Origin of the sequence: Burkholderia sp. Se-20373 (assembly GCF_017104705.1) — a bacterium.
GTDB lineage: Bacteria > Pseudomonadota > Gammaproteobacteria > Burkholderiales > Burkholderiaceae > Burkholderia.
Map to the genome: position 1 here is coordinate 54,821 of NZ_JAAGPH010000009.1, position 55,241 is coordinate 110,061.

Here is a 55,241-nt window from a genome sequence, read left to right on the forward strand (position 1 = left end):
GACGGCGCGACGATCGGTGCGACGACGATCGTCGCCGCGTGCGCATTCGTGAAGGCCGGCTACGACGTGCCGCGCGGCGTGCTGCTCGCGGGCGTGCCGGGGCGCGTCGTGCGGCGGCTCAGCGACGCGGAGATCGACGCGAAGGCGAACGGCACGCGCATCTATCAGCAACTGGCGGCGGACTGCCTGAGGACGATCCGGCGGATCGACGGGTGAGCGGGCATCCAGTCGGCCCAGGATGCGACGGATTGCCGGGCAGGTTGCCGTTGCCGTAAGATCGGCACAGACTTTCCCACCGGCATCCGCGTCACATGAAAAAGCACGTCCGTTTGCGGCTCACGATCATTGCGTCGGCATTTGCCGTCTACAGCGTTTATATGCACATCCAGCAGTTCATCAATGGCTGCGTGTGGGTCAGGGGCCATCAGCGCTGCAGTTTCGAAAACAGCACGAACTTCGAAGGCTGGATGGATCTCGACCTGATGATCGCGTGCTGCTGGGTCGCCGCGGCGGTGGTGGGCTGGATCTCCGTCATGCAGGCCGCGAAGAAGCCGGGTTGAAGGCGGGCGCTTGCGTCACGCGAAACCGGTCGCTGTCAATCCGTGACAACGATCATCGATGCGGCATCGCCGCAATCGTCAGCGCCGCCTCGGATCCCCTCGCCGCAGGTGCAACCGCCCGGCAGGATCGGGTGCCGCTCCGTCGACGCGCTGGTCGGCTCGGACGCCGGGTCGAGCGTTGCCATCCATCGGCCGCCGTTGTGCTTTTTTTCTGCCGTGACCGGATAATGATCCGGCGTCGCGCACGCCGCGCGAGGGGAGGCTCCCATGCAATTTCCGACGGGATCGGTGGTCGCGCTCAGTTCGGCCGCCGCGACGATGTTTTCGATGGGCATGCTGTTTCTCGGCTACTGGGGCTGGCACGAGCCGCTGCCGTGGCGGTTCGGCGACTACGTCGTGATCCTGCCGGCGCTGGCCGGGTTCGCGTGCCTCGTCAGCGTGCCGTTTCTCGCCACGTCGCCGATGAAGACCCCCGACGACGAATCGCGGATGTTCGTCGCGCGGCGCGTGTTTCTGTGCGGCGCGAGTGCGTTGTGGTGTGCGATCGTCGCGTCGCTGGTCGTGTGAGATCCGTGCAGGATTCGCATGCGCCGACGTCCGCCGGTGCGGTCTTGCACGGGCGTGTCGAAACGTCTTCCGTGCGCGCTCGACAGGCGGTTTTCATGCGTCGATTCGGGCCGCCACGACGGCTTTGCTTTCCCCTGTGCCGTGCACTAGATTCGAAACATTCCTGTGTAACCGAGCGCGAGGTGGAGCCATGACGCCGTGGGAGATTCAGGGCACCGAATTGATGAATTGCAATTGCTCATACGGTTGTCCGTGCCAGTTCAATGCGCTGCCGACCCATGGGAATTGCGCGGCGATGGGGGCGATTTCGATCGACAGCGGCCACTACGGCGACGTGGTGCTCGACGGCGTCAGGATCGCGGTCGTGTTCGAGTGGCCGGGGGCCGTCCACGAGGGGCGGGGCCGGTGCCAGCCGATCGTCGACGAGCGCGCCAGCCCGGCCCAGCGCGAGGCTGTGCTGAAGATCATGACTGGTCAGGATACCGATCCGTTTGCGACGATGTTCTCGGTCTACGCTTCGACGCTCGAGCAGGCGTTCGATCCGATCTTCGCGAAGATCGATTTCGACGTCGATGTCGATGCGCGGCGTGGCCGGATTCACGTCGACGGCGTGTTCGACCTCGCGGGCAATCCCATCCTCAATCCGGTGTCGGGCGCCGAACATCGCGCGCGGATCGACCTGCCGCATGGTTTCGAATACGAGCTGGCCGAAATCGGCTCGGGCACGTCGCGCTCGCAAGGCCACATTCCGCTGACCCTCGACGGCAGCTATGCGCAGTTCGCGCGGCTGCACCTGAACAACCATGGGGTGGTCAGGCATCGCGTCGCGGCATGACTCCCGTCGACCACTGGCTCGGGCGCGAGCGCGTCATCACGCTGCTCGGCATCGCGGCGCTCGTGGGCCTGTGCTGGTTCTATCTTTGGACGGGCGCGGGAACCGGCATGTCGGCGCTGGACATGACCGCCGTTGCGCTCTTTCCGCATCGTCTGAAGGGCGCCATGGGCAGCATGGATCCGTCACTGGCCACCGTGATCGTGATGTGGTGGGTGATGATGATCGCGATGATGACGCCCAGTGCGGCGCCGCTCGTGATGCTGTACCGGCGGGTGCTGCGGCAGCGCGGCGTGGACGGGGCGGGTTCGGCGTTCACGTCGCTGTCGCTGCTGGCCGGCTACCTGGCCGCATGGCTCGCGTTCTCGATCGGCGCGGCGCTGCTTCAGGCGATGCTGCAGCCGGCCGGGCTGATCTCCGCGATGATGCTGTGGTCGAAGAGCGCCGTCCTTTCCGCGATCGTGCTGGCGCTTGCCGGGCTCTATCAATTCTCGTCGCTGAAACGCGCGTGCCTTCGGCAATGCCGGGCGCCGGCCGGGTTCCTGGTCGCGCACTGGCGTCCGGGCGTCACCGGCAGTTTCCTGCTTGGCGCGCGGCACGGCATGGTGTGCGTGGGCTGCTGCTGGTTGCTGATGGCGCTGTTGTTCGTCGGCGGCGTGATGAACGTCGTGTGGATCGCCGCGCTGTCGCTCTTCGTGTTCGCGGAGAAGATCCTGCCCGGCGGAGAACGTGTCGGGCGCGCGCTGGGCGTCGTGCTGATTGCGTGGGCCGGCGCGACGTTGATCGTTTGACGGGCCGTCATGGGCAAGCCGCTGCGGACGTGCGGTATCGCCGTGTACGGGTGACGGCCGGCCGCGGCCGGTCCTGTGTCGAGCGATGCCGGCACTTTCACCGCGGGATGCTACGTAACGCAGGGCCTGCGTTACGCACGCGTTACCCGGAACGCAAGGCTCGATCCCGATGATGAAGGCGCGCCCGGAAGCGAGGCGTCCGGCCCCGGGCGGCCGTTGGGACAGGGCAGTCCGGCCTGGGCGTGAAGTCGTCGTTGATGCCGATCGCAATGGCACGATAGGTGCTTGTCGGGATGATCGAGCTGAAAAGCGAACGGGGGCTTCCATGCAAAATCATTTCATCAAGGCGAACGTTGCGGTCGCAGCCATTGCGGCGGCGTGCGCACTGGCTGCTTGCGGCGGCAGCGATGTTACGGCGCCGAAGCCGGGTGGCAACACGATCGGAACGAGTACGAGCGGCACGGGCGGGACCAGTGGCACGAGTGGAACCAGCGGGACGAGTGGAACCAGCGGGACGAGTGGAACCAGTGGGACGAGTGGAACCAGCGGCACGAGTGGAACCAGCGGGACGAGTGGGACCAGCGGCACGAGTGGAACCAGCGGCACGAGTGGAACCAGCGGCACGAGTGGCACGAGTGGAACCAGCGGGACGAGTGGAACCAGCGGAACCAGCGGCACGAGCGGCACGAGCGGCACGAGCGGCACGAGCGGAACCAGCGGCACCCCCGGCACGAACGGCATCATCAGCTCCGTCGGTGTGGTCGTCATGGACGCCGGCGCCACGATTTCCGGCGAGAGCCCGCCGGGACCGACCAAGGGCGTGACCACCGGCCTCGGCAACACGGTTGCGGGCGCGGGCACGATCATCCGCGACACGTCGAACGCCGTGAGCAACGGCATCGGTCAGATCGGCTTCATGGCGAACCCGGTCGGCACGACGGTCGCCGGGCTGGGCTCCATCGTCGGCTCGACCAGCAACCCGGTCACCGGCCTCAGCGACACGGTGAAGGCGCTGGGCACCGGCCCGCTGTCGCCGCTGGCGCCGCTCACGACGCCGGTCGGCGGCCTGCTCGACACCGTCGCCGGCGGCCTCAAGACGGGCGGCACCATGCTCGGCGCGGCCCTGTCCTCGGGCCCGGTCCAGCAGACGACGCAGGCGATCAGCACGGCCATCACGCCGCTCGTCACGACCGTCGGCCAGGTCACGCAGCAGGTCGGCACGGCGACCGGCCTCGGGCAGCCCGTCGCGGGCCTGCTCGGACAGATCGGCGGCGCGATCACGTCGGCGGGATGGACGGTGACGTCCACGTCGCCCCAGCCGCTGGTCGGCGGCGTCGGCGACCTCGTGCGCGCGGTCGGCAACACCGTGACCAATGCGGGCGGCCTCGTGAACCCGGGCGGCGCGAACGGCGCGGTGCCGGTCGCGGGCCTGGTGACGAGCGTGGTCGGCGGTAATACGGCGATCGTCCACAACGGTTCCACGACCGGATCGGGCGGCACGGGCGGCGGCTCACCGTTGGGTGGTCTTTCCAACCCGCTCGCACCCGTTACGGGGCTGGTGGGCGGCCTGCTGGGCGGCTTGGGTGGCCTGGGCAAGTAGCCGATCGGCTGAGATCGTCACGGCGGTAACCGGCCAACCGACGATCGGCCTCCGGTTACCGCCAACCAGAATGGCTTGATGATCCCCTGCGGGAAGCGGATCGGACGGGGCCTCCCGATGTGTCAATCGCGAACGACGTCGCGCTGCGACGGCGGCCGCGCCAACCCGCGTGCGGGCAGCGGCGTCGACATCACGATCGACGTGCGCGTTTCGCCGTACAGGTTGATGCGCTCGATCAGTTGTTCGAGATGGGTCATGCTGACCGCGGCGAGCCGCATCATGTACGAGTCCGCACCCGTCACGTGATGGCATTCGACGACTTCGGGAATGGTCTCCAGCAACCGCAGGAATTTTGCTTTTGCCGGTTGCGGCACCGTGATGCCGATCAGTGCGCTGACCGGATAGCCGGCCGCGGCGGGATTGATCCGGGCCGTGTAGCCCTCGACGATACCGGCCGCTTCGAGGCGCTTCACACGCTCCGTCACCGCCGGCACCGACAGGTGCACCTGGCGCGCCAGCTCCGTGTAGCTGATGCGGCCGTTGGCCTGCAACAGGGTCACTACCTTCCAGTCCAGATCATCCATCGAGGCGGTATTTTTTTAAGGCGGAATGGCCATTTTTCCTTAAAAACCGCATTCAGCGATGACGGGACTTTCCCTACGATGCCTGTTCAACACGTGACATGTCGCAAGGAGCAGGCGATGCTGTTCATCAAGTCAGTCGTGATGGGGCTGTCGATCGCGGTGCCGGTCGGGCCGATCGGCATGCTGTGCATCCAGCGCAGCCTGAGCCGCGGCTTTCAGGCGGGATTCGCGACGGGCGTCGGCGCCGCGTGTGCCGATGCGATCTACGGCCTGCTGGGCGCGCTCGGCATCGCGGGTATCGTCACGGCGTTCCCGATGCTGACCGTCGGGTTGAAGATCGGCGGCGGCGCGTTTCTCGTGTGGCTGGCGTGGACCATCGCGCGCCAGGCGCCGGCCGCGTCGACCGCGCAGCGCGACCTGCCGCGCACGACCGTCCTGCGCGATTTTGTGACGACCTTCGGCCTGACGCTGTCGAACCCGATGACGATCCTGTCGTTCGTCGGGATTTTCGCGGCGCTCGGCCCGCTGTCGGGCGCGCGGGAAGGGGCGATGTGGCCGGCCGTGGCGCTGATGGTCGCCGGTGTGTTCATCGGTTCCGCGACGTGGTGGCTATGCCTGAGCGGCACGACCGCCGCGCTGCGCACGAAGATGTCGTTCGCGTTCATGCACGGGCTGTCGCGCGTGTCGGCCGCGGTGATCGCGGTATTCGGCGTGATTCAGGTGGTCGCGGGCGTGCGCGGGGTCATTTAGGCCGATGCGTCGCGAGGATCGCGGTGCCCGTTCATCGGCCGACGCTCGACGGATTCAATTCAACGTCCGATGCCGGCAAATGCGCATGCACGAAACGCGCGATCTCCTCGCTCAGCTCCCTGTCCTCGGGCGCGCCCATGAACCCGCCATGCGGCATCCCTTCGAATACGTGAAGCTCGGTCGGCACCTGCGCGCGCCGCAACGCGCGATGCAGGCGCACCGCGTTCGACAGGAACAGGTCGCGCGTGCCGGTCTGGATGAAGGTCGGCGGGAAACCGGCGGAGAAATCGCCGAACAGCGGCGACAGATACGGATGCGCGAGATCCGCGCCGTTCGCGTAGAGCAGGTTGTTCGGCATCAGCGACGCGGGCAGCACGACGTCGACGAGGCGATTGGTTTCGAAGCTGTCGCCGGATTCGGTCAGGTCGACTTCCGGCGACAGCAGCATCAGCGCGGCCGGCAGCGGCAAGCCTTCGTCGCGGGCGCGCAGCACCATCGCGGCGGCGAGGTTGCCGCCCGCCGAGCGTCCGCCGATAACGATGTTTTCCGGTGCATAGCGCTCCAGCACGTACGCATACGTCGCGATGCAATCGTCGAGTGCGGCCGGATACGGATGCTCGGGCGGCAGGCGATAGTCGACGCCGTAGCACCGAATGCCGAGCCGGTCGGCCTGCATCTGCGCGCCGGCGCGGCACGCGGCGCCACCGCCGAGTACCAGCGCGCCGCCGTGCAGCTCGATGTACGCGCATTCGTCGGACGCCGCTGCTTCGGGCGTGGCGACATGCACGTCCGCCGCGCCGGCCCGGATCGTCTCCACGCTCGACCGCAGATAGCCGCCGAGCTGCTCGATGGCCGCCGCGTAGTGCGCGTCGGCGGCTGCCTTCACACGCATCCATGCATCGAAATCGTCCGGCGGCGGCATCACGTGCAGCGCGTTCAGCGGCACGCCGTCGCTGCCGACCAGTCGTTGCAACGCGGTGCGCGCTTCGTCGCTGATCGACGCCGGGAAGGGGACGACGCGGCTCGGCAGGGCGACGCCGTCGGGTTTGTCTTTCATCGATTCGGTTCCGTTGGACGTTGGGCGCGTCATGCGGCAGCAGGCCAGTGGCGCAGCATCACGTCCAGCGCATCGAGACTGCGCGACCACGACACGTCGGAAGCCGGTGCGCTGTGCGCGAAACCGCCCGCGCTTTCGAGCGTGACGTAGCCCATGAAGAAGCTGCCGAGCAGACGGATCGCATGCGCCTGTTCGGCCTCCGGAATGGCGTAGCTGCGCAGCACGGCCGAGGTCATCCTGACGAGCTGGCCACCCGCGCTTTCGGCGGCGCGTTCGGCGTTGACCGGGTAGCGCGCGGCGGCGAAGCGGCCGGGGTGCTCGCGGGCGTAGTCGCGATAGACGTTGGCGAGCGCGGTGAGCGCGTCCTTGGCGGTGCGGCCGGCCAAGGCGTCGGTCGCGCGATCGGCGAGCTCCTTCAGCGCGAAGAGTGCGATGCGGCTCTTGAGGTCGTCGAAGCTCGGGATGTGGGAGTACAGGCTGGCCAGTTTGACGTCGAAGTGACGCGCGAGCGCTGTGCCGGTCAGGTGCTCGAAGCCGGTTTCATCGGCGAGTTGCGCGCCGGCTTCGACGAGTTTGTCCAGGGTGATGCCGGCGCGTGCCATGGTGGAGGCTACTCGAATTAGTCAAAAACCTAATTTTATTAGTTTTGATGGCGATGTCAATTTCCCGAATTCGCCCACCGCCATGTTCGTGACGATCACCCCAGCTCGAACGACGTCACCCCGAACACGCGATCGATCGCTATCGCCGGTGGGTCTTTCGTGTACATCCGAGCGGTTTCGAACACGCTCGTCATGCCGTGCCCCTCGGCCAGCGCGACGGCCGCGGGGTTCGTTTCCGGCACGTCGAGCACGATGATCTCGCCGGGCATGCGTGCCGCCAGCGCGCGAAACAGCCCGGTGGCGACGCCCGCGTCGTCGGCGAAAAGCGGGCCGATCTTGCAGCCCGTCCTGCAACGTCGCACGACACCGTAACCGGCGACACGGCCGGCGTCGATCGTCGCGAGCGCAACGGCATCCGGCTGCGCGATCCAGGTGGAGACGAAACGCTCGCGCGCCGACGGAAAGCACTGGCGATCGTAGGCAAGCAACTGCTCGAACGGCACGTCGGCGGCTGCCACCACGTGCGCGCACCCGATGCCGTCCACGCGCCCCTCATAGCGGATGTTGCGGTACGCGAGCGCGAATCCGGATTTCCTGTAGTTCGCCTGCTGGGCCACGACACCATCGAGCCCGATGTTGCGGTCGCCGAGGTAACGCATGCCGTGCTGCCAGGTTCGGATGCCGAAGCCTTTGCCGCGGAACCCGGGTTTCACGATGTAGAGGCCGATGAAGCCGAAGCGTTCGTCATAGGCGACCGCAGAAAGGCACGCGACCGGCTCGCCGCGCCAGACGTCGACGAAGAACCCGGCCGGGTCCGCTGCGCTGAAACACGCAGGATCGTGCAGGCCGGGGTTCCAGCCTTCTGCCGCCGCCCATTCGACCGCCATGGCGACCTCGTCGGCCGACATGGTGCGCACGATGAAGTCTCCGCCTTGGTCCATGGTTCACCCCCAGTCGCTGCACCTTCAGGATTGCGCGTTGCGTTATCGGCTGCCGAGCCGAAGCAGCCATGACGGCGATATGCCCTGTTTGGCGCCATTCCCGTCAGCGAAAATCTATGGATGGATGGTTTCGCCGCGATTCAGCATGTCGATGAATTCCCCGATTTTGCGCGCCCGTGTTTCCGGCTTCTTGGCATGCTGTATCCGAAACAGGATGGCATATCGGTTACGGCTGTTCAGTGTCGCGAAAAACGTGCGGGCTTCCGGATTGGCGTCCAATGCCGCCTGAAGGTCGTCCGGCACGGTCGAATTGCTTGCCGACGTATAAGCAGCCTGCCAGCGGCCGTCCTTTCTCGCTTTCTCGATTTCGCACAAGCCGGGCGGGCGCATTCTGCCTGCGGCGATCAGCGCTTCAGCCCGGTCCGTGTTGAGTTTGGACCAGATGCTTCTTGCGGAGCGCGGGGTGAAGCGTTGCAACCAGTATTGCTCGCTTTCGGCCCGCTTTTGACCATCGATCCAGCCAAAGCACAGGGCGCTTTCCAACGCCTGTTCGTAGGTGAGGGTTCGCTGCCCGGCCCCTTTTTTCGCCAGGCGCAGCCATGTTCCGGCCGACGTGCTGCCGTTCTGCCCTAACCAGTTTTCCCATTCGATCTGACTGGTCAATGTCAGGGCGCATTCGGTCATGTCGCTATCCTGAAGGGTGGAGTACATGTGCGGGGAAGGCGTCCGCAGTCTAACAGTGTTGATACCGACAGCAACGTGCGCAGTGCGACGCAAGGCCGACGGCTCGTCAGCCGTCCGTTGGTCGCCCGGTTTGGGGGCGGCATCACCCGTTTCAGGCATCCGGTGGCGCAGGCATCGGATGCGCCGTTTCAAATGGGAGGCCTTGTCAGCGAACCGGCCCAAGCCTCCCCATCCCCCGTCAGAACGTGTAACTCACCTTCCCGAATGCCGTCCGCCCGAGCGTGTTGTACCCATACGCGGTCATGTACTGCCGATCGAACAGGTTCGAAATAGTCGCCGACACCGTCAGGTGCGAATTGATCCGGTACGACGCACGCAGCCCCACTGTCAGATACGAAGGCAGATAGGTCGAGTTGGCCGGATCGTCGAACGTCGTGCCGCCATAAAGCAGCGACGCACCCGTGCTCAACGCATGCAGGTGCAGTTCATCCCACGTGTGATCGATGTTGAGGCTGACCGTCTGGCGCGGCCGGCGGTTCAGCCACGAGTCGTTGGTCTCGTCCTGCGGATTCAGGATCCCGACCGCGAGGCTCACCGGCGTCGAGCGGCCGATCGTCCCCTTGTACGACAGGTCGATGCCGCGAATATGCGCACGGCCGATGTTCATCGGCGAGAACGTCGCCGGGTTGTACGCGATCAGGTTGCTGACGCGCGTATCGTAGACCGCAGCCGTGAACGTACCGTACGACGTGTTCGCATCGACCGCGGCCTCGACCGACGTGCTGCGTTCCGGGCTGAGGTTCGGATTGCCGTAGCCGGGGTAGTACAGGTCGTTGAACGACGGCAGCTTGAACGCATTGCCGTACGACACGCGCGCCGTGTACACCGGCGTGATCGCCCACGACAGCGCTGCGTTACCCGTATTCACCGACTGCCCGGCGATGATTTCATGACGCCCCGCGAGGAACATCGTCACGCTGCCGAGCGTCGCCGATTGATGCAGCGAGAACGCGGAATCGTTGCGCGTCGGCACGCCGTTCGGAATGTCGACCGGCAGGAATGCCTGCTCGCGCGTGAAGTCGTACGCAAGCTTGGTTTCGCCCGACAGCGGCAGCCCGAACAGATGGAATCCGCGCTCCTGGTGCGTCAACGACGTCGACGTGCTGATGCGCTGCGAATTGATCTGGTCGGTCGGGATGGCCGGATCGCTCGCATAGATGAACCCGCGATCGTTCGCATAACCGAACGAGTGGTCGAACTGCGTGTCCGGTGTGATATCGAGGTGGAACGCGATACCGGTCGTCAGCTGATGATCGAGCTGGCGATTCGCATAGCCGCGGTTGTCGTAGGACAGATCGGACCGGTGATATAGCGCGAACGTCGAGATTGACCAGTTGTCGCGCGCATAGCCGAGGCGGGCATCGAGATCCTGAGCGTGGTACGGGTTGCGGCCCGCCTCGTGCCCGTACGCGAAGGGCCGCGTCGCGTCGATGCCGGCCGTGTTGTACGAATGCAGGCCGAGCGAGTAGGTGAGCCCGCCGAGCGCGGCGAGCGGCCCGGTCGACGGCACCGTGCCCGACGTGCGCAGCTGCGTGTCGAACGTCTTGTTCGAGCCGCCGCCGAACGACACGGTGGTCTGGTTCGGCTGGTTGGCCGCGCGGCGCGTGAAGAGCTGCACGACGCCGCCCATCGCATTGGCGCCGAACGACGCGGCGGCCGGCCCCGAGATCACTTCGACACGTTCGAACGCTTCGGTCGGCAGGTCCGCCCACGGCGCGATGCCGGTGGTCGGCGAGCCGATCCGGATGCCGTCGATGAACACGGCGACCTGGCTGGCCGACGAGCCGCGGATGCTGACCGACGCGGACGAACCGGGGCCGCCGTTCTGCGAGACGGTCACGCCGGGCAGCGTCGCGAGCGCCTGCGTGATGCTCGGGTCGCTCGGCGACAGCCGGTCGAGATCGGTGCGCGTGAGCACCTGGGTCGTCGCATAGCGCTGGTCGAACGACTCGGGCAGCCGGCGTGTGTCGGTCACATTGATCGTCGGCAGGTCGGCGCCTTCGGCGGCCGGGGCCGGTTGCGCAACCGTGGTGTCGCCGGCTGCGTGGGCAAGCGGCGAGAGGAGCGCGGTCGCGGCGGACGTGGCAAGGAGGTGTCGAATCTTCATGAGGCGGTCGTTGGGGTCGGGCTGCGCATGCGTCGATCGGGGGAGTGAGGCGGGCAGCGCCGGTTTTGTTATCGGTGATCGGGCTATCGCGCTATCGCGCGACCGGGCCGAGCAGGTCGTTATCGCGGGCGTCGGCGCGGCACATGCCGGCGGACGCGCTCGACGGGGAACGGCGGGCGCGCGCAGGCGGGCCGTGCATGCCGGCGGGGTGCCGGCGCGACGCTTCCGGTGAGGAAGCGGATGCGGTAACAGTGGACATCGGGCGGATCCTGAGGTCGGGCCGTCCATGCAACGGGCAACCGCCAATGGCGGTGCCGGGCGCATCGGGACACCCCGCCCGGTGCGGCTGCTTGGACCTCGGGTCGATGGCAGGTCTCCTGGCTCGCGGGTCCTGATTCGTGCCGGCCTTCCCGGTTTCCCAGTGGCATGCAGTGGCACGGATTCGCCGCTCACAGTTGCGGGGGCAGCCGCAGATTCGAGGCACTGCCTCGCCTGCGTTCCCTTTTGATCCCATCCCTGGGAACCATCAGCGCGCAAGGGTAATGGCGTGCGCGCCGGCGCGTCAATTGTCGGGCAGCCCCCGGATGCGAAAAAACGTCATCGACGCGCAAAAACTTTCGAAATCCTGTCTTTCATGCGTCGATGGCGCGCTTCATGTCTGACGAAAGGGCGTGGTGTGCTGCGATGCAATCGCGCCGGTACCGGCTCGGTGCGACACCCGTCCACCTGACGAACGCGCGGCGAAAGGCTTCCTCGCCGCCGAACCCGAGATGCGCGGCGATCCGTGCGACCGGCCAGTCTGACTCGCGCAGGCAGCGGCGCGCGGCGTCGGAGAGGCATTGCTCCCGCAGCGCGTGATAACCGCTGCCTTCGGCGACCAGCCGCCGCCGCAACGTCGCCTCGCTCACGCCCAGCCACACGGCCAGCTCGGCGAGTGCCGGCAACGCCTGCTCGTGCGCGAGCGCCGCGTCGAGAAAACCGCGCACCTGCTGCGCCCACGACACGACGGCCGGCGCCGCATCGATCAGGCGAAACGGAAAATCGACGAGAAACGCGTCGAGCTCGGCCGGCTGCCGCACCACGCGGCATTCGAGCCGCACCGCATCGAATGCGAAGCCGTAACTCTTGCGGCCCACCTCGACCGGCGCATTGAACAACCCGAGCAGCGGCATCGCGTCGTCGCGGCGCGGATGGCCGAGCCACACGTCGGTCGGCCGCAGCGGCTGCCCGATCAGCCAGCCGAACAGCTGCAGATAGCAGAACAACCCCGTCAGGTCGACGAGGCACGCGGCCGGGCTGCGGGTGCGGCGCAGCGAATCCATCCGGAACGTCGCGCGCCCGTCACGCACGGTGAGCGACAACGCGCCGGCGCGCGGCGTCAGCATCTCGCCGAATTCGCGCGCACAGCGGATCGCGTCGGCCAGCGTCGCGCAGCTCAGCAGGCAGCGGCACATCAGGTCGACTTCGCGCTTGCGCATCGGCGGGTGGCCGTCGCCGCGCGCGACCTGCGCCTCGAGGCGTTCGATCGCGTCGCGGTACAGCGCGACGAAATCGCCCGGCGTCGCGGCCGGTGGCAGCGGCTGCGCATCGCGGTCGGCCGGCGGCGCGCCGCTGCGCGTGAGTTCGCTCAGCAGGCGCGCGCCGAGGCCCGGCAGGACGCGGCCGCGGGCCGGGATGGCGCGCTGTTTCATGAGTTTCCCGATCTGATCGATGCGACAGGGGGCGGTGAGCGGGCCGGTAGGGGGCTGCGAATCGTCAACACGCAAGAATGCTATCCACGCCGACCGCCTTCGGCCTCGCCGGAACGGCGTAGGCCGGGCGCGCATCCCTGTCACGAACGACCACGAGACCGCGACCGACACGCGAATGATCCAGATCGTAGACGAAATCACGCTCGCGCCCGAGCGCATTCCCGACGTGCTTGCACTGCTGCGCGACCATTACCTGCCGGGCCACGCGGCGCGTGGGCTGACGGCGGCCGGCCGCTGGGTATCGCCGCCCGTCGCGGTGCCGGGGCAGCCGAGCACGCTATGGCTGACCTGGCACGTGGCTGACGCGCCGGCCTATTACCGGATGCGTGCATTGACGGATGCCGACGTGGTCGGATTCTGGACGGCGGTCGACGCGCTGTGCGACATGCGCCGCCGCCATGTGATGACGGACGCCGATGCGCCGCTGCCCGCGCTGACGGAGGCCGATCATGCGGCATGACACGGCACAGGTATTCGTGTCCGCGGATTGCGATGCGGGCGCGATCGAGCGTGCGTTGCACGAAGCCGCGCACGCGCTGGCCGGCGCGAAACGCGTGGCATTGGCACGCAATCTGGACGGCAGCTGGGGCGCGGGCGACTACACGCTCGACGTGCTGCGCGCCGATTCAGCGGCCGACGGCACGGCGGATTTCGCGGCCCTGGCTCAATTGCCGGGCATCGTGTGCATCGACGGTGCCGAATGCCGCGCGATCGGCGGCGGCCTGTGCGAACCGGCGCTGCGCGACGGCGTATGGCGCACGCTGATGCTGCGCGTGCGGCCGCAGGCCAGCCCTGCGCAGATCGCCGCGCTCGAACGCGAACTGCTGCGGATGCCCGCGTTCATGCCCGGCATCCGTAACTGGCGGCTGAGCCGGATCGAGACGCCCGGCGCATGGACGCACGTGTGGCAGCAGGAATTCGCGCACGTCGGCGATCTGCTCGGCGAATACCTGATGCATCCGTATCACTGGGGCTGGGTCGACCGCCGGTTCGACGCCGAAAGCCCCGACTGGACGGTCGATGCGATCTCGCATGCGTTCTGTCCGCTCGCGTCGAGCCTGCTGGTGGATACGGCGGCGTGACGCGCGGCCCGCATCGAGCCGACATCAAACCAACCCTGGAGACACGAAGATGCGAGCGCTGTTGATCGACCGCGTCGGTCATTCCGACACCTTGCGAATGGCCGACGTGCCGGCCCCGACGCCGGGCCCCGGCGACGTGCTGATCCGCGTGGCCTACGCGGGCATCAATCCCGCCGACTGGAAATGCCGCGAAGGCTACCTCGGCGCCTTCATGCAATACACGTTTCCGTTCGTGATCGGCTTCGACGCGGCGGGTGTGGTCGAAGCGGTCGGCGACGGCGTCGACGGTTTCGCGCCCGGCATGCGCGTGTTCGCGCAGACCGACGTCGGCGCGGGGCGCTGGGGTGCGTATGCGGAATACGTCGCGGTGCGTCACGACTCGGTCGTGCGCGTGCCCGACGCGGTGAGCCTGGCGGAAGCCGCCACAGTGCCGACGCCCGCGCTCGCGGCATGGGCCGGCCTGTTCGACGACGGCGGGCTGAAGGCGGGCCAGACCGTGCTGGTGCACGGCGGCGCGGGCGCGGTCGGCACGTTCGCGATCCAGCTTGCCGTGCAGGCCGGCGCGCGCGTCGCGGCAACGTGTTCGGCGCGCAACCGCGAAACGGTCGAATCGCTGGGCGCGGCGGCGAGCATCGACTATCGCGCGCAGGACATCGCCACGGCGCTGCGCACCTGGGCGCCCGGCGGCGTCGACCTCGTGCTCGACGCGGTCGGCGGCGACACGTTGCCCGATGCGCTCGACCTGCTGGCGCCGGGCGGCACGCTGGTGAACATCATGACGCTCGCGGCCGGCGATGCGGAGCGGCTTGCCGCGACGGCGGCCGAAGCCGCACGACGCGGCCTGCGCACCGCGATGACCTACAGCCGGATGCCGAGCGGCGGCACGCTCGGCCGGATCGCGGCGCAACTGGACACGCGCGCGCTGCGCGTGCCGCGCTTCGACCGTTTCCCGCTCGAACAGGCGGCCCGCGCACTCGATCTCGTTCAAACGGGCGAGGCTAAAACGAAGCTGGTGCTTCATGTTGCGGATATCGCCCGCTAAGCGGCCCGCACGCCCATCACAGGAGACAACGATGATCGATACCCGAACCGGCGTACTGGCCGGCAAGTGCGCGCTCGTGACGGGCGCCAGCCGCGGCATTGGCCGTGCGATCGCGCAGCGCCTCGCGTCCGAAGGCGCGACCGTCGTCGTGACGGCGCGCAGCCTCACGCAATCGGCGACGGCCGCCGGCACGCTCGCCGAAACGGTGACGCTGATCGAGCAGGCCGGCGGCCGAGCCATCGCGCTGGCGGCCGACCTGTCGAACGCGGCCGAGCGCGATGCGCTCGTCGGGCGCGCGGCGCAAGCCGCCGGCGGCCTCGACATCCTCGTCAACAACGCGGGCGTGGCCGACTACGCGTGCGTCGATGCGATGCCGATGACGATGTTCGACACGACGATCGAACACTATCTGCGGATTCCGTTCGCGCTGGCGCAGGCCGCGATCCCGCGGATGCGCGCCCGCGGCGCCGGCTGGATCGTCAACGTCGGCTCGGTGACGGCGCTGCCGCCGCTGCGGCCGTTCGACGATTTCTCGCGCGTGGGCGGCGCGACGGTTTATGCGGCGGCGAAGGCGGCGCTGTCGCGCTTCACGCAGGGGCTCGCGGCCGAACTCGAAGCCGACGGCATCGCGGTGAATCTCGTCGCGCCGAGCACGGCGATCCGCACGCCGGGCGCCGCGCGCTACATCCCCGAAGGCTATCCGACCGAGGACGTCGCGTATCTCGCCGAAACCGCGCTCGCGCTGTGCCGCCTGCCGGCGCGCGAACGCACGGGCCTCGTCACGCACAGCCTGCATTTCCCGCTCGCGCAGCAACTCGCGGTGCGCTCGCTCGACGGCCGCACGATGCTGCCGCCGCCGGTGATTCCCGCGTACGCGCATCCCCACATCGACCCGACAGGATTTTGATTGACATGACGAACTCGATTCGCTTCGACGGCGGCACCGCCGTGATCACCGGCGCGGCCAGCGGCATCGGCAGCGGGCTCGCACGCCACGCCGCCGGGCTCGGCATGCGCGTCGTGCTGGCCGATCTCGACCCGGCAAAGCTCGACGCATTCGCCGCGACGCTCGACACCGACGTCCTGTGCGTGCCGACCGACGTCAGCCGGCCGGAAGCCGTCGACGCGCTGGCGGAAGCGGCATGGCAGCGCTTCGGCGGCGTCGACCTGCTGTTCAACAACGCGGGCGTGATGGCGACCGGCTTCAGCTGGGAAATCACGCCGGAACGCTTCGAGCGCAGCTTCGCGATCAACGTGCACGGCGTGCTGAACGGCATCCGCAGCTTCGTGCCGCGGATGCTCGAACGCAACGTGCCGGCGCGCGTCGTGAATACCGCGTCGGTCGGCGGGTTCCTGCCGAGCCCGCTGATGTCGCCTTATTCGGCGACGAAATTCGCGGTGGTCGCGCTGACGGAATCGCTGTACGGAGAACTGAAGATGTTGGGCGCACCGGTCGGCGTGTCGTTGCTTGCGCCGGGCCCCGTGCAGTCGGGCATCTTCAACGATCCGTTCGGCGCGGTGCACAACCGGCCCGAGGTGCGCGGCTTCGTCGACACGATGCGCGCGATGCTGAACGCGCACGGGCTCACGCCCGACGCGTTCGCCGCGCGGGTGTTCGACGGCATCCGGGACGGGCGCTACTGGCTGATTCCGCAACCGGAGACGATCGACGGCGCGCTGCAGCGGCGTACCGACGACATCCTCGCTTCACGCGATCCGTCGCTGCCTGCGTTCTGACGGCTGGGCGCGGCACGGCGCCCGGCATGCGCCGTCACATGCGCATGCCGGAGTGCGAACGGCCGCTCGGGTCGCCGCCGCGATCGGGCGGCGTATTGTTCTGATCGATCTTCGCGAGCACGAAGCCGGCGTGCGGCAACGCGCCGGGCGAGCGGTGCGTCGCTTGCGCGACGGCGTCGTGCGGCGACACGGCGGGGAAACCGGATGACGTCACGCCCGGTTGAGCGAACGCCGAAAGGGAAGCAGCCGCCAGGGCGGCGGCGACGATCGCGTGCGATTTCATGGTGGCTCCTTCACGACTGACTGCGGGACAACATCATCAGTCTAGGGCGCGAAACTTAACGCGACGTGAAGGAACGATGCGGCGCGGATGACGGAATGTTCATGCGCGCCGCGCCGTTCATGCCGGCGCGGACACCAGTGCGCAGAAGTTCTCGAGATCGACGTTGCCGCCGCTGATCACGATGCCCACGCGCTTGCCCTGCAGCGCGTCCTTCATCCGTCGCACCGCGGCGAACGACAGGCAGCCGGTCGGCTCGACCACCATCTTCATACGCATCGCGAAGAAGCGCATGCAGTCGATCAGTTCCGCGTCCGTCGCGGTCAGTATGTCGTCGACGTCGCGGCGGATGATCGGGAACGTCAGGTTGCCGAGGTGCTGCGTCTGCGCCCCGTCGGCGATCGTGCGCGGGGTGTCGATATGCACGATCGCGCCGGAGCGGAACGATTGCTGGCCGTCGTTGCCGGCTTCCGGCTCGACGCCGTAAAGCGTGGCATGCGGCGACAGCGCGCGCGTGGCGAGCGCGGTGCCCGACAGCAGGCCGCCGCCGCCGAGCGGCGTGAATACCGCATCGAGCGGGCCGACTTCGTCGAACAGTTCCTTGGCCGCCGTGCCCTGGCCGGCGATCACGTCCGGGTGGTCGTAGGGCGGGATCAGCGTGAGGCCGTGCCGCGCCGCGAGATCACGCCCGATCTGCTCGCGATCCTCGGTGTAGCGGTCGTAGGTCACGACCTTGCCGCCGTAGCCGCGCGTCGCGGCCATCTTCGCGGCCGGCGCATCCTGCGGCATCACGATCGTCGCGGGAATGCCGAGCATGCGCGCCGACAGCGCGATCGCCTGCGCATGGTTGCCGGACGAGAACGCGACGACGCCGTTGCGGCGTTGCGCCGCGTCGAAGCGCGACAGCGCGTTGAACGCGCCGCGGAACTTGAATGCGCCCATGCGCTGCAGGTTCTCGCACTTGAAGAACACGTGCGCGCCGAGCGCTTCGTCGATCGTCCGCGACGTCATCACCGGCGTGCGGTGCGCATGGCCTTCGAGCCGGGCCGCGGCGGCGGCAACGTCGTCGTAGGTGGGGAGAGTCGGAGCGTTCATGGGTGGTCCGGTGGTCGTTGGAATCGGTCAGCGGGAAAGCGGCGCGGGTATCGCGCCAGCGTCATTTCGCATCGTTGTAGACGGTCGCGCGCGAGACGCCGAGATGCTGCGACACGATCTCCATCGCGCGCCGCACTTCGAGGAAACCGTCGGCCTTCAGCGTCTGCATCAGCTCGCGGCGCTGGTCGGTCTTCAGTTCGCGCGGCGTCGTCGCGAGGCGCATCGCGAATGCGTCGATGCGTTGGCGGATCGCGTCCGCGCCGGCCGGATCGAGCGTTTCCGCGACGGCGTCGCCGTCCGTGCTGCAGAACTGGTTCAGCATGCCCTGGAAGCCGCGGAACAGCGTGATGTCGGCATTCAGGCACAGCGCGGCCACATAGCGGCCGGTCGAATCCTTGATGCCGATCGACGTGCTTTTCGCGGTGCGGCCGTCGGCGAAACGGTTCGGGTAGTTCGCGAGCACGGGCGGGAAATCGTCGTCCGCGATGCGGGCGAGGCCGAGCTCGGTCGCGGGATCGCCGACGGCGCGCCCCGACAGGTTGTTGTGAATCGCGAGGATCGCGTGCTTCGGCGTGCGCAGGTCGTGAACCACGACCTCGGTGAACGGCGCGAACATCGCGCCGAGCCCTTCGGCGATGCGCTGCACCTGTTCGATCAGCGACGCCTGTTCGGACGGCACGGGTTTCCGGGTGGGGGTCATGATGGTTTCGCGGTCAGGTTTCGGGTCGATGCGGCGGCTGCGAGGACGCGGCAACCGGCGTATTACTCGCCGTCCGCGGCTTCGGGCCGCGTGATGTCGGCGAGCAGCGGTTGCGCGATCCGCACGTAGTCGGCTGCGTCGAGCACGACGGAGCGGTCGAGGCGCCCCGCGTTGAAGGCGATTTCGGTGTTGCATTCGACCAGGGCCGGATCGACGACGAGCGTCACGCTGGCGTCGAACACGAACGGCGGCACGGCGCCCATCACGCAGCGCGTGACGGTGGCCGCGAGGTCGGGCGACGCGAGGGTGGCCTTGCGGCGGCCGACCGCATCGGCGACCTTGCGGAAATCGATCTTCAGGTGGCCGGGAATCACCGCGAGCGCGGTGGTGTCGCCGCCATCCTTGAACGTGCAGAGCATCGCCTTCGCGCCCTGTTCGGGGCGCGTGCCGCGCAGCGCGGCGATTGCGTCGGATTTCCCTTCGGCCGGATGCTCCAGCACACGGAACCGCGCGCCGGACGTGTTCAGCAGATCGCAAAGCGTGTCGAAAACGGGGTAGTCGCTCATGTCGCTCCGGGCAAATTGGGCCGGGGAATCGGCGGCGCGCTCGGGTTCGTCTGCTTCGGCGTGCCGGTCGATGGATCGTCCAAGTATAGACGTTTTGTCATAGGCGTGGCAAAGGGACGGGCGAGCGGGGAGTCAAGGGCGTTCGGGCGCATCGATGAGAATGTGTCGCTCGACCCATTTTGTGACGGGTATCGAACCGGTCGTTTGTACGTTCGCGAATCGACATCGGTGCCTCTCCCCGGATTTCCAATCCTGCGTAGAATGTCGCCGTCCGGTTCGGCCTTTCGGTCTTTGAAGTGGAACCGACACAACCCTGAGTCAGGCATCGATTTTTTTCAAAATCCGGTCGACCAACCTATATCACCACTCCCTGTGCATGAAGCGGATACGGTGCGTGTGGTCTGCGACCGGGCATCAGCGGCGCCGACGCGCCATCAGCACCATCGCCCCGGGCATGCGCTCACGGGGCTGCAGGAGGATTTCTTGAAGAGGGCGGCTCTCGATAACGGACGCGTCTTGACTGAACGCGGCAAGCACGCGGTAAACAAAATCATGGCCAGTGCGATCGAGATCTTCGTGGACGAAGGCTACGGCGGGCTGACCATGCGAAAGGTCGCGGCAAAGGCGGGATTGGCGCTGTCGAACCTGCAGCACTACTTTCCCACGCGCGAGGACGTCTTCGAGGCCATCCTTACCATGACGCGGGAAGCGTACGCCAATACGTACGACGGCGTGCGCGCGGACACGTCGCTGACACCCGAGGGCCGTCTGGAGAAAGTGGTCCGACTGTTGCTCGAAGACGGAAAGCAGCCCAAGACCCAATGCCTGTTCGTGAACTTCTGGGCACTGGCCCAGACGCAAGAGTTCGCGCGGAAAATGCTCGAGGAGGGGTATGAATTTCAACGCGGCGTGATCGCCGGCCTCATTGAAGCCGTGAACCCTGCGCTGCCACAAGCGGTGCGCATCCGGCGAGCGGCGCTCGTGACGGCGCAGATCGAGGGGCTCATCGTGCTGATCCCGCAAAGGAATCGATTCCCGTCGGATATCAAGGGAATCGAGGACGATGCGGTGATGGCCATTCTGGCGTTGGCCAAGGCGCCGTGAGCTGCACTGTTGGAGCGTTTGTCGGTCGCTCATTACCGGGAGGGCTTTTGCAAACCATGCAGACGGAAATCGAAGCGCCGGGCCCTGCCGGTCCGCTGAAAGGCACGCTCTTGTCCCCGGACACCGGTGACGCCCCGGTGGTGCTGATCGTGCCGGGCTCGGGCGCGACCGACAGAAATGGCAACGCGCCGGGCTGGCTTCAGGCGTCGACGTACCGGTTGCTCGCGGAAGGATTGTGCGAAGCAGGGATCGCGTCGGTACGAATCGACAAGCGCGGCATGTACGGCAGCGCGTCGGCGATACCGGATGCCAATGATGTCGTGATCGACGACTACGCGACGGACGTCCATTCGTGGGTAGCCGCCATCCGCGCACGGACAGGTGCTTCCAGCGTCTGGGTGTTGGGGCACAGCGAGGGCGGTTTGGTGGCGTTGCTGGCGGCGCGGCAATCGGCCGACATTGCCGGCCTGATCCTGGTTGCCGCGGCGGGGCGTCCGCTCGGGCCCGTATTGCGGCAGCAACTGCAATCGAACCCTGCGAATGCGCCGATCCTGGAAAATGCAATGCGGATCCTCGATTCCCTGGAAGCGGGAAATGGGGTAGACGCGACCGGCGTCGATCCGGCGCTCATGCCGGTGTTCAGGCCGCAAGTCCAGCGCTTCCTGATGAGCGAATTGACCATCGACCCCGCAGCACTGCTGGCCGATTACATGAAGCCCGTGCTGATCGTGCAGGGCGCGCGGGATATCCAGGTTGCCGTGCAGGACGCGGAACTGTTACAGCGAGCCAATCCGCAGGCCGAAATGGCGCTGATCGCCGACGCCAATCACGTTCTCAAGGCCGTCCGCACGGCGGATCGGCAAGCAAACCTCGCTGCTTATTCGAACCCGGATCTGCCACTGGCGGACGGTGTCGTGGAGGCAGTTTCGGCGTTCGTGCGCGGATCGCCAGCGAGTCGGCGCTAGTTCCGGAGAAAGACAGAAGCACGTTATTTCCGTTCGGTAACCGTCACGGAACAGAGGCTCCCAAATGAAGAGACGCACGCTATCGATGATCCTTTGCCTCGCTGCCGCCAGCTTCACGACGATGGCAAACTCGCAAGCGCCTGTTTGTCACAATGACGGATCGGGTGCCGATAGTGCTGTTTGTGCGCACCAAGGTTTCGTTAGAGCGGACGCGCAGCTAAACGATGCTTACCATGCGGCCCTTGATCTCTTGGGGGGCGATACCCAGCGGGCCGATGCGCGAGCTGCGTTGGTGGCGGCACAACGACAATGGATCAAGTTCCGCGATGCTGACTGTCAGGTTCAGGATCGCATCTTTCAGCATGGAACATTGCGCGCGGCGATCGTAGCGTCGTGTCTGACCAATCTGACGGAACAACGAACGACAGAGCTGAAAAAACTTTGGCTGCCCTAGTTCGATTCCGCGTTCGGCCGGTATTTCACGGCAGCGATCTTCTGGTCGAGGTACTCGACGACCATCGCGCAGCGGATTTTCCAGACGTCGCCGCGATCCTGCAAGACGTGCTGCATTCGGTCCAGGTTCCGCATCCGGATGGCCTTGATGAACCCGAGGTCGCCTTGTCCCAGGAGCGTTACTTCAGCTATTGGACGTATGCCCGCGGCAACTACGAAATCGACGACGATATCTGGGGCATGTTTGTCACCGCGTCTATCGATAACGCCTTTATCGTCGCGGACATCGAAAACGCACTCCTTTTGACAGGAAGGTTCGTCAAGGTCGACGTGGATTTCAGTGAGTTCAGGTAGATAAGAAAAGCCGGCGCCGCGCACAGGCGCTCCACCGGCCCGCAACGTAAAACCGCAATCAATCCAGACGTAGGCGACCGCACCACGCGATCGCCCGACCTTACCCCCGCACAGCCTTCACCACATACTGACTCGTCGGCACCACATCGATCTTGTCGAAATCGATGAAGCGCCCGCAGCTGTCCATCATCTCCGCCACGTTCCGCTGAAACTTCTCGTCATCGCCGACCGCATCGAAGAACGCATGCGGATCGGTCATCGCGGCAGCGGGGAAGCATTCCTCGACGATCGCGTCGTACCGCGGCGCCGCATGCGTGAGCGCGCGCACGACGACGTTCTGCACATACAGGAAATTGTCCTGCGTATCGATCGCGACGCGCGTGTGATGCCCGTGCCACACATCGAGCCACGCTTCATGCGTCAGCCGCGGCGGCCGCTTCAAAAATGCGAGCTGCGAAAAACCCGTCGTCCGCTCACCCGGCCGCGCCGGGAAGCGCGTATTCGGAATCGGCTGCGACTCGGTGACGAGATACGCCGCCATGTGCGGGACCACGGCGCACACCGCATCGTCGAACGGCTGACGGAACATCGCATTCGCGCTATCGACCCACACCGCGACGATCCCGTCGATGCCCGGGTGCGTGTTGGTCTGCTTCAGGCCGGCGGCGGGCGCGACATCCGCATCGGCGACGTTCACCTGCACGCCGTGCGCACCGAGCGACAGCAGCTTGTCGGCGAGCTGCGCGCGCACCGTGCGGCTCCACTGATCGGGCGCGGCCTGCGTATCGCGCCACAACACGTAAATGACTTTCTCCATTGCTCCGGCTCCAGAGGGAAATGACAGGATCGGCGGCATTGCCGCCGGGATTCAGGAAGCGGCTTCAGTCGGTCCGGCCGTCCGATGCGCATCCGGTGCGAACCGGTTCGCGGTCAGCGTGAACGACGGCGGGATCGGCGACGTGACGGTTTCGAACAGCCGCTCATGGCGCGTCGCGTGTATGCGCCACACGCCATCGCGTTTCACGTACTGGTCGTCGTAGAACGCGGTGCCGTGCAGCAGGTAGTCATCCTCAAGATTGATCGCGTGATCCTCGAGAAACCACACGCCGCACGCGTGATCGGCCGACACCAGCGTGAGCTCGGGGTGATGACCGTGGTGCATCGTCAGGAAGGTCGGCTTGCCGATCAGCGCGCGCAGGCTCGACACGAATGCGTCGCGGCCGTCGTACGCATAGCGGCCGCCATACAGCCGCGCCTCGCAGTCGTCGGTCAGGCAATCGGCGAGCAGCGCCCAGTCGTGCGTGTCGACCGCGCGGAAATACCGGTACTTCAACTGTCGGATCTGCTCGTACTCGTGGAGCGTGCGGGTGGTGTCGTCCATCGCGGGTCTCGTGGTGGTGTCGTTCGATGGTAGGAACGAAGCCGCCTGCATCACATCGTCTGTTCGGACGAACGCCGTAGCCACTCGCAAACAGCACGGCCGAAACGAATCGCGGATTTCATCCGAACGGGTGATGGCCGGCCCATCGCGCGGCGGTAACGTGGCATCGACGCGGCGTTCGAACCGCGCCGGCACCGAACAAGGAGACAGGATGACCCTCATCGAATCGCTGGAAGCGCGCGTGCGCCGGCTCGAGGACGCCGACGCCATCCGCCGGCTGAAGGCGCGCTACTTCACCTGCTGCGACCGCAAGGATCCGGAAGGGATGCGGGACTGCTTCGCGCCCGGCCCGGTGCAGATCGACTACGGCCGGATCGGCACGTTCGATACGCGTGACGCGCTCGTCGACGTCTTCGCGCAACTCGGCTGCCATCCGCACATCGTCGAGATGCACCACGGCGTGAATCCCGAGATCGATGTGCTCGACGCGACGCATGCACGCGGCACGTGGGGCCTGCACTACCAGATGATCGACACGAACGCGCGCACGCTCACGCAGCTCGGCGCGTACTACGACGACGCATACCGGAAGGTCGACGGCGAATGGAAGATCGCGGGCACGCGCTGCGTCGTCACGTCGACGCTGTCGGCCCGCTACGAAGGCGACGCGCCGGGCGTGCTGTTCGCCGGCGCGCAGCCGCCGGCCGCCTGACGCAAGCAAACGCCATCCACGTGGCGCCCTGCACATTCCACAGGAGACATCGAACATGACACAGAACCACGAGGCGCCGGTCGCCGTCGTGACGGGCGCGTCGCGCGGCGCGGGCAAGGGCATCGCGCGCGCGCTCGGCGCGGCCGGCATGACCGTGTATGTAACGGGCCGCTCGCAGAACGAAGGCGATGCGCCGCTGCCCGGCACGATCCACGAGACCGCACGCGAAATCGATGCGCTCGGCGGGCGCGGGATCGCGGTGGCCTGCGACCACGCGGACGACGCACAGGTGCAGGCGCTGTTCGAGCGCGTCGAGCGCGAAAGCGGGCGGCTCGACATCCTCGTCAACAACGCGACCTACCTGCACGATCAGTTGATCCTGCCGGGTCCGTTCTGGGAGAAGTCGCTCGATCTGGTCAACATCCTCGACGTCGGGCTGCGCTCGGCCTATGTCGCGAGCTGGCACGCGGCGCGGCTGATGGCGCGGCGCCGCAGCGGGCTGATCGCGTTCACGTCGTCGTTCGGCGCGAGCTGCTACATGCACGGCGCGGCGTACGGCGCGCAGAAGTCCGGCGTCGACAAGTTCGCGAAGGACATGGCCGTCGACCTGAAGCCGTTCGACGTCGCGGCCGTGTCGATCTGGATGGGCCCGCTGCGCACCGAGCGCACGACGCGCGTGTGGGAGGAACACCCGGATCTGTACAAGGATTTTTCGCTCGTCGCGGAAAGCCCAGAATTCACGGGCCGCGTGATTCACGCGATCCACGGCGATCCGCAGCGCATGGCGTTGTCGGGGCAGGTGCTCGTCGGCGCGGAAGCCGCGCTGCGGTACGGCATCGCCGATCTCGACGGCAAGCAGCCGCCTTCTTACCGCGAACTGCTCGGCGGGCCCGTGCAGGCGCATCCGGCGATCGTCGCCTGAGGAGCACGCATGGGCATCCTGACAGGCAAGGTCGCGCTCGTGACGGGCGCGGGGCAGGGCGTCGGCCAGGGCGTCGCGCAGGCGCTCGCGGCGGAAGGGGCGCACGTCGCGGTAGTCGGCCGCACCCTCGACAAACTGCTCGCGACTTGCGAGACGATCCGCGCGCGCGGCGGCGTGGCCGAGCCGTTCGTGTGCGACGTGATGGACGCGACGCAGATCGCGCCATGCGTCGACAACGTCGTCGCGCGGTTCGGTGGCGTGCAGATCCTGATCAACAACGCGCAGGTCGTGCCGCTCGGCCGCCTGCTCGACGTGACCGACGCAAGTTTCCTGGCGGGGCTCGAATCGGGGCCGATCGCGACGCTGCGCATGATGCGCGCGTGCCATCCGTATCTGAAGGGCGACGGCGTGATCGTCAATTTCGCGTCGTCGGCCGCGGTGCGCTGGGATGCGTCCGGCTACGGCGCGTATGCGGCAACCAAGGAGGCGATTCGTGCGCTGACGCGCGCGGCGGCCTGCGAGTGGGGCGTGGACGGCATCCGCGTGAATGCGGTCGCACCGCACGCGTTGTCGCCGGGCCTGAAAGGCTGGGTCGACGCAAATCCGCAGGAAGCCGCAGCGTTTTTCCGCACGATTCCGCTCGGCCGCGTCGGCGACTGCGAGCAGGACATCGGGCGCGCGATCGTGTTTCTGGCGAGCCGCGATGCCGCCTACCTGACGGGCGCGACGCTGCCGCTCGACGGCGGGCAGGCTTACTGGGGTTGAAGGCGGGAATCGAAGGCGCGCGGCACTGGGGCCGCGCGCGAATCATGGGACGGCAAACCCGCGCATGAGCGTAGCGCGGCAGCCGGCAAACCGGAATCGAAGCGAGGACGACATGGGTCGACTGGAAGGAAAGGTAGCGATCGTCACGGGCGGCGCGCGTGGCATGGGCGCGGCAACGTGCCGGCTGTTCGTCGCGGAGGGCGCGCGCGTCGTGATCGGCGACGTGCTCGATGCGGAAGGCGAAGCGCTCGCGCGCGAGCTCGGCGACGCGGCGCGCTTCATGCGGCTCGACGTCGCCGACGAAGCGGGCTGGGTGCGCGTGACCGACGCGACGATGGAGCAGTTCGGCCGGATCGACGTACTGGTCAACAATGCAGCCGTGCTGACGTTCGGCGGCATCACGGAGCTGTCGAAACGCGATTTCGAGCGCGCGGTGTCGATCAACCTCGTCGGGACGTTCGTCGGCATCCGGACCATCGCGCCGCGCATGATCGCGCAGAAGAGCGGGTCGATCGTCAACATCTCGTCGGTGGACGGGCTGCGCGGCGTGAACGCGCTGGCCGCGTACGTGTCGAGCAAGTGGGGCGTGCGCGGGCTGACGAAGGTCGCGGCGCTCGAACTCGGCCATCAGGGCGTGCGCGTGAATTCGATTCATCCGGGCGGCGTGAACACCGCGATGTCGAACCCGACCGGCGCGCCGCTCGAGGAAATCAACCAGCACTATGCGAACGTGCCGCTGCAACGCGTCGGCCTGCCGGACGAAATCGCGCGCGCGACGCTGTTCCTCGCGAGCGACGAAGCGTCGTACTGCAACGGCGCCGAGCTGGCCGTCGACGGCGGGATGGCAGCAGGCGCGTATTACCCCGGATTGCCCGGCGCGCCGTTTTGAGCGGGGGTGCCTGCGCCACGCTCACGTCAGATGTTTGTGTACGCAACCTAATTCAGGGTTTGCCTGAGTAGCGAAAACGTGAATTCGCCCGGCCCGTGCTCGCGTGGGCCTCACGCGGAAGCGGCGCGCCAAATTTGCCGCTTCCGCGAAACCCTTGCCGGACGGCCGTCCTGGCCGTTTCGTCCCCAAAGCGCGCGCCATGGCGCTGTAAAAAGCACGCACACGCAACCGGCGTGCCGGCTCGCCGACATAGTTGTTTCTTGTTGCAACGCAACGTTTGCCGAATAACGGCGATGGTATGCTGGCCGTCATGGAGTTGTACGGCAGGTTGCTTGTATGGCGAAACTCGCGTTCGCAATTACTAAAGAGACATCACCTTCTCTCGCACGCATCGCGGCATCGACGCGCGCTCCGCTCGCGCGTCCCGTCCTGCGCGCCGCCGCACCCTGCGCTCCAATCGCATCCCCCATCTCGCGGGCTCGCCCCGCAACCCCCATCCCCGCCCAATAATCTGGAGACATCCTCATGTCGCAAAACACTTTGGCCGAAGCAACACACGGCCCGCTGATCGCTCCGCCGGCTTTCGTCAAACATCGCAAGCTGATCGACTGGGTGTCGCGTATCGCGGCGCTGACGGAACCCGATCGCGTCGTGTGGTGTGACGGTTCGCAGGAAGAAAACGACGCGCTGTGCCAGGCGATGGTCGACCAGGGCACGCTCACGCGCCTGAACCCGGCGAAGCGCCCGAACTCGTATCTCGCGCAATCCGATCCGTCCGACGTCGCGCGCGTCGAGGATCGCACGTTCATCTGCGCGGCCTCGCGCGACGACGTCGGCCCGACCAACCACTGGATCGAACCCGCCGAAATGCGCGAGACGCTCAACGGCCTGTTCCGCGGCTCGATGCGCGGCCGCACGCTGTACGTCGTGCCGTTTTCGATGGGCCCGCTCGGTTCGCCGATCGCGCACGTCGGTGTCGAACTGTCCGACAGCCCGTACGTCGTCGTGAACATGCGGATCATGACGCGCATGGGTCGTGAGGTGTACGACGTGCTGGGCGAGGACGGCGAGTTCGTGCCGTGCGTGCACAGTGTCGGCCATCCGCTCGAAGCCGGCCAGGAGGACGTGCCGTGGCCGTGCAACCCGGTCAAGTACATCGTGCATTTCCCCGAAACGCGCGAGATCTGGAGTTTCGGTTCGGGCTATGGCGGCAACGCGCTGCTCGGCAAGAAGTGTTTCGCGCTCCGTATCGCGTCGACGATGGGCCGCGACCAGGGCTGGCTCGCCGAACACATGCTGATCCTCGGCGTGACGTCGCCGGCCGGCAAGAAGTATCACGTCGCGGCTGCATTCCCGTCCGCGTGCGGCAAGACCAACTTCGCGATGCTGATTCCGCCGCAGGGCTTCAAAGGCTGGAAGGTCACGACGATCGGCGACGACATCGCGTGGCTGAAGCCGGGCCGCGATGGCCGGCTGTATGCGATCAACCCGGAAGCGGGCTTCTTCGGCGTCGCACCGGGCACCGGCGTGAAGACCAACCCGAACGCGATCTCGACGCTCACCGAGAACGTGATCTTCACCAACGTCGCGCTGACGGAAGACGGCGACGTGTGGTGGGAAGGGTTGACCGACACGCCGCCCGCGAAGCTGACCGACTGGCAGGGCAACCCGTGGACGCCGGAGATCGGCAAGGAAACCGGCCGCAAGGCCGCGCATCCGAATTCGCGCTTCACGGCGCCGGCCGCGCAGTGCCCGTCGATCGACGACGACTGGGAGAACCCGGCCGGCGTGCCGATCGATGCATTCATCTTCGGCGGTCGCCGTTCGACGACCGTGCCGCTCGTGACCGAGGCGCGCGACTGGGTCGAAGGCGTGTACATGGCCGCGACGATGGGCTCGGAAACCACCGCCGCGGCGGTCGGCCAGCAGGGCATCGTGCGCCGCGATCCGTTCGCGATGCTGCCGTTCTGCGGCTACAACGTCAGCGATTATTTCGCGCACTGGCTCAAGCTCGGCAACCAGCTCGAAGGCGCGGGCGCGACACTGCCGAAGATCTACTGCGTGAACTGGTTCCGCAAGGATGCGGACGGCAAGTTCGTGTGGCCGGGCTTCGGCGAGAACATGCGCGTGCTGAAGTGGATGCTCGATCGTCTCGAAGGCACCGGTGGTGGCGGCGAGCATGCGTTCGGCGTGTCGCCCGCGTATGAGGACCTGCACTGGGACGGCCTCGATTTCACGCGCGATCAGTTCGATGCGGTGACGTCGATGAACGCCGACGAATGGCGCGATGAGCTGAAGCTTCATGCGGCGTTGTTCGATACGCTGAAGCTGCGCCTGCCGGCCGAAATGACCGACACGATGAAGAAGATCGAGCAGCGCATCGGCGCCTGACGGTTCGCATTCGCGTAGTCATCCTGACGTCCCGCCGCCGGCATGCCTCGCCGGCGGCGGGGCGTTGTTGCATCGGCTCCGCATACGCGCCGTGCGCTTATTGCGCGCGGCAATGCACGACGACTTCGTCAACCGCACGCTGCACGTCGCCGCGCCGGTAGCGCAACAGCGCACTGTCGGCCGGATCGGGCTCGTACGACACGACGTTGCCGCGCCCTGTATAGATCGCGATGTCGGGCAGCAGCGGATGCTCCTGGTCGAGCGACGGCACGTCCTGCGGATTGCCGGCCGCGCGGAAGAAGGCCGCGAAGTAGTCGGCGAAGCTGAGATTCTCGTCGCCGACGAGGTAGGCCTTGCCTGCTTCGCCGCGCTGCAACGCGCCCCAGATCGCTTCCGACAGCGATTGCGTCGAGATGAAGTTGCTGCCGCCGGCCGGTCCGAACACGGGCAGCCCCGCGAACTGGCCCTGCGCATAGCCCGTGTACGCCGCGAACATCTCGTTGCGCAGCGCCGGCACCGATCCGACGACGAATGGCGCGTTGACGCTGCACACGGCGAACGACGGCGCCGCGAGCGCACGCACGCGTTCGTCGGCGAGATGGCGCGAGCGTACGTACGGCACCGTGTCGACGAGCGCCGGCGCGACCTGCGGATAGAAACTGCCGACCAGCACCGCACGCTTCACGCCTGCCTCGCGCGCCAGCGCGAAGAAGCGCGGCACCGCGTCGACGTTCGCGCGCTCCCAGTGCGCGGCTTCGTCGGTGCCGGGCGGCAGGTGGCGGATGTCGTTGCCGGCTGCGAACACCACCGCGTCGAACGGTGCGAGGTCGTCGCGCGTGAAGTTGCCGGCCACGTAGTCGCGCAGCAGCACGTCGAACTGCGCGAGCGCGCTGCCGGGTGCGGGCAGCTTGCGCGCGGCGAGCGTGACGGGGTTGCCCTGCGCATGCAGGTGCAGCGCGGCATGGCCGCCGATGAGGCCGGTGCCGCCGACGATCAGGATCTTCATGATGTCTCCGAAAGCGGCGCCATTTCGCCGCGTGAAATGAACAGGCGAGCGGTGCCGCTCAGAAATTGAAGCCGTTGCCCGTGACGACGGGCAGGTTGGTCCAGAAGCCGTTCGGGTCGCGATACCAGCCGGCCGCCGCGAGCGCGCCGCCATCGACATGCAGCGTCGTGCCGGTGATCCACGCAGCGAGCGGGCTCGCGAGGAACAGCGCGGCGCCCGCGATATCGCCGGTCGCGCCGAAGCGCCCGAGCGGGATCCAGCGCGGGATGTGCCCGTGATGCTCGGCCGCGACCATCGCACTGACGGGCACCTGCGGCGTCTCGGTGGTTTCGGGGGCGATCTGGTTCACGCGAATGCCGGCCGGCCCGAGTTCGAGCGCAAGGCTCTTCGTGAAGCCGGTCAGCGCGACCTTGAACGACGCGTACACGGTGCAGTTCGGAATCGCGCGAAAGCCTTTGATCGACGACACGCCGACGATGCTGCTGCCCGCGCCGCGCTTGCGCAGCAACGGCAGCATCGCGCGCGTGACGATGAAGACCTGGCGCAGGTTCACGTCGAACAGCCGTGCGATGTCGTCGTCGGTGCAGTCGTCGAACGGTTTCGCGATCTGCAGGAAATCGCCCACATTGTTGACGAGCACGTCGAGGCCGCCGAAGCGCGCGTCGACGGTGCGCGCGAATGCTTCGACCTCGTCGCGGCGCGTGACGTCCACGGTGCCGACGAGCGCATCGACGCCTGCCGCTTCGAGTGCGTGACGCACGTCCTGCGCGCGGGTCGGGTCGACCTCGGCTATCGCGACGCGCGCGCCGGCCGCGCCGAACGCTTGCGCGCACGCACGGCCGATACCCGCGCCGCCGCCGGTGACCAGCACGGTCTTGCCGGTGAATGACATCATCGATGGACTCCTTTGAACGGGAAGGCGGTGAGCCGCGTCACAGCGACGACACCAGTTGCGCGTTGTCGATCCGCAGCTCCGCACCGTTCACGAAGCGCGATTCGTCGGACGCGAGGAACAGCACGAGATTCGCGACGTCCCGCGGGTCGCACATGCGCGCCATCGGATCGCTGCCGATGCCGAGCGCGGCGGGGTCGAGATCGGGCATCAGCGCCTGCGTCATCGGCGTCCAGATCCCGTCGGGGTGGATCGAGTTGCAGCGGATCCGGTAGCCGCTGCGCTTGCAGTGCACGGCGACGCTGCGCGCGAGCGCCGTCACCGCGCCTTTCGACCCGGTGTACGCGCACATCATCGGCAACCCGCCGAGCGCGGCGACCGACGACATCATCACGATCGAGCCCGGCGTGTCGTTGCCCTTCATCGCACCGATCGCGTACTGGCAGCCGAGGAAATAGCCATCGGCGTTGGTGCGCATCACGCGCCGCCACGTGTCGAGGCTCGTGTCCTCGATCGAACCGACCGGGCAGATCGCCGCGTTGTTGACGAGCACGTCGAGGCGGCCGAAGCGATCGAGCGTCGATGCGATCGCATGCTGCCAACCGGCCTCGTCGGCGATGTCGTGGCGGACGAACAGCGCCGCGTCGCCGATCTCGCGGGCGAGCGCACGGCCCGCGTCCTCGTCGATGTCGGTCAGCACGACACGCGCGCCTTCGGCGGCGAGCAGCAGCGCATCCGCGCGGCCGACGCCGCTTGCCGCGCCGGTGACCAGCGCGACCTTGTTTGCGACTCGATTCATGGTCGGTCGGATTCCTTTGACGTTGAAAGAAGGCGCGCGCTCATGCGGCGCCCGGTACGCGGCCGGCCTTGATCGCGTCGAGCGCGGCCGTGCCGTAGATCTGCGCGATCGTGTCGTCGACGCGCGGGTTGGTGCGCAGCTCGTGGCCGCCATCGACCGCGAAGCTCTGGCCGGTCACCCAGCCCGACTCGGGGCCGGCGAGATAGCGCACCGCGTGCGCGATCGCTTCGGGTTCGCCGAGCGTGCCGAGCGGGATCTGTTCGAGAAAACTGTCGACGAGCGCGCGGTTTTCGAACATCGGTGCGGTGGCTTCCGAGCGCGTGAGACCGGGGCGCACCGCGTTCACGCGGATCCTCGCGCCGGCCAGTTCCTCGGCCGCGCCGCGCACGAGCGCTTCGAGCGCGGCCTTCGCGGTGCAGTACGCGGACAGCCAGCGGAAATTGATCTGCGCGGCCGTCGACGAAATGCAGACGATCGCGCCGCCGCCGCTGTCGGCGAGCCGCGGCGCCGCATGACGGATCGCGGCGAACGCGCTGTGCAGGTTCAGGTCGATTTCCGCGCGGAACGTGTCGGCGTCGTGCAGCAGCAGCGGCCGGAAGCCCGCCCCGCCGACCGTCGGCACGACGATGTCGAGGCGATGGTCGAGTGCCCACGCGCAATCGAGCGCGGCCTGCAGGTCGCCTTCGTCGCAGGCGTCGCCCGCATGGATCGCGACGCGGCTGCCGGGCACGGCGTCGGTCAGTTGCCGCTGGGTGCGTTCGAGCGCGTCGCGGCGGCGGCCCATCAGCACGACGGCCGCGCCGTCGGCGACGAGCGCGTGCGCGCAGGCCGCGCCGATGCCGCCGGCGCCGCCCGTCACGAGTGCAGTGCGGCCGTCGAGGGGAGCGGAGGTGCGCATCGTTCAGCTCTCCAGCGGCAGGTCTTGCGCCCAGTCGACGTGCAGCGTGCGCGCGGCGAAGCGCCACGTGCCGCCGTCGAACACGCAACGATCGCGATAGCGCAGCCCCCAGTCGAGCTTGCGCTTCACGCCGTCGCGCACGTAGACGTGGCAGGCAACACCGTAGGTCTCGACCTCGGCCTCGCCGCCGTCGAGCGTGACGAGCTGGTTGTGCACGTGATGCTGGGTTGCTTCGTAGCGCTCGATCACGCGCATGCCCGTGATGATCGCGTCGCGGTCGTCGAAGCGGAAGCCGGGGCCGGCCAGCGTGGCATCGGGGGTGAAGAGCGTGGTGAGGCGTGGCCAGTCGCGCCGGTCGACGGCTTGCGCGTAGCGGCACGCCAGTTCGTACAGCGCGTGGGGGGGATCGGAATCGGTCATGCGTGGGCTCCCGTGGAAAAACGGAACGCGTGGGCCGCGCAAGGCGGGCCGACGCGACGGCATTGCGACGTCGACGCGCAGGTTCGCATCGCGCAGGCCGGGATTCATCATCCATACGGAGCAGGGCGCGGGTCGGGGAAAACACCGGGGCAGGCCGCCACGCGTCACGTGGGGGCGCAGGGATGGTGCGGCGCAGCGACCGGTGTGCGAGATGCGTCTGACGATTCGTGCGGCCGGCTGCGACGGGCGCGCGACGTGCCGCGTTTGCTCCGCGTGGGCGAAGCCGTGGCGCGCGATGTTGCGATGCGTCAGGCCGCGCATCGTCCGCTCAGCGTTTGCCCCTAGTCGAAACGGACGATGGCCGGCGGCCGGGGGCTGGCTACCGTGCAGTCATCCGGTGCCGCATGCGATGCACGCCGGACACGAACCGCACCAGCGGACAACCGGACGGGACGACGATCATGAGACTGACGACTCGCAAGCTGTGCGTATTGGCGATAGGCACGTTCGCTGCCATGGCGATGGCGCGATACGGCGCCGACCAGGTCCCGTCGCCGCCGTATGCAGCCGGCATCCTGCAATGCCGTTCGGTCGACGCGAACGGCCTGCCGACGGGTTGCGTGCCGATCGATCCGTCGCACTTCGGTTTTGCCGCGATGCGCGGCATGTGACACCGGCGCGGCCGCGTGCCGCGCAGCGCGCAAGCCGTGGCGGCGCGACGGCGGCTGGATGCGGTTCGCTACGGCCACGGTGGAATCATCGCGCGCCGATCCCGCTTCACGCGGTTCGACTTCAACCGGACGAGAGACGGACGTGCGCGTTGCACGCGCACCCGTCGTACGTCCGCCTCGGCAACGGGGCATCGAGGCAACGTCCGCATCAGTCCTTCGCTACCACCGCCGCTTTCCGCGGATTTCCCCAACGCTGACCCATTCCTCATGTCATCCGACTATTCCCTGACTCACCCCCTGAATACCCGCGACGTGCGTCGCTGGGATGCCGAACACGATGTCGTGATCGTCGGCTTCGGTGCGGCCGGCGCGTGCGCGGCGATCGAAGCCGCGAGCGCGGGCGCCGACACGCTGATCGTCGAGCGTGCGTCGAGCTACGGCGGCACGAGCGCGCTGTCGGGCGGCGAGATCTACCTCGGCGGCAGCGGCGGCACGCCCGCGCAGCGGCAGGCCGGCTTTACCGACGACACCGAGGATCTGTACCGCTACCTGATGCTGGCCGGCGGCCGCGACGCCGACGAGGCGAAGGTGCGCCTCTACGCGAACGACAGCCTGGCGCACCACGACTGGCTCGTCGCGCAGGGCCTCACGTACAAGAACACGTTCATCGCCGAGCGGATCGTCGAACCGGAAACCGACGATTGCCTGATCTGGTCGGGCAGCGAGGAAGCCTGGCCGTTCAGCGAGGCCGCGAAGCCGTGCCCGCGCGGGCACACGCCGCAATGGCCGGGCTGGGGCGGCGGACAGATGCTGATGCGCGTGCTGGCCGAACGTGTGGCGGCGCTCGGCGTCGCGACGCGCTACGACACGCGCGCACTCGCGTTGATCGTCGACGACGGCGGCGCCGTATGCGGCGTGGTGCTGCGCGCCTATGGCGAGACGGCATTCGTACGGGCGCGTCGCGCGGTGATCCTGTGCGCGGGCGGCTTCGCGATGAACCGCGACATGGTGCGCCGGCATGCGCCGCAGTTCCTGCGCTCGGACGAACCGATCGGCAGCCCCGGCGACGACGGCTCGGGCATCCTGCTCGGCCAGAGCGCGGGCGGCGCGGCGATTCACATGGATCAAGGCTTCGTCAGCCTGCCGTTCTACGCGCCCGAATCGCTGATCAAGGGGATCATCGTGAACGCGCGCGGCCAGCGTTTCATCAACGAGGATGGCTATCACGGTCGCACGGGCCATCACGCGTTCCATCAGGCCGACGATCGCATCTACCTGCTCGTCGACCAGGCCACCTACCAGGAGCCGCCCGCCATCGCGCGAATCGGCATCGCGGCGGCCGGCGAAACGTGGGAGGAAGTCGAACGCGACCTGCAGATGCCGGCCGGCACGCTGACGGCGACCGTCGACGTCTACAACCGCCATGCGGCCGACGGCACCGATCCGCTGTTCCACAAGGCGAAGCAGTGGCTGCAGCCGCTGATCGAGCCGCCGTTCGTCGCGCTCGATTGCCGGATCGACTATGCGTTCTATCCGCACTTCACGCTCGGCGGGCTCGATACGCTGCCGACCGGGCAGGTGGTCGACGCAACACGCGCGCCGGTGCCGGGGCTCTATGCGGCGGGCCGCACGACCTGCGGGCTGCCGCGCTGGGGCGCCGGGTACAGTTCGGGGCTGTCGCTGGCCGACGCGACGTTCTTCGGCCGGCAGGCCGGGCGTCACGCCGCGCGGGTGGAGTGCGACGCAGTGCGCCGCGCCGCGTAGCGTTTTCAGGCCGGAAATGAACGACGCCCCGGGCCATCGCATTGCCCGGGGCGTCGTCGTTTCAAGCAGCCAGGCGGCCAGCCAGTCAGGCCAGTCGGCGCTTAACCGAGATCGAGCGCATTCGTCAGATCACCCGGCGGCGTCGCGCCGCGCGCGGCGAACGCCTTGTCGCGCGCGACCACGCCGTCGAGCGGCGCGAGCCCGTGCACGCGGCTGATGAAGCGCAGGATCGAGTTCGTGTCGTACAGCGTGTGATCGACGAAGCCCTTCTTCGCGAACGGCGAGATCACGAGCGCCGGAATCCGCGAACCCGGGCCCCAGCGGTCGCCTTCCGGCGGCGCGACGTGATCCCACCAGCCGCCGTTCTCGTCGTGCGTCATCACGATCACGGTGTGGTCCCATTGCGGCCCGCGCCGGATATGGTCGATCACGGTCGCGATGTGACGGTCGCCCGATTCGATGTCCGCGTAGCCCGCGTGCATGTTCAGGTTGCCCTGCGGCTTGTAGAACGTGACGGCCGGCAGGCGGCCCGCGTCGATGTCGGCGATGAAGTGGTTGGTCGACGGCGCGTCGCCGAGCCCCGCGTCGCGCAGGTGCTTGCGGCGCGCGTCGGTGCCCGGTGCGTAGTTCGCGAAATAGTTGAACGGCTGGTGGTGGTACTGGAAATCGGGCACGGTGCCCGTGTCGCGATGCTCGAGCGCGTACTGCCAGGCGCCGCTGTACCACGCCCAGTCGACGTTCTTTTCCGACAGGCGGTCGCCGATCGTCGCATAGCCCTGCGGCGGCATCACGCGATGGTCGGCCGGGTCCGCATACGCGGCGTTGCCCGGATCGGGCGGCGGCACGTAGCTCGGCTGGTACGGCGGCGCCATCGTGTTCACGCCGTAGCCGTCCGGCGTCAGCGGGCCGTCGGCCGCGAACTTCGGCGGGCCGTCGAGCGCGGACGCGGGCGAATTGTCGGCGAGCTTCAGGCGCGTACCGGTTGGATCGTCGCCTTCGACCTTCGACAGCAGTTTCGCCGCATGCGGATGCTTGTGCGCGTCCGGATACAGCGGCGGCTGCGCGGAGATCAGGAACATGTGGTTCATCCACGACCCGCCGAAGGCCGCCATGAAGAAGTTGTCGCACAGCGTGTATTGCCGCGCTAGATTCCACAGCCGCAGCGTGTCGGCCGAATTGCGGTAATGACCCATCACGAGGCCGCCCGAATCGGCCCACGCGGCGAACTGGTTGTTGCGGCCGGCCGCGATCTGCATCTGGTTCTGGTAGAAGCGGTGCCACAGGTCGCGCGTGATCACGCCGTTCGGCAGCGGGTTGCCCTGCGCGTCCTTGATCAGGAACGGCGCGTTCGGCAGCTTGTCGATGTCGCGCTCGGCGATCGCGTAGCGCTTGCCGTCCACTTCCTGCGCCTGCGGCACGAGCCCGCCCCAGATCTTCGGCAGCACGGGCAGCGGCGTCTTGCCGTCGCGATCGAGCTGCTGTGCGTGCTCGGCGCGCACCTCGCTCAGCGGATGGCGCACGCCCGGGAAATCGCCGTACAGGTTCGCGAAGCTGCGGTTTTCCGCATAGATCACGACGATGTGGCGCACGCGCTGGCGCAACGCTTCGTCGATGCGCAGGTCGGCGGCCGAACGCGGCGCGCTGCCTGCGGTGGTTTCGCAGCCGCTGAGCGCGACACCCGCACCGAGCGCGGCGAGGCCGCCGAGCACGCGGCGGCGGTCGGGATCGGCGGGAAGGTCGTCGGGGCGATCGGGGGTGTCGTTCACGTCGTGGGTTCCTCGAATGGGCGGGTGGACGGAGGCGTGATGCGCGGCGGCGTCGCACAGGCTGCCGCGCCGCGGGATGGAAAGCAACGGCCTCGGTTACGGAGGGGCTGGCGCGATCCATCTGTCACAAAAATGTCACGAACGCGACTATAACGCGGCAACGGGGGCGGATGAAAGGTGTTTGTCGGACGATTCGACGCGCGTCTCGGGCCATGCGCGACGCCCGCGCGCGAACTAGACTGGATTCAGGGGCGGCGCGTCGCAAGCGTGCCGCCCGGGCGAGGATTGCCCGGCGGCGCCGGCCGACGGCGTCGCCGCGGTGCCATTGATGCGACGAACGAGGCGATGAGGCGAGGCGACGATGGCGCGCATGAATGCCGCTTCCGCATGGCCGCCGATGGCGCGCGCCGGCTGCGCGCGTGCCCGCACCCGTCCGCCGTGCCGCGCAACGCAAGCGTAGCGCGCACGTCCGGCCCGCTGCCATGGACAGGAAATTCGACTACCCGGGATTGCTGATCGCGGCGGGCTTCTTCGTGCTGTTCGCCGCGCAGTTGCTGATGCTGCGCCCGACGTCGGCGCCGATCGCGTACAGCGATTTCCACCAGCTCGTCGCCGCCCGGCTCGTCGACGATCTCGAAGTCGGCCCCGTATCGATCTCGGGCACGCTGAAGATGCCGCAGGCCGGCACGCTGCTGCCGGCGTCCGAAGCCGCGGCCGTGCGGCAGGCCGGCGCGCCGTGGCGCTTCACGACCAACCGCGTGACCGACGAGCACCTGACCGACACGCTGACCGCCGCCGGCATCCGCTATCGCGGTGCGTCCGACACGAGCTGGATCGCGTCGCTGGCGTCGTGGCTGCTGCCGCTCGTGCTGTTCGTGTTCATCTGGAACATGATGCTGCGCAGGCGCGGCGGGTTGCAGGATTTCACCGGAATGGGCAAGAGCCGTGCGCGGGTGTACGTGCAGCAGGAAACCGGCATCACGTTCGACGATATCGCGGGCATCGACGAAGCGAAGGCCGAACTGCAGCAGCTCGTCGCGTTCCTGCGCAACCCCGACCGTTACCAGCGGCTCGGCGGCAAGATTCCGAAGGGCGTGCTGGTGGTCGGCGCGCCGGGCACCGGCAAGACGCTGCTCGCGCGCGCGGTGGCCGGCGAGGCAGCCGTGCCGTTCTTCTCGATCAGCGGCTCGGCATTCGTCGAGATGTTCGTCGGCGTGGGCGCGGCGCGCGTGCGCGACCTGTTCGAGCAGGCGCAGCAGAAGGCGCCGTGCATCGTGTTCGTCGACGAACTCGATGCGCTCGGTAAGGTGCGCGGCGTCGGCCCGATGTCGGGCAACGACGAACGCGAGCAGACGCTCAACCAGCTGCTCGTCGAGATGGACGGCTTCCAGGCCGGCTCAGGCGTGATCATCATGGCCGCGACGAACCGGCCCGAGATCCTCGATCCCGCGCTGCTGCGGCCGGGCCGCTTCGATCGTCACATCGCGATTGACCGGCCCGACGTGAATGGCCGAAGGCAGATCCTCGGCGTGCACGTGAAGCGCGTGAAGCTCGCGGCCGACGTCGATCTCGGCGAACTCGCGTCGCGCACGCCGGGCTTCGTCGGCGCGGATCTCGCGAACGTCGTCAACGAGGCGGCGCTGCATGCAGCCGAACTCGGCAAGCCGGCGATCGGCATGGCCGATTTCGACGAGGCGATCGACCGCGCGTTGACGGGCCTCGAGCGCAAGAGCCGCGTGATGAACGCACAGGAGAAGCTGACCATCGCGTATCACGAGGCCGGCCACGCGCTCGTCGCGGAAAGCCGCACGCATTGCGATCCGGTGAAGAAGGTGTCGATCATTCCGCGCGGTGTCGCGGCGCTCGGCTATACGCAGCAGGTACCGACCGAGGATCGCTACGTGTTGCGCCGAAGCGAGCTGCTCGACCGGATCGATGCGCTGCTCGGCGGGCGGGTGGCCGAAGAACTCGTGTTCGGCGACGTGTCGACGGGCGCGCAGAACGATCTCGAGCGCGCGACCGCGATGGCGCGCCACATGGTCATGCAGTACGGGATGAGCGAGAAGATCGGGCTCGCGACGTTCGACGACGGCGATGCGCGCCAGGGCATACCGGGCGCGTGGCATGCGGGCGACGGGCGCTGCAGCGAGCACACCGCACGGATGATCGACGACGAGGTGCGCACGCTGCTGGCCGACGCGCACGCACGCGTCGCGGCAACGCTCGGCGAACGTCGCGATGCGCTCGAACGCATCGCGCGTCGGCTGCTGGAATGCGAAGTGCTCGAACGCGACGCGCTGCAGGCGCTGATCGACGGGCGCGTCGAACCGCCGGCCGCCACGACGCCGGCGCCGGGCGACGCAGCCGGCGCACGCGGCGGCACGGTCGAGACGGAGCAGGCGTCCGCGGTCGAGCGCGATTTCGTCGCGTACGGGCCGCCACGCGAACCCGATCGCTGAAGATCCCATGAATCGGCGAGCGGCGCGCGTCGAAGCGACTGCGTGCCGTCGTTCCTTTCCCCGTTGATCTCCACGGAGTCGCCATGAGCGAGGCGCACGTATCGGTCGATGTCGCGCAGCAGGCGCGTTTCTGTTTCGAAGTGGTATTTGCCGGCACGACGCTGGCGCCGGTGCTCACCGACGAACCGCCGCCGCTCGGCGACGGGCGCGGGCCGAACCCGATCCGGTTATTGGCGGCGGCCGTCGCGACCTGTCTCGCGGCGAGCCTGCTGTTCGCGCTGGAGAAGCAGCAGGTCGATCCGCAGCCGATTGCCGCGCACATCGACGTCGACATGGTGCGGAACGACGCGGGCCGGGTGCGCGTGGGCGCGATGTCGGTACGGCTGTCGATCGGCAAGACATGGGCCGGTCTCGCAGTCGCGACGCGCGTGCTCGATCAGTTCGATGCGTATTGCGTACTGACGGAGAGCCTGCGCGAAGGCATTCCGGTGTCGGTCGACCTGTGCGACGTGAACGGCGCGGCGCTCGAGCACGCGGCGACTGACGCGTGAGCGCGCGTCAGGCGGGTCAGGATTCGGTCGCGGCCGCGACTTCGGCCGCTTCGGCGAGCGCGTTGAGAAAGCGCGTGCGCCACCAGTGCACGTCGGTCTTGCGCACGATCGCCATCAGCGCCGCGTGACGCTGGCGGCGCTCTTCGAGCGGCATCGTGAGCGCGCGCTGGATCGCCTGCGCGGTGCCTTGCGTGTCGTACGGATTGACGAGCAGTGCCGACTTCAACTGTTCGGCCGCGCCGGCGAAACGCGACAGCACGAGCACGCCCGGATCGGCGGCATCCTGCGCGGCGAGAAATTCCTTCGCGACGAGGTTCATCCCGTCGCGCAGCGGCGTGACGAGCGCGACGCGGCTCGCGCGATAGAGACCCGGCAAGCGCTTGCGCGCGACGGTGCGGTGAATGTAGCGCATCGGCATCCATTCGAGTTCGCCGTAGTCGCCGTTGATCGCGCCGCACAGGCTGTCCATCTCGCGCCGCAGGTCGTCGTACGCGCCGAGATCCTCGCGGCTCGGCGCGGCGATCTGGATCAGCGTCGCGCGGTTGCGGTTCTCCGGATATTGCTCGAGCAATTGGCGGAATGCATTCACGCGCTGCGGCAGCCCCTTCGTGTAGTCGAGGCGGTCGACGCCGACCAGCAACTGGCGGCGCGAGTATTCATCGCGCATCCGCTCGAACATGTCGAGGCCGTCGCGATCGCGCGCGAGCGATTCGAACTCGTCGACGTTGATGCCGATCGGGAATGCGCCGGCCGACAGCGTGCGGCCGAACGCGCGCAGGCGGCCGTCGGGCAGACGCGCGGCGCCGGCTTCCGCTTCGACGTAATGCTCGAAGTGAAGCAGGTCCGACTCGGTCTGGAAGCCGACGAGATCGTAGGCGAACAGCGAACGCATCAGCCATTCGTGCTCCGGGATCGCGGCCATGATCGGCGGCGGCGGCATCGGAATGTGCAGGAAGAAGCCGATCGGATTCGTGCAGCCCATCGCGCGCAACTCGGCGGCGAGCGGAATCAGCTGGTAGTCGTGGACCCAGATGGTGTCGTCGGGCCGCAGCAGCGTGCGCAGCTTGCGCGCGAACAGCTGGTTCACGCGCCGGTAGCCGTCGGCGAAGCGGCGGTCGAACTGCGCGAGATCGAGCCGGTAGTGAAACACCGGCCACAGCACGTTGTTCGAATAACCGAGGTAGTACGCGTCGTAATCCTGCGGGTCGAGATCGATCGTCGCGAGCTGGATGCCGCCGACGTTCTGGATCTGCACCTCGTCGCCATGCGTGGGCTGATCGTCGCCGCCGCGCAGCCTCCCGCTCCAGCCGAACCAGACGCCGCCGGATTCCTGCAGGCTGTCCTTCACGGCGACGGCGAGCCCGCCGGCCGCGGCTTTACGGGGATCTGCAATGCGATTGGATACGACGACGAGTCGGCTCACCAGCTCTCCTGACGATTGTTGAGGGAAAGGTTCGTGCGGCCGTGGCGCGAGAAGCAGACGCCGCCATCGACGCGCGATGCGCGCAGAACGATGGGGCCGCAATGCGATCGGACGGGAATCAGGGCACGCGATTCGCCGTTCGAACGGGGAGTGCTTTTTTAAGCATACTCGTCATTCGGCTGTTTTAAAAGTCTGCATCGGCGCGCGATGCGCGTGCGAATGCAGCGCGATCTCCATGTCGCCGGTGTGGCAACGTGAGAAACACGGGCGGGATCGAAACTTGCGCGACGCTGCAAACGCAGCGTGGGCCATCCGATGTGGAGAAGAGCGCATCGCACGCCATCGTTCGTGATGGCGCGCATTGCCGGACACGCGCACGATGCCGCGCCGCCCGGTAGAAACGACCGCCGATAATGCGGTTACGCCGACGTGCGCGTTACACGCACGCGTGCCGCGAACGCGCGGCACGAATCGGCGCAGCGCGACGTCGCGCATGAGAACTGGCCGTGCCAGTCAGCGACGATACGCAGCTGCACCGCGTGCCGCGTGCGGCCGCGCATCGCGCGGTGCGCGCAAGCGTGACGCAGGCGGATCGGCGGAGCAGCGGGCGCATCGTCGTCTCCTTGCGGTATCGGTTACGCGGTTCCGCGGCTACGCAGCGGCCGGTTGCCAGTGATGCACGGCGGGCGCTTGCGCGTATTCACCCGGCGACGCCCCGTGCGTGCCGGACGGCATCCGGAACGCGGCAACCGTTTCGGACAGCTCGCGGCCTTGCGCCTCGAGCGACTTCGATGCGGCCGCGGCCTGCTCGACGAGCGCCGCGTTCTGCTGGGTCGTCTCGTCCATCTGCGTGATCGTCAGGTTCACCTGGTCGATGCCGCGGCTCTGCTCGGCCGACGCGGCCGCGATCTCGCCCATGATGTCCGTCACGCGCGCGACGGCCTGCGTGACGTCCGACATCGTCTTGCCGGCTTCGCCCGCGAGTTCGGAACCGTCGCGGATCGTCTGCACCGATGCGGAGATCAGTTCCTTGATCTCCTTCGCCGCCGTCGACGAACGTTGCGCGAGGCTGCGCACCTCACTTGCGACCACCGCGAAGCCGCGCCCCTGTTCGCCCGCACGCGCGGCTTCGACGGCCGCGTTCAGCGCAAGGATGTTGGTCTGGAACGCGATGCCTTCGATGATGCCCGTGATGTCCGCGATCTTCGACGAGCTTTGGCCGATCTCCGTCATCGTGTCGACCACGCGGCCGACCACCGCGCTGCCGCGCTGCGCGACGTCCGACGCGTTCGCGGCGAGCGAGCTGGCCTGTTGCGCGTTCTCCGCATTCAAGCGCACCGTCGACGTGAATTCCTCCATCGTCGCGGCGGTTTCCTGCAGCGACGCGGCCTGTTCCTCGGTGCGCTGGCTCAGGTCGAGGTTGCCCGATGCGATCTCGCTGACCGCGTGCGCGATGCTGTTCGACGAATCGCGCACGCGGCCGACGATGCCGATCAGCCGCTCGTTCATCGTTCGCAGCGCGTCGAGCAGATCGCGCGTCTCGTCGTTGCCGCTCACGTTGATGCGGCTGCCGAGATCGCCGTTCGCGACCGTGCGCGCGACGTCCACGGCCGAGCCGATCGGTAGCGTGATCTTGCGCGTCAGCCACAGGCCGCCGCATGCCGCGACCACGACCGCGATCAGGCAGATGCCGGCCAGCAGGTTGCGTTCCATCACATAGCGATCCGCGAATTGCTGCGCGATCGCGAGCTCGCGCTCATGCGTATAGGTTGCGTATGCATCGGTTGCGCGCACCAGTTGCGCGAGCAGCGGCCGGCAGTTGTCGTCGATGTCGGCGGTCGCCTCATCCTTCTTGCCGGCCTGCGCGAGCCCGACGATGCGCAGGGCGACGGGCCCGTAGCTGGCTTCGATGCGCACGATGTCGGCCACCAGTTCGCGTGCGCGATCGGAGGTGTCCGTCGCGTTCGCCATCAGGTCCTTGAGCTTCGCGAGGTGATCCTGCACGTCCTTGTGCGCCTGGTTCACCTCGGCCAGTTCGAGCTCGACGTCGGACGGTTTGGTCACGAGCACGAGGTTGCGCGCGGCGATCGCGCGCCGGTCGACCGCGGTGCGGATTTGCGCGGAAACGGTCGCCCGCGCATTGATGCCGCTCATGTAGCGGGAAAATTCGGCGTTCGTATCGGATAGCGCCTTGAGTGCCATGCCCGACACGATCACGACGACCGCGGCGAGCAGGCCGAAGCCGCCAAGGAGTTTTGTCTTGATGCTCATTCTGGCGATTTTCACAGTGTGCCTCTGTGCGTGTGGTTGACGAATTGGATTTATTGTTCGACCAGATACGGGCTCGTGTCGGCATTAACGGGTATCCGGGATGATTCTTTACCCTTCGAAAACCCTGATATTAGTTTTTTTAGCACTGGAAACCCTGCCAGTCGGGCGTTCTTGATTTGGATCAAAAATCCCTGGAGCGCCCGTAATTCAACGGTTTATATGTGAAACTTGAAACCGGTTTTATTGGGTGAAACAAAAAACAGTCTTTTTGTTAATAATTGTCTGATGAATTTGTTTCGATTTATGGATGAATAAAAGAATTTTCGTTGTGCGCTAATTGGGGATGGAATCGATGCGCGCCATCGGCGTGTGCCGCGCGATTGGCGGTCATGGCGGATCAACAGAAACTCGCGACGCAGGGAGGGGCGCCGGAGAAAAGGCCCGCGACGGGCGCCGCGGACCACGAGAGGGTCAGAACGTAGTGCGCAACCCGGCCATCACGCTGCGACCGCCTTGCGGCGCGAAGCCGCGCACGACCGAGGTCGAATAGCGAATCTCCTGGTTCGTCAGGTTGTCGCCGCGCAGGTACGCGAGCCAGTGCGTCGGGCCGACGCGGAACGTGTAGGTGAGCATCACGCCGAGCGACGTGTAGCCGTCCGTCGAATAATCGTTGTCGGGCACGCGGTGCTGCGACCACGCATGCGTGACCTGTGCACGCGCACCGAACGGGCCGTAACCGTAGTCGGCCGCGAGCGTCGCGCGCAGCGGCGCGATGCGCGGCAGCGGCTGGCCCGTGTCGACGTTGCGCGCATGCGTGTAGTCGGCGGTCAGTTCGAGATCGACCGTGTGGCCGCGCCGCGCGAACGCGCGCCACTTGCCGTCCAGCTCGATGCCGTAGAACTCGGCACGCACGCCGCGATAGATCGCCTCGTTGAGCGAGCCGTCGGTACCGGGCGCGACCGGCTCGCCGTCGTCGTTCACGACGCGGCCGGTGTTGTACTCGGTCAGGTAGTTCGAGAAGCGGTTGTAGAACACGCCGACGCTGCCGCGATTCGGGCCGCTCGCGTAGCGCAGCGACAGGTCGGTCGACACCGCCTTTTCCTTCGACGCGTTCGGGTTGCCGATCAGGAACTGGCCGGTGGCATCGTGCGGGCCGTTCGAATACAGCTCGTAGAAGGTCGGCGCGCGTTCGGTGTACGCGACGTTGGCCGCCACCGACCACACGGGCGTCAGCGAGAACAGTGCGCCGGCCGACAGGCTGCCCGCGTTGAATTCGCGCGGCTGCGCCCCCGCGAATTTCTCGACGCCGGCCGGATCGGGATCGACCTTCACGTGTTCGAAGCGGCCGCCGAGGCTCAGCTTGAGCGCCGGGACGACCTGCCATTCCTCGAGGCCGAACAGCGCGACGCTGTTCGTGCGCGTGGACGGCACGAGCAATTCGTCGCCAAGCGCGGAGAACGTGTTCTGGCCGAACTGCACGCCGATCGCGCCTTCGAACGGGCCGATCTTGCGATGCGTTGCCTCGATGCGGGCTTCGTAGCCGCGATTGCGGAAGGTGGTCGCGGTTTCGCCATTGTCGACTTCCTTGTGCCGGTAGTCGGTGTACGCGAAGTCGAACTTCAGCTTCGTGAACGGCCCGCTCAGGTTACGCACCTCGGACGCAAGCGCGAGGCGTTCCTGGCGCATCCGCAGCCGCACGTCGCTTTCCGCGACGGAGCCGTAGTTGGATTCGTAGCCGCTGTAGGACAGGCCCGCGAAGCCGTCCGCCCACGTGTACGACGCGCCGACCGCGCCGCCGTGCACGCGGCCATCGCTGTTCGGTACGTTGCCGTACGGCTGCGGCGCGTCGGGGCCGTCGATCGCGCGTTGTGCGCCGCTGCGCGCGTAGCCGGGAATCCGCAGCTTGCTCGTCTCGCGGTCGAACGCATCGACGTGGAACGCGAAGCGGCCGTTGCCGCCTTCGACCTGCGCGGCGCCCGCGCGCACCGAGTTCGCGCCGCCGTAGCGCGCGTCGAGCGCGCCCGTCACGCCCTGGATCGCTTCGCGCGGAATCCGGTTGTCGATCGTGTTGACGACGCCGCCCACCGCATTGCCGCCGTACAGCAGCGCGGCCGGGCCGCGCACGATCTCGACGCGTTCGATCGACAGCGGGTCCTGCGGCACCGCGTGGTCGTACGACAGCGACGACGCGTCGTACGCCGCGACGCCGTTCTGCAGCAGCCGGATCCGGTCGCCATCCATTCCGCGGATGATCGGGCGACCGACCATCGGCCCGTAGGTGGTGGTCGACACACCGGGCAGCCCGTTCAGCGTTTCGCCGAGCGAATCGGCCTGGCGGCGGGTCAGCGCATCGCCGGAAAGCTGGGCGGTCGGCGCGGTCAGTTCGTTGTCGCCGAGCGGGTTCGCGGTCACGAAGATCGGGGCGAGCGCGGTGGTCGGCGGCGTGCCGGACACGGCGGGCGGTTCGGTCTGCGCGTGCGCGACGGCGGCGAACAGCATCAGCGAAAGGGAAGAGAGCGGGCGAAGCGGTAGACGAGGGAGGTCGCGCATGGTCGGTGAATCGGTTGGAATCGGATCGGATAACGAGCGATGCGGGTCACGGCTAGATACGATATATTGTTGCGTCTGTGACGCGCAGTGACCCGTTGGAACATGGCTCGGCGAGGCTCGGCCACCCACAGTGGAACGGCGTCAGGCGAACGAGCACGCGAAATGATATGTTATATCATTTCGAAATCCAAGCCGGATGGCGGGATCCTGTCGGGTTTCTGTCGGATGGGTGGAATGGCGGTGGGAGTGGAAATCGTCCGCGCGGTGTTCGGAGCGATCGCCTGAACCGGATGACGCGATGCGCACGCCGACGCCAACGCCGACGCGTTGCCGATACGCCGGCCAGGTGCGTGCAGCCCGCGTTCGGTGACCGTCGAAGCGGTCCGCCGGAAGCAGCCCTGCGCTGATCGATGCAGCGGGCGCTGACCTCCGCGCCTGAGCCAGGCGGCAGCGCGATTCCGCGTCGCGCGACGGTGCGACGTCTTGTAGCGGTGGCCATCGCCGTGCATTGCCCCGCGTGTTGATACGTATCAACGTCGTTCGATTCCGAAGCCGGATACTGGATCGCTCATCGACCAGGCAGGAGCGACCCATGACCCAAACCATGAAAGCGGCCGTCGTGCACGCATTCGGCGAACCACTGCGCATCGAGGAAGTGCCCGTGCCGACGCCGGGGCCCGGCCAGATCCTCGTCAACATCAAGGCGTCGGGCGTGTGCCATACCGATCTGCACGCGGCCGATGGCGACTGGCCGGTCAAGCCGACGTTGCCGTTCATTCCGGGGCATGAAGGCGTGGGCATCGTCGCGGCGGTCGGTGCGGGCGTCACGCACGTGCGCGAGGGGGATCGCGTGGGCGTGCCGTGGCTCTATACGGCCTGCGGCCATTGCGAGTACTGCCACACGGGCTGGGAAACGCTGTGCCACGGCCAGCAGAACACCGGTTATTCGGTGAACGGCAGCTACGCGGAATACGTGCTGGCCGATCCCGACTACGTCGGCCATTTGCCCGCGCAGGTTGCGTTCGACGAGATCGCGCCGATCCTGTGTGCGGGTGTCACCGTCTACAAGGGCATTCGCGTCACCGATACGCGCCCGGGCCAGTGGCTCGCGATCTCCGGCATCGGCGGCCTCGGGCACGTGGCCGTGCAGTATGCGCGTGCGATGGGCCTGCACGTCGCGGCCATCGATATTTCACCCGACAAGCTCGCGCTGGCGCGGCAGCTCGGCGCGGAACTGACGATCGACGCGTCGACCGACGATCCGGCCAAGGTGATCCAGAAGGAGATCGGCGGTGCGCACGGCGTGCTCGTCACGGCCGTGTCGCGCAGCGCGTTCGCGCAGGCGCTCGGGATGGTGCGGCGCGGCGGCACGGTGGCGCTCAACGGCTTGCCGCCGGGCGATTTCCCGTTGCCGATCTTCTCGACCGTGCTGAACGGCATCACCGTGCGCGGGTCGATCGTCGGTACGCGGCGCGACCTGCAGGAATCGCTCGACTTCGCGGCCGACGGCCTGGTGCGCGCGCATATCCATCGCGACCGGCTCGGCAACATCAACGACGTGTTCGCGAAGCTGCGCGAAGGCAAGGTCGACGGGCGCATCGTGCTGACGGACATGCGTTGACGTGATGCGCGCAGCGCACGTGCCGTCAATGAAACGACGGCGCCACGCTGCTCAACGTTCCGCCGGAAATCGCTCCTGCAACGCATGCAGCCAGCGCGCGACGACGTCGAGTTCGTCGTCGGAAAACCCGTCGCACAGCTTGCCGTTGAGTTCGCGCAGCAGCACGCGCGCACGCTTGAGCGCGGCGTGGCCTGCGTCGGTGAGGTACAGGCGCGTCGCGCGGCCGTCGTCCGAATCGGCGTGGCGCGTAATGAGGCCGGCTTTCGCCATCCGGTCGGCGAGCCCCGTCATCGCGGACGGCGCGAGCTGCAGCGCGGCGCCGACTTCACCGATCAGCGCGCCATCCTGTTTCGCGAGACAGAACAATGCACCGGCCTGCGCGGCGCTCGCGCGCGTCTCGGTCTCCGCCTTGCGGTCGATCCAGCGCTGCACGCGCCGCTGGCCGATGTTCAACATGAAAAACAGTCGTCGTTCTTCGCTCAAGCTGGGTTCCCGGCTGCAATGGAAAGGGAGGGGCGGCCCGCGGTTCGCGTCGTGTCGAGCGCCTGCGCGAGCCAGTCGGCCACGTCGGGCCACAGCACGGTGCCGGCGCGGCTGCGGAAGAAGCCCATGTGCCCGACCGGGCCGCTGCCCGCCGCGTGCGGATCGATCTGGCGGCGTTCGACCGTCGCGCGGGTCAGATAGCTTACCAGCAGCCCGATCGCAGGCGGGTTCGCCCACGGGTCGTCGTCGAAGCCGAGCGCGAGGATCGGCAACTGCTGTTTCGCGTAACGCTCGGCCGCGCCGAGTGTCGGATCGTCGAAGAAATAGTGCGGCAGCGTGGTCCAGCGGCTCCATTCGCGGAACACGCCCGCCGGCATGTCCTCGCCGAGCCCGAGCCGCTTGCCGGGCACGTAGCCGAGCAGCGCCGCCATCAGCGGGCCGAGCACGCGCAGGATCAGCCGCACTTTCAGGCGTTCGGCCGCCTGCGTGATCAGCCGCGTGCTGCCCGCATGCGCGGCGACCAGCACGGCCGCACGCAGGTGCGGCGTCGCGGCGGACAGCCCGATCGCGTGCCCGCCGACGCTGTGCCCGACCGCCAGCAGCGGCAAGCCTGCGTACGCCTGCCGCGCCCACGCGGTCGCGGCGCCCACGTCGAGTTCCATCCAGTCGCGCATGCGGGCCTTCAACGCATCCAGGCGCGCGGGGCGAGACGCGCCGATGCCGCGATAGTTGTAGGTGAGCGCCGCGAAGCCGCGTTCGGTCAGGAAGCGCGCGAAGCCTGCATACAGCCGCTCCGGCACGGCCGTTGCCGGATGGATCAGCACCAGCGCGCGCGGCGGCGCGTCCGGCGACCACAGCGTGCCGTGCAGCGCGTAGCCGTCGGCGGCGGAAAACTCGATGGGCTCGGAGGTCATGGCTGCCTTCGTGACGGGTAGTTATTTCGTATGCGAAATATAGTCCGTGAGTTATTTCGCGCACGAAATATCTGTCGAGGATTCATTCGAACCGGGTTCCCTCGAGCGCGGCCGGCGGCAGCCGGCGACGCCTGCCGATTCATAAAACATTTGCATCTTTTCATAGAAGAATATTGCGTTTGTTTCATGATGAAGATCGACGTATCTTTGGCGGTTCCATCCGTTCCGCCGGCTGTCGTGCACGGCGGGCCACGGGGCGCCGCCCTCGTGCGGCCGTCCGCCAACCCTTCTGGGAGATCACGTTGTTGAGTCGAATCGTCACGGCACTCTTGCTGGCGCTTGCCGCGCAGCCGGGCTTTGCCAAGGACACCGTCACGCTGCGCGTCGGTGAACAGAACTACTTCAACATCCAGGCGTCGATGGAGGCGTCCGGCGTGCTGAAGGACCTGCCTTACACGATCGAGTGGAAGCATTTCCAGGCCGCGGCGCCCGTCGCCGAATCGCTGAACGGCAATGCGATCGACGTGGGCTTCCTCGGCGATTCCGCGCTGCTCACGCTGGCCGCGCGCGGCGCGCCGGTGAAGGTCGTCGCCGTGTCGCGGCAGAGCCTCGACGGCGTCGCGATTCTCGTGCCGAAGGATTCGCCGGTGCGCACCGTGGCCGACCTGCAAGGCAAGACCATCGCCGTGTGGCGCGGCGCGTGGAGCCAGCAGCTCGTGCTGCGCGCGCTCGAACACGCGGGCTTGCGCGCGGATTCGGTCAAGTACGCGTACCTGATGCCGATCGATGCGACCAACGCGCTCGCGAACGGCTCGGTCGACGCCGTGTCGCTGTGGGAGCCGTTCGTCAGCACACTCGCGTTGCGGCAGGGCGCGCGGCCCGTGACGACCGCGCAGGGGCTGATGCCGGCGCTGAGCTTCGTCGCCGCGAACGAGCAGGCCGTCTCCGGCAAGCGCGCCGAGATCACCGATTTCCTGCGGCGCGTGGTGGCCGCGCGCCAGTGGGTCGACAACCACCCGCGCGAGTACGCGGACCTGTGGGCGAAGCGCGCGAAGCTCGAACCCGACGTCGCGTACCGCTGGCTCAACCATGCGAAGCAGCGCGTCGGCCCGGTCGACGAGACGGCCGCGAAGGACGCGCAGAACACGGCCGACTTCCTGCACAAGGCCGGCGTGATTCCGGTCGCGTACGACACGTCGAAGCTGCTCGACCGCTCGTATGCGGGCGCGTTCGCGGCGCCCGCGCAGAAGACGGCCGCCGCGCAGTGACCATGCGGCAGCAATCCCGACTTCCACGATTCCCGATCAAGCACCCCAAGGACATTCCGACATGCCAGTCGACATCATCGGCATGATCACCGCGACACCCGGCGCGGAGGTCGACGTACCGGGCGGCGCGGCCGTCCAGCCCGACTACGTGCGCCGCTTCGCGCAGGCGCACGAGGCCGCCGGCTTCGACCAGATCCTGGTCGGCCATTTCAGCAACGCGGCGGACGGCTTCATCGTCGCGTCGTTCGCGGCCGCCGCGACCGAACGCATCCGCCTCCTGCTCGCGCACCGGCCGGGCGTGATCGTGCCGTCGGCCGCCGCACGGCAGATCGCGACGCTCGACGTGTTCAGCGGTGGCCGGCTCGCACTGAACGTCGTGTCGGGCGGCGACGACGCGGACCTGCAGCGCGACGGCGATTTCGTTCCGCACGACGCGCGCTACCGCCGCACCCGCGAATATCTCGACGTGCTGAAACGGATCTGGCAGGCCGACGCGCCGGTCGACCACGAGGGCGCGTTCTACCGGCTGCGCGGCGCGTCGCCGCTCGTGAAGGGCGCGCAGCGGCCGCACGTGCCGATCTATTTCGGCGGATCGTCGCCGGCCGCGCTGGCGGTCGCGGGCGAGCATGCCGATGTCTACATGACGTGGGGCGAGCCGCTCGCGTCGGTGCGCGAGCAGATCGCGCGCGTGCGGGCTGCCGCCGCGCCGTTCGGGCGGGCGCCGCGTATCAGCGTGTCGTTCCGGCCGATCGTGGCCGACACCGAGGCGGCCGCATGGGAGAAAGCCGAGGCGATCCGTGAGCGCGTGCGCGCGGCGCGGCTCGCGAACGGCCAGCCGATCGCCGGTCATGCGCCGCAGAATGCGGGCTCGCAACGGCTGATGGCGGCGGCCGCGCAGGGTGACGTGCTCGACGAGCGGCTGTGGATGGGTGTCGCGAACCTGACCGGCGCGCGCTGGAATTCGACTGCGCTGGTCGGCACGCCCGAACAGGTCGCGCGGGCGCTCGGCGCATATTACCGGCTCGGTGTGTCGACGTTCCTGATTCGCGGGTTCGATCCGCTGGACGATGCGCTCGATTACGGGCGCGAGCTGATTCCGGCGATTCATGCGCACGTCGCGGAACTCGACCGGTATCACGCGGCGGTGACGGCGTAGGTCCCACCGCCCACGATGTTGCTTCGAAGCGCCCCGGCATGGCCATCGTGGAATGCCGGGGCGATGTCATGTCGGGCATCGCCCCATCGACGCCGTCAAAACGACGGCAACCCCGGCGGATTGGTTTCCGCACGCGCAATCGCTTCACTCTGCAGGCCCCAGCGTGCGAGCGCCTGCCCATAGCGGCCACTCCCGATCAGCGCATTCGTCGCGACCGTCAGCGCGGGCGCGAGCCCGCTGCCGCGCCGCGTCGCGATCGCCACGTCGGCGTTGGCCGGCCAGCCCGCATTGACGACGCCGACGCGGCGGATCTTGCCTGTGCGCGCGGCCTCGTACGCGAGCGACGCGTTCGGGTTCAGCTCCGCATCGGCACGGCCCGACAGCAGCGCGACGCGCGACGCCGCATCGTCGTCGAAGTAGAGCAGCTCGGCCGGCTTCAGCCCCTGCGCCACGTTGCGCTTGTTCCACTCGAGCAGGATGCGCTCCTGGCTCGTCCCCGCGCCGGTGATGATGCGCAGGCCGGCGATGTCCTTCGGCTCGGCGAGCTTCGCGATCGGGCTGCCGGTGCGCACGTAGAAGCCGTGCAGCCCGAGCCGGTAGGTCGTGAAATCGTATTTTTCCTTGCGCTTCTCGGTCACGCCGACGTTCGAGATCACCGCGTCGTACTTGCCGGACGTCAGCCCGAGCGGCCAGTCGGCCCACGCGATCGGCAGCAGCACGAGCGTGCGGCCGAGTGCGTCGGCGACGAGCTGCGCATAGTCGGGATCGGCGCCGACCACGGTGCGTGCGTCGGTCGCGTAGGTCGACACGGGCGGCGCATGCGGTGAAATCGCGACCGTGAACGCGCCGTCGCGAACCCAGCGGTAGCCGGCTGCCGCACGGATCGCCGCGTCGTCGGGTTGCGCGCGCGGGCGGCCGGCCTGGCGCGGATCGAGATCCGCGGTCGCGGCGGCAGCATGTACCGCGCGCCACGGAAGGCTGCCCGCTGCCGCGACCAGCGCGGCGGTCATGAACTGGCGTCGGTCGGTCATCGTGCGGCACCTCGCAGGTAGGCAGCGGCGCGCATCACAGCACCCGCGACAGGAACGCACGCGTCCGCGGATGCGACGGCGCATCGAGCACGACGGCCGGCGGCCCGGCTTCGACGATGCGCCCGCGCTCCATGAACAGCACGTTGTCCGCGACTTCGCGCGCGAAGCCGATCTCGTGCGTGACGATCACGAGCGTCGTGCCCGAACGCGCGAGTTCCTTGATCACGTCGAGCACCTCGTTGACGAGCTCGGGATCGAGCGCCGACGTCGGCTCGTCGAACAGCAGCACCTTCGGACGCAGCGCGAGCGCCCGCGCGATCGCGACGCGCTGCTGCTGGCCGCCCGACAACTGGCGCGGATACGCATCGGCCTTGTCCGCGAGGCCGACGCGCGCGAGCAGCGTGCGGGCGACGCGTTCGGCGGCGTCGCGCGTGATGCCGCCGACGACGACCGGCGCTTCGATCAGGTTCTCCAGCACGGTCAGGTGCGGGAACAGGTTGAAGTTCTGGAACACCATCCCGACGGCCGTGCGCCGCGTCAGCACGTCGCGCTCCTTCAGTTCGTAGAGCACGTCGCCGTCGCGGCGATAGCCGATCAGTTCGCCGTCGATGTCGATGTAGCCGTCGTCGACGCGTTCGAGATGGTTGATCGTGCGCAGCAGCGTCGACTTGCCCGAGCCCGACGGCCCGACGATCGCGGTCACGCTGCCGCGCGGCGCGACGAACGACACGTTGTCGAGCACGCGCTGCATGCCGAACTGCTTCGACACGCCATGCACGGCCACTTCGCCGCCGGCGCGCGGTGCGACGGCGGTCGCCGCGTCGCTATCGCCGTGGGCCTGCGCGACCGATGCCGCGCGACGGGACGCCACACGCCGCCACAGCGCGCCGATACGCGCAAGCGCGAACGTGATGACGGACGGCGGCGGATTGCGCAGCGCGCCGCGCGCATAGTGCCGCTCGACCTGCACCTGGATGGCCGACAGCACGGTCAGGATGATCAGGTACCAGACGGTCGCGACCATCAGCAACGGAATCACTTCGAGATTGCGGCGATAGATCACCTGTACCGTATAGAACAGCTCGGGCATCGCGAGCACGTAGACCATCGACGTGCCTTTCGCGAGCGAGATCAGGTCGTTGAACGCGGTCGGCAGGATCGCGCGCATCGCCTGCGGCAGCACGATTCGCGTGGTCTGGCGGCCGCGCGGCAGCCCGAGCGCGGCGGCCGCCTCGAGCTGGCCCTGGTCGACCGCGAGAATGCCGCCGCGAATCACCTCCGCGGAAAACGCCGCGTGGTTCAGCGTGAGGCCGAGCACGGCCGCGAGGAACGGGCTGATCAGGTCGGTGGTCGGCGTATCGAACCAGACGATGTCGGTGAACGGCACGCCGAGCCGCACATGCTCGTACAGGTAGCCGAGGTTGTTCAGGATCAGCAGCAGCACGATCAGCGGAATCGAGCGGAACAGCCACACGAAGGTCCACGCGCTCGCCGACAGCAGCCGCGAACGCGACAGCCGGGCCAGCGCGACGAACGCGCCGAGCACGAGGCCGAACACCGCGCCGAGCAGCGTCAGCACCAGCGTGCGCGCGAGTCCCGACAGCACCGGCGGCGACAGGAACCATTCGGCGAATACCGGCCAGCCCCATTGCGGGTTGCCGAGAATCGAGTGCAGGACGATCGCGATCAGCGCGACGGCGAGCACGGTGCCGGCCGTGCGCGACCGGTGGCGCGCGGGCACGATCCGGAAACGCGTGCCGGCGTCGCGCGCGCCGGGGGAAGAGAGCGGCGGCAGCGCGCCGCCGAGGTGGGTCGTGTCGCTCATGTCGGTGGAAATCCTCGAATCGGTCGGGCGTGCTGTTCTTCCTGCTGACGATCCTCGGCGCGCGCGGCGTGGTGGTGCGGCTGATTCCGGTGCAGATCAAGCTCGGGCTTGGCGCGTCGATCGGGTTGTTCGTGACGATGCTCGGGCTG

56 protein-coding genes and 1 riboswitch (1 of these 57 cut by a window edge) are annotated in these 55,241 nt (G+C 67.7%); of the genes, 27 read left to right on the top strand and 29 right to left on the bottom strand.

Annotated features, from left to right (window positions below; genetic code table 11):
- Positions 1-216, top strand: the 3' end of a protein-coding gene (locus tag G3N96_RS05470; protein ID WP_206136558.1) for a transferase hexapeptide repeat family protein. It extends 312 nt beyond the left edge of the window; the window shows 216 of its 528 coding nt (coding positions 313-528); the start codon falls outside the window, past its left edge; its stop codon occupies positions 214-216.
- Between the two features lie 95 nt (positions 217-311).
- Positions 312-560 (top strand): hypothetical protein, encoded by a 249-nt coding sequence (locus tag G3N96_RS05475; protein WP_124577043.1) that lies wholly within the window; start codon positions 312-314, stop codon positions 558-560.
- 35 nt (positions 561-595) lie between these two features.
- Here G3N96_RS05475 and G3N96_RS05480 read toward each other — a convergent pair whose 3' ends face one another.
- Complete coding sequence (locus G3N96_RS05480) at positions 596-745, bottom strand: hypothetical protein (RefSeq protein WP_206136559.1); 150 nt, start codon at positions 743-745, stop codon at positions 596-598.
- A gap of 82 nt (positions 746-827) precedes the next feature.
- On the opposite strand from G3N96_RS05480, the gene G3N96_RS05485 reads away from it, so the two are divergent.
- The 4 genes from G3N96_RS05485 (at position 828) to G3N96_RS05500 (ending at position 4,350) form a co-directional block, all read left to right on the top strand.
- Entirely contained in the window at positions 828-1,127 is a 300-nt protein-coding gene (locus tag G3N96_RS05485; protein WP_043186617.1) for a hypothetical protein, read from the top strand.
- 190 nt (positions 1,128-1,317) lie between these two features.
- Positions 1,318-1,962 carry a DUF1326 domain-containing protein gene (locus G3N96_RS05490; protein ID WP_124577388.1) on the top strand — a complete coding sequence of 215 codons (645 nt, stop codon included), beginning with the start codon at positions 1,318-1,320 and terminating at the stop codon, positions 1,960-1,962.
- Positions 1,959-2,750, top strand: a complete 792-nt coding sequence (locus G3N96_RS05495; protein WP_206136560.1) for a DUF2182 domain-containing protein — start codon at positions 1,959-1,961, stop codon at positions 2,748-2,750. The genes G3N96_RS05490 and G3N96_RS05495 overlap by 4 nt, the downstream gene beginning before the upstream one ends.
- 325 nt (positions 2,751-3,075) lie before the next feature.
- Positions 3,076-4,350 (top strand): collagen-like triple helix repeat-containing protein, encoded by a 1,275-nt coding sequence (locus tag G3N96_RS05500; protein ID WP_206136561.1) that lies wholly within the window; start codon positions 3,076-3,078, stop codon positions 4,348-4,350.
- A gap of 122 nt (positions 4,351-4,472) precedes the next feature.
- Here G3N96_RS05500 and G3N96_RS05505 read toward each other — a convergent pair whose 3' ends face one another.
- Positions 4,473-4,934, bottom strand: coding sequence for an Lrp/AsnC family transcriptional regulator (locus G3N96_RS05505; protein WP_206136562.1), 462 nt, complete (start codon positions 4,932-4,934; stop codon positions 4,473-4,475).
- Positions 4,935-5,051: 117 nt separating this feature from the next.
- On the opposite strand from G3N96_RS05505, the gene G3N96_RS05510 reads away from it, so the two are divergent.
- Positions 5,052-5,684 (top strand): LysE family transporter, encoded by a 633-nt coding sequence (locus G3N96_RS05510; protein WP_124577035.1) that lies wholly within the window; start codon positions 5,052-5,054, stop codon positions 5,682-5,684.
- A gap of 31 nt (positions 5,685-5,715) precedes the next feature.
- Here the strand turns inward: G3N96_RS05510 and G3N96_RS05515 are convergent, their stop codons facing one another.
- The 6 genes from G3N96_RS05515 to G3N96_RS05540 all read right to left on the bottom strand — a co-directional run bounded on the left by G3N96_RS05515 (position 5,716) and on the right by G3N96_RS05540 (position 12,826).
- Positions 5,716-6,741, bottom strand: coding sequence for an alpha/beta hydrolase (locus G3N96_RS05515; RefSeq protein WP_206136563.1), 1,026 nt, complete (start codon positions 6,739-6,741; stop codon positions 5,716-5,718).
- A gap of 29 nt (positions 6,742-6,770) precedes the next feature.
- Positions 6,771-7,343, bottom strand: coding sequence for a TetR-like C-terminal domain-containing protein (locus tag G3N96_RS05520; RefSeq protein WP_206136564.1), 573 nt, complete (start codon positions 7,341-7,343; stop codon positions 6,771-6,773).
- A 95-nt stretch (positions 7,344-7,438) separates the two neighbouring features.
- Positions 7,439-8,284, bottom strand: a complete 846-nt coding sequence (locus G3N96_RS05525; protein WP_206136565.1) for a GNAT family N-acetyltransferase — start codon at positions 8,282-8,284, stop codon at positions 7,439-7,441.
- Between the two features lie 114 nt (positions 8,285-8,398).
- The gene (locus G3N96_RS05530) at positions 8,399-8,968 is read right to left on the bottom strand and encodes a YdeI/OmpD-associated family protein (protein WP_206136566.1); all 570 of its coding nucleotides are present in this window, start codon (positions 8,966-8,968) and stop codon (positions 8,399-8,401) included.
- Between the two features lie 238 nt (positions 8,969-9,206).
- Complete coding sequence (locus G3N96_RS05535; RefSeq protein WP_206136567.1) at positions 9,207-11,135, bottom strand: TonB-dependent receptor; 1,929 nt, start codon at positions 11,133-11,135, stop codon at positions 9,207-9,209.
- Between the two features lie 349 nt (positions 11,136-11,484).
- A riboswitch (cobalamin riboswitch) is annotated at positions 11,485-11,678 on the bottom strand.
- A gap of 89 nt (positions 11,679-11,767) precedes the next feature.
- On the bottom strand, positions 11,768-12,826 hold the full coding sequence (locus tag G3N96_RS05540) for an AraC family transcriptional regulator (RefSeq protein ID WP_206136568.1): 1,059 nt from the start codon (positions 12,824-12,826) through the stop codon (positions 11,768-11,770).
- 175 nt (positions 12,827-13,001) lie between these two features.
- Between G3N96_RS05540 and G3N96_RS05545 the strand changes: the two genes are divergently transcribed.
- The 5 genes from G3N96_RS05545 to G3N96_RS05565 are packed head-to-tail and all read left to right on the top strand — an operon-like array spanning position 13,002 to position 16,747.
- Complete coding sequence (locus G3N96_RS05545; protein WP_206136569.1) at positions 13,002-13,346, top strand: hypothetical protein; 345 nt, start codon at positions 13,002-13,004, stop codon at positions 13,344-13,346.
- Positions 13,336-13,968 carry a Dabb family protein gene (locus G3N96_RS05550; RefSeq protein ID WP_206136570.1) on the top strand — a complete coding sequence of 211 codons (633 nt, stop codon included), beginning with the start codon at positions 13,336-13,338 and terminating at the stop codon, positions 13,966-13,968. The genes G3N96_RS05545 and G3N96_RS05550 overlap by 11 nt, the downstream gene beginning before the upstream one ends.
- Positions 13,969-14,017: 49 nt before the next feature.
- Entirely contained in the window at positions 14,018-15,010 is a 993-nt protein-coding gene (locus G3N96_RS05555) for an NADP-dependent oxidoreductase (RefSeq protein ID WP_206136571.1), read from the top strand.
- A gap of 31 nt (positions 15,011-15,041) precedes the next feature.
- Complete coding sequence (locus G3N96_RS05560) at positions 15,042-15,917, top strand: SDR family NAD(P)-dependent oxidoreductase (protein WP_241022495.1); 876 nt, start codon at positions 15,042-15,044, stop codon at positions 15,915-15,917.
- 5 nt (positions 15,918-15,922) lie between these two features.
- Positions 15,923-16,747, top strand: a complete 825-nt coding sequence (locus tag G3N96_RS05565; protein WP_206136573.1) for an SDR family NAD(P)-dependent oxidoreductase — start codon at positions 15,923-15,925, stop codon at positions 16,745-16,747.
- Positions 16,748-16,781: 34 nt separating this feature from the next.
- Here the strand turns inward: G3N96_RS05565 and G3N96_RS05570 are convergent, their stop codons facing one another.
- From G3N96_RS05570 to G3N96_RS05585, 4 genes are all read right to left on the bottom strand, one after another.
- Positions 16,782-17,030: a hypothetical protein gene (locus G3N96_RS05570; protein WP_206136574.1), complete on the bottom strand. Its 249-nt coding sequence runs from the start codon at positions 17,028-17,030 to the stop codon at positions 16,782-16,784.
- Between the two features lie 117 nt (positions 17,031-17,147).
- Positions 17,148-18,122, bottom strand: coding sequence for a threo-3-hydroxy-L-aspartate ammonia-lyase (locus tag G3N96_RS05575; RefSeq protein WP_206136575.1), 975 nt, complete (start codon positions 18,120-18,122; stop codon positions 17,148-17,150).
- Between the two features lie 61 nt (positions 18,123-18,183).
- The gene (locus tag G3N96_RS05580; protein ID WP_206136576.1) at positions 18,184-18,822 is read right to left on the bottom strand and encodes a helix-turn-helix transcriptional regulator; all 639 of its coding nucleotides are present in this window, start codon (positions 18,820-18,822) and stop codon (positions 18,184-18,186) included.
- Positions 18,823-18,884: 62 nt separating this feature from the next.
- Entirely contained in the window at positions 18,885-19,388 is a 504-nt protein-coding gene (locus tag G3N96_RS05585) for a YbaK/prolyl-tRNA synthetase associated domain-containing protein (protein WP_206136577.1), read from the bottom strand.
- Positions 19,389-19,871: 483 nt separating this feature from the next.
- Here G3N96_RS05585 and G3N96_RS05590 point away from each other — a divergent pair, with 483 nt between their 5' ends.
- Both G3N96_RS05590 and G3N96_RS05595 read left to right on the top strand, forming a co-directional pair.
- A complete protein-coding gene (locus G3N96_RS05590) occupies positions 19,872-20,492 on the top strand; it encodes a TetR/AcrR family transcriptional regulator (RefSeq protein WP_206136578.1) in 621 nt (206 codons plus the stop codon).
- 56 nt (positions 20,493-20,548) lie between these two features.
- Positions 20,549-21,457 carry an alpha/beta fold hydrolase gene (locus G3N96_RS05595; protein WP_206136601.1) on the top strand — a complete coding sequence of 303 codons (909 nt, stop codon included), beginning with the start codon at positions 20,549-20,551 and terminating at the stop codon, positions 21,455-21,457.
- 217 nt (positions 21,458-21,674) lie between these two features.
- Here G3N96_RS05595 and G3N96_RS39110 read toward each other — a convergent pair whose 3' ends face one another.
- Positions 21,675-21,821, bottom strand: a complete 147-nt coding sequence (locus G3N96_RS39110; RefSeq protein ID WP_241022496.1) for a hypothetical protein — start codon at positions 21,819-21,821, stop codon at positions 21,675-21,677.
- A 29-nt stretch (positions 21,822-21,850) separates the two neighbouring features.
- Between G3N96_RS39110 and G3N96_RS05605 the strand changes: the two genes are divergently transcribed.
- Entirely contained in the window at positions 21,851-22,264 is a 414-nt protein-coding gene (locus G3N96_RS05605) for a hypothetical protein (protein ID WP_346778878.1), read from the top strand.
- Positions 22,265-22,364: 100 nt separating this feature from the next.
- Here G3N96_RS05605 and G3N96_RS05610 read toward each other — a convergent pair whose 3' ends face one another.
- On the bottom strand, positions 22,365-23,081 hold the full coding sequence (locus G3N96_RS05610; RefSeq protein ID WP_206136580.1) for an EthD domain-containing protein: 717 nt from the start codon (positions 23,079-23,081) through the stop codon (positions 22,365-22,367).
- A gap of 51 nt (positions 23,082-23,132) precedes the next feature.
- Positions 23,133-23,645: a nuclear transport factor 2 family protein gene (locus tag G3N96_RS05615; RefSeq protein ID WP_206136581.1), complete on the bottom strand. Its 513-nt coding sequence runs from the start codon at positions 23,643-23,645 to the stop codon at positions 23,133-23,135.
- 211 nt (positions 23,646-23,856) lie between these two features.
- On the opposite strand from G3N96_RS05615, the gene G3N96_RS05620 reads away from it, so the two are divergent.
- From G3N96_RS05620 to G3N96_RS05640, 5 genes are all read left to right on the top strand, one after another.
- Positions 23,857-24,357, top strand: coding sequence for a nuclear transport factor 2 family protein (locus G3N96_RS05620; RefSeq protein WP_124577000.1), 501 nt, complete (start codon positions 23,857-23,859; stop codon positions 24,355-24,357).
- 55 nt (positions 24,358-24,412) lie between these two features.
- Positions 24,413-25,279, top strand: a complete 867-nt coding sequence (locus tag G3N96_RS05625) for an SDR family NAD(P)-dependent oxidoreductase (RefSeq protein ID WP_206136582.1) — start codon at positions 24,413-24,415, stop codon at positions 25,277-25,279.
- Between the two features lie 9 nt (positions 25,280-25,288).
- Entirely contained in the window at positions 25,289-26,044 is a 756-nt protein-coding gene (locus G3N96_RS05630; RefSeq protein WP_124576995.1) for an SDR family oxidoreductase, read from the top strand.
- Positions 26,045-26,156: 112 nt separating this feature from the next.
- The gene (locus tag G3N96_RS05635; RefSeq protein ID WP_206136583.1) at positions 26,157-26,933 is read left to right on the top strand and encodes a glucose 1-dehydrogenase; all 777 of its coding nucleotides are present in this window, start codon (positions 26,157-26,159) and stop codon (positions 26,931-26,933) included.
- A 525-nt stretch (positions 26,934-27,458) separates the two neighbouring features.
- Complete coding sequence (locus G3N96_RS05640; RefSeq protein WP_206136584.1) at positions 27,459-29,324, top strand: phosphoenolpyruvate carboxykinase (GTP); 1,866 nt, start codon at positions 27,459-27,461, stop codon at positions 29,322-29,324.
- 97 nt (positions 29,325-29,421) lie between these two features.
- On the opposite strand, the gene G3N96_RS05645 is transcribed toward G3N96_RS05640, so the two are convergent.
- The 5 genes from G3N96_RS05645 to G3N96_RS05665 are packed head-to-tail and all read right to left on the bottom strand — an operon-like array spanning position 29,422 to position 33,339.
- Positions 29,422-30,330, bottom strand: coding sequence for an NAD-dependent epimerase/dehydratase family protein (locus tag G3N96_RS05645; protein WP_206136585.1), 909 nt, complete (start codon positions 30,328-30,330; stop codon positions 29,422-29,424).
- 58 nt (positions 30,331-30,388) lie between these two features.
- Complete coding sequence (locus tag G3N96_RS05650) at positions 30,389-31,225, bottom strand: SDR family NAD(P)-dependent oxidoreductase (RefSeq protein WP_241022497.1); 837 nt, start codon at positions 31,223-31,225, stop codon at positions 30,389-30,391.
- 37 nt (positions 31,226-31,262) lie between these two features.
- Positions 31,263-32,021 carry an SDR family oxidoreductase gene (locus G3N96_RS05655; protein ID WP_124576985.1) on the bottom strand — a complete coding sequence of 253 codons (759 nt, stop codon included), beginning with the start codon at positions 32,019-32,021 and terminating at the stop codon, positions 31,263-31,265.
- Positions 32,022-32,061: 40 nt separating this feature from the next.
- A complete protein-coding gene (locus G3N96_RS05660; protein ID WP_206136586.1) occupies positions 32,062-32,919 on the bottom strand; it encodes an SDR family oxidoreductase in 858 nt (285 codons plus the stop codon).
- Positions 32,920-32,922: 3 nt separating this feature from the next.
- On the bottom strand, positions 32,923-33,339 hold the full coding sequence (locus tag G3N96_RS05665; RefSeq protein WP_206136587.1) for a nuclear transport factor 2 family protein: 417 nt from the start codon (positions 33,337-33,339) through the stop codon (positions 32,923-32,925).
- Between the two features lie 461 nt (positions 33,340-33,800).
- On the opposite strand from G3N96_RS05665, the gene G3N96_RS05670 reads away from it, so the two are divergent.
- Positions 33,801-34,010: a hypothetical protein gene (locus G3N96_RS05670; protein ID WP_089427420.1), complete on the top strand. Its 210-nt coding sequence runs from the start codon at positions 33,801-33,803 to the stop codon at positions 34,008-34,010.
- Positions 34,011-34,277: 267 nt separating this feature from the next.
- Positions 34,278-35,774 carry an FAD-dependent oxidoreductase gene (locus G3N96_RS05675; RefSeq protein ID WP_206136588.1) on the top strand — a complete coding sequence of 499 codons (1,497 nt, stop codon included), beginning with the start codon at positions 34,278-34,280 and terminating at the stop codon, positions 35,772-35,774.
- Between the two features lie 101 nt (positions 35,775-35,875).
- Here G3N96_RS05675 and G3N96_RS05680 read toward each other — a convergent pair whose 3' ends face one another.
- Positions 35,876-37,540 carry an acid phosphatase gene (locus tag G3N96_RS05680; RefSeq protein ID WP_206136589.1) on the bottom strand — a complete coding sequence of 555 codons (1,665 nt, stop codon included), beginning with the start codon at positions 37,538-37,540 and terminating at the stop codon, positions 35,876-35,878.
- A 482-nt stretch (positions 37,541-38,022) separates the two neighbouring features.
- Here G3N96_RS05680 and ftsH point away from each other — a divergent pair, with 482 nt between their 5' ends.
- Together ftsH and G3N96_RS05690 are read left to right on the top strand one after the other, a co-directional pair.
- Positions 38,023-39,999 (top strand): ATP-dependent zinc metalloprotease FtsH, encoded by a 1,977-nt coding sequence (gene ftsH, locus G3N96_RS05685; RefSeq protein WP_206136590.1) that lies wholly within the window; start codon positions 38,023-38,025, stop codon positions 39,997-39,999.
- 83 nt (positions 40,000-40,082) lie between these two features.
- The gene (locus G3N96_RS05690) at positions 40,083-40,550 is read left to right on the top strand and encodes an OsmC family protein (RefSeq protein WP_206136591.1); all 468 of its coding nucleotides are present in this window, start codon (positions 40,083-40,085) and stop codon (positions 40,548-40,550) included.
- Between the two features lie 16 nt (positions 40,551-40,566).
- Here G3N96_RS05690 and otsA read toward each other — a convergent pair whose 3' ends face one another.
- From otsA to G3N96_RS05710, 4 genes are all read right to left on the bottom strand, one after another.
- Positions 40,567-41,973, bottom strand: coding sequence for an alpha,alpha-trehalose-phosphate synthase (UDP-forming) (gene otsA, locus G3N96_RS05695; protein WP_124576972.1), 1,407 nt, complete (start codon positions 41,971-41,973; stop codon positions 40,567-40,569).
- A 171-nt stretch (positions 41,974-42,144) separates the two neighbouring features.
- Complete coding sequence (locus G3N96_RS05700) at positions 42,145-42,468, bottom strand: hypothetical protein (RefSeq protein ID WP_206136592.1); 324 nt, start codon at positions 42,466-42,468, stop codon at positions 42,145-42,147.
- 156 nt (positions 42,469-42,624) lie between these two features.
- On the bottom strand, positions 42,625-44,244 hold the full coding sequence (locus G3N96_RS05705) for a methyl-accepting chemotaxis protein (RefSeq protein ID WP_206136593.1): 1,620 nt from the start codon (positions 44,242-44,244) through the stop codon (positions 42,625-42,627).
- Between the two features lie 471 nt (positions 44,245-44,715).
- Positions 44,716-46,794 carry a TonB-dependent receptor gene (locus G3N96_RS05710; RefSeq protein WP_241022498.1) on the bottom strand — a complete coding sequence of 693 codons (2,079 nt, stop codon included), beginning with the start codon at positions 46,792-46,794 and terminating at the stop codon, positions 44,716-44,718.
- Positions 46,795-47,386: 592 nt separating this feature from the next.
- Here G3N96_RS05710 and adhP point away from each other — a divergent pair.
- On the top strand, positions 47,387-48,415 hold the full coding sequence (gene adhP, locus G3N96_RS05715; protein ID WP_206136594.1) for an alcohol dehydrogenase AdhP: 1,029 nt from the start codon (positions 47,387-47,389) through the stop codon (positions 48,413-48,415).
- 51 nt (positions 48,416-48,466) lie between these two features.
- Here adhP and G3N96_RS05720 read toward each other — a convergent pair whose 3' ends face one another.
- A complete protein-coding gene (locus G3N96_RS05720; RefSeq protein ID WP_124576966.1) occupies positions 48,467-48,898 on the bottom strand; it encodes a MarR family transcriptional regulator in 432 nt (143 codons plus the stop codon).
- Positions 48,895-49,812 carry an alpha/beta hydrolase gene (locus G3N96_RS05725; RefSeq protein WP_206136595.1) on the bottom strand — a complete coding sequence of 306 codons (918 nt, stop codon included), beginning with the start codon at positions 49,810-49,812 and terminating at the stop codon, positions 48,895-48,897. Before G3N96_RS05725 ends, G3N96_RS05720 begins: the two co-directional genes overlap by 4 nt.
- A gap of 302 nt (positions 49,813-50,114) precedes the next feature.
- Between G3N96_RS05725 and G3N96_RS05730 the strand changes: the two genes are divergently transcribed.
- Entirely contained in the window at positions 50,115-51,080 is a 966-nt protein-coding gene (locus G3N96_RS05730) for an ABC transporter substrate-binding protein (RefSeq protein WP_124576962.1), read from the top strand.
- A gap of 61 nt (positions 51,081-51,141) precedes the next feature.
- Positions 51,142-52,236, top strand: a complete 1,095-nt coding sequence (locus G3N96_RS05735; RefSeq protein WP_206136596.1) for an LLM class flavin-dependent oxidoreductase — start codon at positions 51,142-51,144, stop codon at positions 52,234-52,236.
- Positions 52,237-52,331: 95 nt separating this feature from the next.
- Here the strand turns inward: G3N96_RS05735 and G3N96_RS05740 are convergent, their stop codons facing one another.
- Positions 52,332-53,267 (bottom strand): ABC transporter substrate-binding protein, encoded by a 936-nt coding sequence (locus G3N96_RS05740; RefSeq protein ID WP_206136597.1) that lies wholly within the window; start codon positions 53,265-53,267, stop codon positions 52,332-52,334.
- Between the two features lie 34 nt (positions 53,268-53,301).
- Complete coding sequence (locus tag G3N96_RS39665; protein ID WP_206136598.1) at positions 53,302-55,092, bottom strand: amino acid ABC transporter permease/ATP-binding protein; 1,791 nt, start codon at positions 55,090-55,092, stop codon at positions 53,302-53,304.
- Positions 55,093-55,241: the final 149 nt, after the last annotated feature.

What these genes read in the sequence shown, in the direction of transcription:
- G3N96_RS05475 (WP_124577043.1), top strand. Translation starts at nt 312, where the DNA reads ATGAAAAAGCACGTCCGTTTGCGGCTCACGATCATTGCGTCGGCATTT.
- G3N96_RS05480 (WP_206136559.1), bottom strand. Translation starts at nt 745, where the DNA reads ATGGCAACGCTCGACCCGGCGTCCGAGCCGACCAGCGCGTCGACGGAG.
- G3N96_RS05485 (WP_043186617.1), top strand. Translation starts at nt 828, where the DNA reads ATGCAATTTCCGACGGGATCGGTGGTCGCGCTCAGTTCGGCCGCCGCG.
- G3N96_RS05490 (WP_124577388.1), top strand. Translation starts at nt 1,318, where the DNA reads ATGACGCCGTGGGAGATTCAGGGCACCGAATTGATGAATTGCAATTGC.
- G3N96_RS05495 (WP_206136560.1), top strand. Translation starts at nt 1,959, where the DNA reads ATGACTCCCGTCGACCACTGGCTCGGGCGCGAGCGCGTCATCACGCTG.
- G3N96_RS05500 (WP_206136561.1), top strand. Translation starts at nt 3,076, where the DNA reads ATGCAAAATCATTTCATCAAGGCGAACGTTGCGGTCGCAGCCATTGCG.
- G3N96_RS05505 (WP_206136562.1), bottom strand. Translation starts at nt 4,934, where the DNA reads ATGGATGATCTGGACTGGAAGGTAGTGACCCTGTTGCAGGCCAACGGC.
- G3N96_RS05510 (WP_124577035.1), top strand. Translation starts at nt 5,052, where the DNA reads ATGCTGTTCATCAAGTCAGTCGTGATGGGGCTGTCGATCGCGGTGCCG.
- G3N96_RS05515 (WP_206136563.1), bottom strand. Translation starts at nt 6,741, where the DNA reads ATGAAAGACAAACCCGACGGCGTCGCCCTGCCGAGCCGCGTCGTCCCC.
- G3N96_RS05520 (WP_206136564.1), bottom strand. Translation starts at nt 7,343, where the DNA reads ATGGCACGCGCCGGCATCACCCTGGACAAACTCGTCGAAGCCGGCGCG.
- G3N96_RS05525 (WP_206136565.1), bottom strand. Translation starts at nt 8,284, where the DNA reads ATGGACCAAGGCGGAGACTTCATCGTGCGCACCATGTCGGCCGACGAG.
- G3N96_RS05530 (WP_206136566.1), bottom strand. Translation starts at nt 8,968, where the DNA reads ATGACCGAATGCGCCCTGACATTGACCAGTCAGATCGAATGGGAAAAC.
- G3N96_RS05535 (WP_206136567.1), bottom strand. Translation starts at nt 11,135, where the DNA reads ATGAAGATTCGACACCTCCTTGCCACGTCCGCCGCGACCGCGCTCCTC.
- G3N96_RS05540 (WP_206136568.1), bottom strand. Translation starts at nt 12,826, where the DNA reads ATGAAACAGCGCGCCATCCCGGCCCGCGGCCGCGTCCTGCCGGGCCTC.
- G3N96_RS05545 (WP_206136569.1), top strand. Translation starts at nt 13,002, where the DNA reads ATGATCCAGATCGTAGACGAAATCACGCTCGCGCCCGAGCGCATTCCC.
- G3N96_RS05550 (WP_206136570.1), top strand. Translation starts at nt 13,336, where the DNA reads ATGCGGCATGACACGGCACAGGTATTCGTGTCCGCGGATTGCGATGCG.
- G3N96_RS05555 (WP_206136571.1), top strand. Translation starts at nt 14,018, where the DNA reads ATGCGAGCGCTGTTGATCGACCGCGTCGGTCATTCCGACACCTTGCGA.
- G3N96_RS05560 (WP_241022495.1), top strand. Translation starts at nt 15,042, where the DNA reads ATGATCGATACCCGAACCGGCGTACTGGCCGGCAAGTGCGCGCTCGTG.
- G3N96_RS05565 (WP_206136573.1), top strand. Translation starts at nt 15,923, where the DNA reads ATGACGAACTCGATTCGCTTCGACGGCGGCACCGCCGTGATCACCGGC.
- G3N96_RS05570 (WP_206136574.1), bottom strand. Translation starts at nt 17,030, where the DNA reads ATGAAATCGCACGCGATCGTCGCCGCCGCCCTGGCGGCTGCTTCCCTT.
- G3N96_RS05575 (WP_206136575.1), bottom strand. Translation starts at nt 18,122, where the DNA reads ATGAACGCTCCGACTCTCCCCACCTACGACGACGTTGCCGCCGCCGCG.
- G3N96_RS05580 (WP_206136576.1), bottom strand. Translation starts at nt 18,822, where the DNA reads ATGACCCCCACCCGGAAACCCGTGCCGTCCGAACAGGCGTCGCTGATC.
- G3N96_RS05585 (WP_206136577.1), bottom strand. Translation starts at nt 19,388, where the DNA reads ATGAGCGACTACCCCGTTTTCGACACGCTTTGCGATCTGCTGAACACG.
- G3N96_RS05595 (WP_206136601.1), top strand. Translation starts at nt 20,549, where the DNA reads ATGCAGACGGAAATCGAAGCGCCGGGCCCTGCCGGTCCGCTGAAAGGC.
- G3N96_RS39110 (WP_241022496.1), bottom strand. Translation starts at nt 21,821, where the DNA reads ATGCTGAAAGATGCGATCCTGAACCTGACAGTCAGCATCGCGGAACTT.
- G3N96_RS05610 (WP_206136580.1), bottom strand. Translation starts at nt 23,081, where the DNA reads ATGGAGAAAGTCATTTACGTGTTGTGGCGCGATACGCAGGCCGCGCCC.
- G3N96_RS05615 (WP_206136581.1), bottom strand. Translation starts at nt 23,645, where the DNA reads ATGGACGACACCACCCGCACGCTCCACGAGTACGAGCAGATCCGACAG.
- G3N96_RS05620 (WP_124577000.1), top strand. Translation starts at nt 23,857, where the DNA reads ATGACCCTCATCGAATCGCTGGAAGCGCGCGTGCGCCGGCTCGAGGAC.
- G3N96_RS05625 (WP_206136582.1), top strand. Translation starts at nt 24,413, where the DNA reads ATGACACAGAACCACGAGGCGCCGGTCGCCGTCGTGACGGGCGCGTCG.
- G3N96_RS05630 (WP_124576995.1), top strand. Translation starts at nt 25,289, where the DNA reads ATGGGCATCCTGACAGGCAAGGTCGCGCTCGTGACGGGCGCGGGGCAG.
- G3N96_RS05635 (WP_206136583.1), top strand. Translation starts at nt 26,157, where the DNA reads ATGGGTCGACTGGAAGGAAAGGTAGCGATCGTCACGGGCGGCGCGCGT.
- G3N96_RS05640 (WP_206136584.1), top strand. Translation starts at nt 27,459, where the DNA reads ATGTCGCAAAACACTTTGGCCGAAGCAACACACGGCCCGCTGATCGCT.
- G3N96_RS05645 (WP_206136585.1), bottom strand. Translation starts at nt 30,330, where the DNA reads ATGAAGATCCTGATCGTCGGCGGCACCGGCCTCATCGGCGGCCATGCC.
- G3N96_RS05650 (WP_241022497.1), bottom strand. Translation starts at nt 31,225, where the DNA reads ATGATGTCATTCACCGGCAAGACCGTGCTGGTCACCGGCGGCGGCGCG.
- G3N96_RS05655 (WP_124576985.1), bottom strand. Translation starts at nt 32,021, where the DNA reads ATGAATCGAGTCGCAAACAAGGTCGCGCTGGTCACCGGCGCGGCAAGC.
- G3N96_RS05660 (WP_206136586.1), bottom strand. Translation starts at nt 32,919, where the DNA reads ATGCGCACCTCCGCTCCCCTCGACGGCCGCACTGCACTCGTGACGGGC.
- G3N96_RS05665 (WP_206136587.1), bottom strand. Translation starts at nt 33,339, where the DNA reads ATGACCGATTCCGATCCCCCCCACGCGCTGTACGAACTGGCGTGCCGC.
- G3N96_RS05670 (WP_089427420.1), top strand. Translation starts at nt 33,801, where the DNA reads ATGAGACTGACGACTCGCAAGCTGTGCGTATTGGCGATAGGCACGTTC.
- G3N96_RS05675 (WP_206136588.1), top strand. Translation starts at nt 34,278, where the DNA reads ATGTCATCCGACTATTCCCTGACTCACCCCCTGAATACCCGCGACGTG.
- ftsH (WP_206136590.1), top strand. Translation starts at nt 38,023, where the DNA reads ATGGACAGGAAATTCGACTACCCGGGATTGCTGATCGCGGCGGGCTTC.
- G3N96_RS05690 (WP_206136591.1), top strand. Translation starts at nt 40,083, where the DNA reads ATGAGCGAGGCGCACGTATCGGTCGATGTCGCGCAGCAGGCGCGTTTC.
- G3N96_RS05700 (WP_206136592.1), bottom strand. Translation starts at nt 42,468, where the DNA reads ATGCGCGACGTCGCGCTGCGCCGATTCGTGCCGCGCGTTCGCGGCACG.
- G3N96_RS05705 (WP_206136593.1), bottom strand. Translation starts at nt 44,244, where the DNA reads ATGAGCATCAAGACAAAACTCCTTGGCGGCTTCGGCCTGCTCGCCGCG.
- G3N96_RS05710 (WP_241022498.1), bottom strand. Translation starts at nt 46,794, where the DNA reads ATGCGCGACCTCCCTCGTCTACCGCTTCGCCCGCTCTCTTCCCTTTCG.
- adhP (WP_206136594.1), top strand. Translation starts at nt 47,387, where the DNA reads ATGACCCAAACCATGAAAGCGGCCGTCGTGCACGCATTCGGCGAACCA.
- G3N96_RS05725 (WP_206136595.1), bottom strand. Translation starts at nt 49,812, where the DNA reads ATGACCTCCGAGCCCATCGAGTTTTCCGCCGCCGACGGCTACGCGCTG.
- G3N96_RS05735 (WP_206136596.1), top strand. Translation starts at nt 51,142, where the DNA reads ATGCCAGTCGACATCATCGGCATGATCACCGCGACACCCGGCGCGGAG.
- G3N96_RS05740 (WP_206136597.1), bottom strand. Translation starts at nt 53,267, where the DNA reads ATGACCGACCGACGCCAGTTCATGACCGCCGCGCTGGTCGCGGCAGCG.
- G3N96_RS39665 (WP_206136598.1), bottom strand. Translation starts at nt 55,092, where the DNA reads ATGAGCGACACGACCCACCTCGGCGGCGCGCTGCCGCCGCTCTCTTCC.